Below are 57,671 nucleotides of genomic sequence, written 5' to 3'. Positions count from 1 at the left end.
ATGTCAATGATTTCCTACGGATTGCCAATGAACGCAACTGGATTTCCTGAAAAGGGCAATCAGGCCGCCCCGCCACCACTCTGGCTGCTGGCTGAGCTAACGTATCGTTGCCCGTTGCATTGTGTGTTTTGCTACAACCCGCTCAATTACGCAGAAAACAAAAAGGAATTGAGCACCGCGCAATGGATCGACGTGATGCGCCAGGCACGCAAACTGGGTGCGGCCCAACTCGGGTTTTCCGGCGGCGAGCCTTTGCTGCGTGACGATCTCGAAGACTTGATAGAAGAAGGCCGCAAGCTCGGCTACTATACCAACCTGATCACATCCGGTATCGGCCTGACGGAAAGCCGCATCGCCCGGATGAAGCAACTGGGACTCGACCACATCCAGCTGTCGTTCCAGGATTCGACCAGGGAAATGAATGATTTTCTGTCTAGTACGAAGACTTTCGACCTGAAGTCGCGCACCGCCAAGCTGATCAAAGCGTACGACTATCCCATGGTACTCAACGTCGTGCTGCATCGCTACAATCTCGATCACGTTGCACGCATTATCGATATGGCGCTCGAGATGGGAGTCGAATACCTGGAACTGGCGAATACACAATACTATGGCTGGGGTCTGGTCAATCGAGCACATCTCATGCCGAGCCGCGAGCAAGTCGAGAAGGCGGAGGCCATCGTCAACGAGTATCGCGCCCGGATCGGTAACCGCGTCAAGATCCTGTTCGTCGTTCCGGATTACTTCGAAGAACGGCCAAAAGCCTGCATGAACGGCTGGGGTTCGGTTTTTCTCGCGGTTGGCGCCGACGGCACCGCCCTGCCTTGCCATGCGGCCAGATCCTTGCCCGGCATGGAATTCCCGAACGTAACGCAATACAGCCTGCACGACATCTGGCAGCATAGCGACGCCTTCAACCGCTATCGCGGCGACTCCTGGATGCAGGAGCCGTGCCGTAGCTGCGACGAAAAGAAAAAGGATTTCGGCGGCTGCCGCTGCCAGGCATACGCGTTCACCGGCGATGCGGCCGGCGCGGATCCGGTGTGCAACAAGTCACCGCATCACGACGAAGTAAAGAAAATCGTCTTGCACGCCCGGTCACGGGATGATGCGACATCTGTGGAAAAACCGGTGTTGTTCCGGACCGACGCCAATTCGCGCCTTTTCTTTGAGAACAAGGGCTGACACCGGCACTGCCGGCGTCAGCGCCAACTTCAGGCCACCTCTTTCAATTGCTCCAGAATAGCCGGATTCTCCAATGTCGAGATATCCTGCGTCACTTCTTCTCCCTTGGCTAGCAGACGCAACAGGCGCCGCATGATTTTTCCGGAACGGGTTTTCGGCAGATTATCCCCGAAACGCAATTCTTTCGGCTTCGCGATCGGACCGATTTCCTTTGCCACCCAGTTACGTAGTTCGGCCGCAATCAGCTTCGCCTCGTCACCCACTGGCCGCGATCGCTTGAGAACCACGAAAGCACAAATCGACTCCCCCGTCGTGGCATCCGGCTTACCGACCACGGCCGCTTCCGCCACCAGCGGATGGGCAACCAGCGCCGATTCGATCTCCATCGTTCCCATCCGGTGGCCCGACACGTTCAACACATCGTCGATGCGCCCGGTAATCGTAAAATAACCGGTTTCGACATCACGGATAGCGCCATCACCGGCCAGATACAACTTGCCGCCCAACTCTTCCGGAAAATAACTCTTGATGAAACGCTGCGGATCGCCCCAGATATTACGGATCATCGAAGGCCATGGGCGCTTGACGACCAGGATACCGCCCTGCCCGTCAGGGAGATCCTTGCCGACCTCATCGACCACGCCGATCATGATGCCCGGCAGCGGCAAAGTGCACGAGCCGGGCACCATGGCAGTCGCGCCAGGCAACGGGCTAATCATATGGCCACCGGTTTCGGTCTGCCAAAACGTATCGACGATCGGGCATTGCCCGCGCCCGATATGCTTGTAATACCAGAGCCAGGCATCGGGATTGATCGGCTCGCCGACCGAGCCTAGCAGGCGCAGACTCGTCAGATCGTATCGTTGCGGATGCACCTCCTGATTGGTGTCGGCGGCTTTTATCAGGGAGCGGATTGCCGTTGGCGCGGTATAAAAGATCGTCACCTTATGTTTCTGTATCATCTGCCAGAACCGCCCTGCATCGGGATAAGTCGGCACGCCTTCAAACACGATTTCAGTCGCACCGGCAGCCAGTGGCCCGTACGCAATATAGCTATGGCCGGTCACCCAGCCGATATCGGCGGTACACCAGAAGACGTCGGACGGCTTGAGGTCGAATGTCCATTTCATCGTCAGCGTCGCCCATAGCAAAAAGCCGCCGCTTGAATGTTGCACACCCTTGGGCGTGCCGGTCGAACCTGAGGTATAGAGGATGAAAAGCGGATGTTCAGCGCTCACCCACTCCGGCTCGCACACGTCCTGTTGACCTGCCATCAAATCGGCAAGCCACAGATCCCGCCCGGCGACTTGCCCTGTCATGTTTCCCGTGCGGCGATGGACGATGACATGCCTGACGTCATCGCAGCCGCCCATCTCAAGCGCCTGGTCGACAATCGATTTCAACGGCAACGATTTGCCGCCGCGCACTTGTTCATCCGACGTAATGACGGCAACAGCGCCGGCGTCGATGATGCGTTCCTGCAAAGACTTGGCCGAGAATCCACCGAACACGACCGAATGGATCGCCCCTATGCGGGCACAGGCTTGCATCGCGGCTATACCCTCGATCGACATTGGCATATAGATGACAACCCGGTCGCTTTTCTTGACGCCCAGCGCTTTCAGTCCGTTCGCAAATTTGCATACCTTCCGATGCAATTCCCGGTAAGTGACCTTGGTCACCTCGCCGTCATCCGCTTCGAAAATGATTGCCGTCTTATCGGCATTGCCGTTGACAAGATGCCGGTCCAGGCAATTATAGGAAACGTTCAGATGACCGTCTTCAAACCATCTGTAAAACGGTGCATCGGATTCATCCAGTGCTTTGGTAAACGGTTTTTGCCAAATCAGGTTTTCACGCGCCAGCCGCGTCCAGAAGCCTTGATAATCGCGCTCGGCTTCAGCGCATAGGGCGCGATACGCATCCATGCCAGAGATCGTAGCGTTTTTCACAAAATCCGTCGAAGGGTGAAATTGCCCCGATGCTTGCTTTAACAGTGTGATGTCGTCCATATCTATATCCCGCATGTAAAAAAAAAGCTGACGACCGCAGTCGTCAGCCAAAACTGCCCAGGGAAGAGCGGAGGAGCCGACGCTATACCGCAACAGTCTGAAGGGCAGCCGTCATTACTTTGAAGAAAGTTTGAATACCCATACCGAGCCGCCTTGTTCCAGGAAGTTGACCTTTTTCGCCACTTCGCCACCCCACAACGGCACGGCGCCACCCCATCCGGAGGTCACCGCGACATACTGGGTGTCGCCATCCTTCCAGGTGACCGGCGGCGCCACAACGCCCGAACCGGTCTGGAACTTCCAGAGTTCCTTACCGGTCTTGGCATCGACCGCCTTCAGGAATCCTTCAGGCGTTCCGTAAAATACCAGCCCGCCCGCAGTCGTCATGACACCACCCCATAACGGCGCGCTGTTCTTGACTTCCCAGACGATCTTGCCAGTCTTCGGATCGATGGCACGCATGGCGCCGATGTAATCTTCGTTAAGCGGATGAATCGTGAAACCTGCGCCGAGGAACGCTCCGCCTTTCTTGTAGGTGACCGGCTCATTCCAGATATCCATGCCCCATTCATTGGCTGGCACATAGAACAGCTTGGTTTGCGGGCTGTAAGCCATCGGCATTTGATTTTTGGCGCCGAGGAAAGCAGGTGCGGCAAACACGGTAGCTCCCTTCTTGCCTTCTTCGCCTTTGGTAGGATCGCCGGGACGGCCGCTTTCAAGATAGTTGGGCCGACCGGTCTTCAAATCGATGCCGGATGCCCAGGTGATTTTCTTAACGAACGGGAAGGCGTTTTCCAACTTGCCGTCCTTGGCGTCGATCACGTAGAAAAAGCCATTGCGATCGGCTTTCCCGCCCATCCGCTTGCCATCCATGTCGAAGGTAACGAATTCATTGACGCCGTCGTAATCCCAGCCGTCATGCGGCGTAGTCTGGTAACTCCATTTGATTTTTCCGGTGTCGACATCAAGAGCTACTGTCGATGCCGAATACAGATTGTCGCCAGGACGCAGATGGCTATTCCATGGCGCCGGATTACCGGTGCCGAAATAAGCCAGTTTGGTAGTCGGATCATAGGTTCCGCCTAACCATGTCGCACCGCCGCCGGTCTTCCACAAATCGCCGGGCCATGACTTGTTGACTGTGCCGGTAACGCCGTTTTCCGTGGCCTTGCCGTCCTTGTCGTATTTGTAACCCATGTGGCCTTCGATCATCGGGCGACTCCATACCAGCTGCCCGGTCTTGGGATTGCGCGCCTCGACGCGGCCTACCACGCCGAATTCACCGCCGGAAACGCCGGTCAGCAGCAGTCCGTTGGCAATCAGCGGCGCTGCGGACATCGAATATCCGGCAGCATAGTCGTCCACTTTTTCTTTCCAGACGATCTTGCCGGTATCCTGATCGAGTGCGACCAGTTGCGCGTCCAGCGTACCGAAAATGACCAGATTGTCATATAGCGCTGCGCCGCGGTTGACCACATCGCAACAAGGCATGATGCCGTCCGGCAGCCGGTGTTCGTATTTCCACAGTTTGGCGCCGGTTTTCAGATCGATCGCGTAGATGCGGGAGTACGAACCGGTGACGAACATCTTGCCGTTATAGATCAGCGGTTGCGATTCCTGTCCGCGCTGCTTCTCTCCTCCGAATGAAAAAGACCAGGCCGGAACCAGCTTGTTCACAGTCTGCGTATTAATTTGCGTCAATGGCGAAAAGCGTTGTCCCTGCGTGCCCATGCCCCAAGACAAGACGTTGTTCGGCGCCTTGGCGTCGTTGGCAATCATTGCATCGGTAACACCCAGCGCGTGGGCAGAAAACGAACTGCACGCGATCATCCCAACCAATGCTGCTATCAGATTTCTCTTCATGTCATCCTCCTGTTTTTTTTAAAACACTAGTTCACTACTGACTTATGGCATCCACCCCGGGAGGTGCTGCTTCCTATACGAGCTGCATGTATTCTTCATCGGAAAATAATCTCGACCGTGTCAGGAATCGTTTCCCTGATCCGTTATCCAGCGAAAACATCCCTCCCATTCCGGCCACGACATCGATGATGAGTTGGGTGTGCTTCCAATATTCGAACTGCTCCGCTCCCATGTAGAAGGGTTGGCCGCACAGCGTTCCGAGCAGCACATCGGTATCGCTGATACTAAATTCACCCAACGCGTAGCACATGGGTGAACTGCCATCGCAGCATCCTCCTGACTGGAAGAACATCAATGGTCCGTGTTGCTCGCTCAGCAGCCTGATGAATTCTTCGGCAGCAGCGGTCGCAACCACGCGATGAACGGTTGGCTGTGTCATGTTTTCCTCACTGGGCTCATTCGGATCTGCGACGCGCCCCCTGGTCAGGCAGGCGCGTCACACCAACGCTATTCGCCCTTAAAAGAAACCCATCGCGTTGGGGTTATAGCTGACCAGAAGATTTTTGGTTTGCTGGTAGTGATCAAGCATCATCTTGTGGTTTTCGCGTCCAATGCCGGATTGCTTGTAGCCGCCGAAAGCCGCATGCGCCGGATACAGGTGATAGCAATTAGTCCATACCCGGCCGGCTTGAATCCCGCGACCCATGCGGAATGCACGTGAACCGTCACGCGTCCACAAGCCGGCGCCCAGGCCATATAAGGTATCGTTGGCAATTTCCAGCGCCTCTTCTTCATCCTTGAAGGTCGTCACAGATACAACCGGGCCGAAAATCTCTTCCTGGAAGATGCGCATCTTGTTGTGGCCCTTGAAGATCGTAGGCTGCACGTAGTACCCGCCGCCAAAGTCGCCAGTCAGATTATTACGTTCACCGCCGATCAGGACTTTCGCGCCTTCTTGTTTGCCTATGTCCATATACGACAGGATTTTTTCCAGTTGCTCTTGCGATGCCTGCGCACCAATCATTGTCGTACTGTCGAGCGGATTACCCTGCTTGATCGCGGCGACACGTTTGATTGCGCGTTCGATGAAGCGGTCGTAGATCGATTCCTGGATCAGGACGCGCGATGGACAAGTACACACTTCCCCTTGGTTCAGCGCGAACATGGCAAAACCTTCGAGGCACTTATCGAAGAATGCGTCGTCTTGATCCATCACATCGGCAAAGAAGATGTTAGGTGATTTTCCACCGAGTTCCAGCGTGACGGGAATGATGTTTTGCGACGCGTACTGCATGATCAGGCGGCCGGTGCCGGTTTCCCCGGTGAAGGCAATCTTGGCTATGCGCTTGCTGGAAGCGAGTGGCTTGCCTGCCTCCAGACCGAAGCCGTTGACGATATTCAACACACCTGGCGGCAACAGATCTGCGATCATTTCCATCAGGACAAGAATCGACGCCGGTGTTTGCTCCGCCGGTTTCAGTACGACGCAGTTACCTGCTGCCAGTGCCGGGGCCAGCTTCCATACCGCCATCAGTATCGGGAAATTCCACGGGATAATCTGGCCGACCACGCCCAGAGGCTCATGGAAATGGTAAGCATAGGTCTGGTCGTCAATTGTGGCTACAGAGCCTTCCTGGGCTCGGATGCACCCGGCAAAGTAGCGGAAATGATCGATTGCCAGCGGGATATCCGCTGCCATCGTTTCACGGATCGGCTTGCCATTGTCGATCGTTTCGGCGATTGCCAGGGTTTCCAGATTGGCTTCCATGCGGTCGGCAATCTTGTTGAGAATATTTGCGCGCTCAGCGGGTGAAGTCTTGCCCCAGGCGGTCTTGGCAGCATGCGCTGCATCAAGCGCATATTCGACATCTTCCGCCGAGGAACGGGCGATTTCACAAAATACTTCACCCGTGACCGGTGTCACGTTTTCGAAATAGGCGCCATTGACCGGAGGCACGAACTGACCGCCGATGAAATTATCGTAACGCTTCTTGAATGGGTTCTTGACACCGAGTTTACTAATGTCTGCGAGATTCATGTCATCCTCCGGTTAATGTGTTGTTGAATCGTGTGTTGTTGAATCAAAATTTTCGGAATGGCCATCTCCGATACAGGACTACTCAGCAATCGCCATGCCAGCCGCTAAAATCGCAATACCGCGGAGGGAAAGCGCCAGTTGACGGATAAGAAGCCGATAACCGCAGAATGAACATTCCCGCTGGCTTGGTTGAAACTGTCATATTTTTGAACACTCGCTAAATCGACTGTTCCAAATTGTTGAAACATGTGCTCCGGAACTCGTGACAAGCGCAGCCGGAATAGTTGATTTTCCGGCTGCGCCCTCTGCTATCAAGATCGGGAAACATCAAATCGAGATAGCGCCGGTATATCAAAATGAATGTTTGATACCCAGTTGCACAGCGGTGGTTGTCTTTCCTGCGCTGGCGAGAAAAGCGTTGTCGTTGGCAACGCCGAAGGCCGCGCCGGAGGTGTAGCCATTCCCGGCATTGACGCCCGAGACCAGCGCGTAAAGGGTGGTACGCTTGGACAATGCGTAGTCATCGCTGAGTATCCATGTCCTGGAAGTATCGCTGACGCCGCTCTTGTTGGTGGAGTAGTAATAAGCCAGCGTGGCGGTATTGCTTGGTGATGTCCGATAATTCAGACCCGCGCCATAAACACGGTATTGCGCCAGACTGGAACCCGATGCAGGATCGCTGTTCTTGTTGTTCAGGTAATTTGCCGTCAACGTTGCATCGCCTATCGAGTACGCCGCACCAACGCTGTATTTTCTGGTTTGTACGCCGCTGCCGCCGATCAGGCCGGCTGGTTGCCCGCGATCGGATTGATAGGCGGCCGACAGTGTGACCGGGCCGGTATACGTTGCACCCAGCGCAATGACACTGTTCGCGGAGTTATTGCCGGCAACTTCGCCCAGACTGTACGAGCCGCTCAAATTCACATCGGCAATTTTGGTACTGAGGCTGATCGCATTTGCGACAAAAACATCAATCACTGCATTCGAATTGGCGGGTGCAGTCGCGGTACCGGCATTCAAAGGATTCTGCGTTAGCGCCCATGAAATCAAACCGGAAAAAGTCTCTTTCAAGCCACGCGGATCGGTGGCGGCAAATGCCAGCACAGCAGGTGAATATTGCTTACCCAATGTTACTGTGCCGTAGCTGCTGGAAAGGCCGACATTGGCTTGGCGACCGAACAAACCGCCCCATTGATTGCCCGCACCGGAATTCGAAAAGAAATGGCCTTCAAGATCGAAACTGGCTTTCAATCCGCCACCCAGGTCTTCGGAACCCTTGAATCCGAAGATGCTAGGACTGACACCACCCGAACTGAGTGCGAAAACGCTTCCGGTACCGCCAGACGGCGTTTTCTGCTTATTGACCGCCACAATTCCCGCATCGACCACACCGTAGATAGTCACCGACGATTGTGCCTGCGCCGCACCAGCTGCTGCGCCGAATGCCATGACCGTGCACAGCGATTTATTCAGTATTTTTCCCACCGAGATCTCCTTTGTATAGTTGATTTTTTCTAAGCATCAACATGTAGATGCAACAGCCAATGGGCAAAATGCATGCCTGTGGAGATCTCGCGTTGTCATTTGATTTTTTTTGGGGTGCAACAGCGCTCGCCGCTGCCATAGGAAAGACGTCCGGTTCAGGAATGAAATACCGCGTTGTCTGAAACTGCATTTCACCTGGCTGAAGGCATCAGATTTAATCAACAGGCATTTCAAACGACGCCGATTCGGGGTAGTCGGATAGGACATTACCTGTGTAAATTAGGATCACCTGTGCAACAACCTGTTCAAATTTTGATCGCCCGGATAATCCTCCGGGCAAAGCACCGCCTGGCAATCAAGGTAACAAGATGGCACGTTAGTTGCTCGCAATGAGCGCCTATACCAACCAATCAAGGCCATGCATGCGTAGTTGGATACCCGGGATCTTGATGTTTGTCACATCCTGTTGGCTGTCAGTCAGCCAGGCCGGTGTCATGACGCACGACGAACTGGTCAGGCGTTTTCCGCCACCAATGATCGTCGGTGAAAAGGATGCCGGCATACCTATTTGGCCGGTCTTCAAACAAAACGCCACCGCCAACGAACTGGTCGGCTATGTATTTGAATCCATCGACCTGGCCCCCATCCCCGGTTTCTCGGGGATACCGATCAATCTGCTGATCGCACTCGATCCCAAGGGCAATTTCCTCGAAGTCAAAGTCATATCCCATCACGAGCCGGTGTTTCTCGATGGACTGGGCGAAGCTCCGATGTTTCAGTTTGTAGGTCAATACAAGGGATTGTCGCTGAACCAAAACATCAAGATAGGAGCGCATGGCAGCAAGGCCTCGGCCGCAAATGCCTATCTGGATGGCGTCACCAAAGCCACGGCGTCGGTACGCATCATCAATCAGAGCGTACTAGCCTCGGCCTTGAAGGTGGCGCGCAAGAAGTTAGGTTTCGCCGAAGGCAGGGATCCAGATTTGATCGCTCGAATCAAAACGGCGCTGTTCGAACCGCACAGTATCAAGGACTTGATCGACCAGGGGTTGATCAAGCACGTAGTGCTGCGCAACAAAGACATCGAGAAACAATTCTCAGGTACGCCTGGAGCAGAGCTTGATCCCGAAGCACTCCAGCACCCGGATGCGCCCTTTGTCGACCTGTACCTGGTCTATGCGTCCGTTCCAAGCATAGGCCGCAATCTTCTGAATCCGGCAAGCTGGCGCAATTTGGAAAACCGCCTGGACCCGGGCGACCACGCGATCCTGGTCCTGTCCCAGGGACGCTACGACATCGTCGGTGAAGACTTTATTCCTGGTTCAATTCCTGAGCGTATGGTGTTAAAGCAAGACAAGTTGCCAATTGAAATACGCGATTTGAATCTTGACCTGTCGCTGAAAAACAGTGACGCACTGCCGCATCCGCAGTCGATGAAAGTGTTCCGTATCATGAGCCAGTCTGGGTTGGATCCATCCCGCCCCTTCGATTTCACGCTGCCGGTCACCCGCAGCAAGGGCATCATCTATCCCGAGAGAATCACAAAGGATTTCTCGTTCAGTACCCGATTGCCATTCCGCTTTTATACTGCGGCGGAAAGCGACAACAAATCCTGGGTTGGAATCTGGAAAAGCCGATGGCACGAACTTGCCGCGCTGATCATTGCCCTCACTGTGCTATCCATCGCATTGAGCAGGCAAAAATCCCTGACCGGGAACGACAAGCGCTTCATCTGGTTCAGACGTGGCTTTTTGTCGTTCACACTATTTTTTATCGGCTGGTACGCACAAGGGCAATTGTCGATCGTTAATATCACCGGCTTGATTCAAGCATTGCTTGCCGGACGCAATCTCGATTTTTTCCTATACGACCCGATGACAGTCCTGCTATGGGGATTCGTCGCAGTTTCACTAGTGGTATGGGGGCGTGGCACATTTTGCGGCTGGTTGTGCCCATTCGGTGCACTGCAGGAATTTACCGGCAAGTTGGCGCGCGCCCTGAATATCCCGCAACTAAAAATCAAGGCGAAAACTGATGCACGGCTGAAACGCGTCAAATATATCCTTCTTGCCGGTATAGTGGCCAGCAGCTTTTTTTCAAGCAATATCACCGACGCACTGGTTGAAATCGAACCGTTCAAGACCGCGATTACCCTCAATTTCGTGCGTTCATGGCCTTATGTCGCTTACGCCGTCGGTCTACTGCTCGTCAGCACCTTCGTCTACAAGTTCTTTTGTCGATATCTCTGCCCTTTCGGCGCCGGCCTGGCCGTGCTCGGACGTTTCAGGATGCTCGACTGGATACCTCGGCGCAAGGAATGTGGCAAACCCTGCCAGACCTGCCGTCACCGGTGCGATTACCAGGCAATAGAAGCCACCGGAAAAATCGACTACCAGGAATGCTTTCAGTGTATGGATTGTGTCGTCATTTATGAAAGCGATGAAAAATGCGCGCCGCTCATCCTGGAAAAAAAAAGGGCTAAATTTATTCCGGTACATCCCATGCCGGTCACCGATTAAACGATTTAGGGGTTAAGGATTTATTATGCAACGACGCACCTTGATTTCAGCTGCCTTAGGCGGCGCCTTGACCAGCGCCGCCGGTTGGGGCCTTTTCCAACCGCGTCCACAAGCAGGCACGATTGTGCGCGATTGGGAAGCGCAACCGGGAATGCGCCTTTATACCGGCGCCGATCTGGCATTCGGCACGACCATCGCGATACAGGTTTTCCATGACAATCAACGGCAGGCAGAACTGGCGATCGAGGATGGATTTCACGAAGCAAAAAAAATAGATGCGTTGATGAGCATCTATAGTGAATCGAGCCAGGTGTTTCAGTTAAATCGAGACGGCTGGCTACCCCGGCCCGATCCGCATCTATTGCGCGTGCTGCAGGAAACCGTGCGCCTTTCGACCCTGAGCGCCGGCGCTTTCGACATCACGGTACAACCGCTTTGGCTGCAATTCACCAAGGCGGCGGCAATGGATACCTTGCCGTCGCCCGCAGAAATAAGAAATGCCAAGACACTCGTCAATTGGCGGAACCTATCCTTCGACCAACACGAAGTGCGTCTGCACAAGCCGGGAATGTCCATTACCTTGAATGGCGTGGCGCAAGGCTATGCTGTCGATCTTGCGCTCGCGGCAGTGCGGCAGTGGGGCATCCGCCACGCGCTGCTGGATACCGGCGAATTCATCTCTTCCGGAAATAAAGCGCCTGCTCACGACTGGATGGTCGGCGTGCAAGATCCCAGGCGCGACGATGTATTGACTGCGGTTCTGCAAATGGACGGTCGCAGCGTAGCGACTTCGGGAGATTACGAAACAATATTTACCCCGGATTTCGTCCACAATCACATCTTCGATCCGGCCACCGGCGATTCACCGTTGGAACTGGCAAGCGTCACTGTCGCCGCTCCGACAGGACTGCAGGCAGATGGGTTATCGACTGCGCTGTTTGTCATGGGCTCAGCCAAGGCAATGCTCATCGCCGCGCAACTCGATAATGTCGACGTCTTGCTGGTCGATAAGCAAGGGAAAACCTGGATGACACCAGGTTTACGTACTTCACGGGTGTAGCCCCCGCGCCCATTACAGATCAGGGAAGCATGCGCCCGAATATCCGGTCGCGGTCGATCAGCAAATGCTTGCATGCGGCCAGTACATGAATCACGATCAGCGCGATAAATGCGATAGCGATCGACTGGTGATATGACATGAACAGTTCACGCAAATGCTTGTCTTCCCAAGCCCAGTTCGGCAACGCCAAACCGAAAAACTTGATGCCATATTTATTGAAAGAAGATGACAGAAAGCCGGTCGCCGGCTGCAGCAACATGCAAAGATAGAGTAAGCCATGACTCCATTGCGCCGCCCTTGCCATCGGGCGCGAAGTAGCTCTCGGTAGCGGCGGCGGCCGGTGTGCAAGGCGCCATCCCAGACGCAGCAAAATCAACGCACCGGCCAGCACGCCCAGGGATTTGTGCAAATTGAAATACACTGCCCTGCCCGGAATACCCTTTGGAATACCCACCATGTAATAACCCAGGCACAACATACCGATGATCAGCAAGGCAATCACCCAGTGCAAACCGATCGCCGGCAACGTATAACGCGTTTTATCAGCGGTGACAGGCAGCGCGCTCATCTGATTGCCACCCCCCATGGCAACTCTCCGACCGCTATTTCCTTGCTGACGGTATTGCTTGCGGTGTCGATGACAGACACTGAATTGGAGCGGCCATTGGCTACATACAGCTTCTTGCCGTCAGGGGTGATCGCCATGTTCCATGGACGCTTCCCGACCGGAATGGTTGCAATGACCGTATTACTCTTTGCGTCAATCACCGACACCGTGCCATCCTTCCCGTTCGAGATATAGACGCGGCCGCCATCAGGCGACATCGTTACCCCGTTCGAAAAATTGCCCGGTTTGATTTCCGCTACTACCTTTTGCGTAGCCACGTCGACCGCGTACACCATACTGGCCATTTCAGCCGCGATGTAAGCCTGGCTGCCGTCGGGGCTAAAAGCGACGCCACGCGGGCGCAGCCCAAGCTTGACCGATGCGACTTGCCACCGTTTCGCCACATCGACGATATCCACTGAATCTGCTTCCTCGGCGCTGACATATAGCCATTTTCCGTCCGGACTGAACGTAGCGTGTTCCGGATTCTTGCCTTCGGTCTTGACGCTGAACACTGTCTTGTTTGTCGCGGTGGAAATGAAACTGACTGAGTTCGTGATTTCACTGACGGCGGCAACCCAATCCCCTGCACGCGAAATATCGACTCCCTCGGGCGACTCCCCCAAAGGAATCGAGCCGATCTGCTCTCTTTTTTTCAGATCGATAACCAGCAAGGCGCTAGCCGGCTGGTCGCTGACATACAAGGTATTGCCATCGCTGCTGACCGCCACGCCGCGCGGTTTGGTGCCGGCCTTGATTTGTCCTACGACGCTGTCGCTGGCACAATCAATGATCGAAATCGTGCCCGATTTCTCGTTCGGGACATAGGCAAACGGCAGCGCGCTCGACGTACACGGAATCAATAACGCAGACAATGCCCCGGCCACGGCCATTCGTTTAGCAAGGCCGACAAATGACAACGTCACGAAGATATTTTGAAAGTAGTTATTCTTCATAATGCAGGTACCTATCGGAAATGGTTGATCGGGATGCGATGGTGTCCATGAATTCCACGATTCATATAACGCAATATGCATGCCAAACATTTCGGCATAGGGGCCAGCCACTAGTTATTTGATTGGTGCCTCACTTATAGCCGGAGGAGATATGGAAGTGTTTCAATTTCAAACAGCGAGTTGATGCAAATTGGAACAATTGTCCGAATCGTGCGCCGATCATCAGACACTTCACCCGACGACAGCTAACGGCAACCACGGTTTTTTTATAATTTGAAAAATCACCCCTTCGGGCTTGGCGATTAATCTGCAAGTCTCTGGTTCAAGTCCCCTTCGTTTTTATCTGTAGGGTGGGCACGCCTTTGTGCCCACGCGGAATTCACTCCGCACACATACCTATTTCTGCGCCACAAGGGTCCGTACTCCGGTTATCGCGGTCACGCGTGGGCACAAAGGCGTGCCCACCCTACTCCTTCCTATTTGTGACGTTACTTATAAGCAATTCGCGAATAAATCGTTTTTGTGGACTATTTTCAAAGTCAAGTGGTATAGTGATTATACCAGCTGCGTTTTCCACGAATTGACGTGGGCTCACGTACTGGATTCAAAAAAACGAACCGCCAGAAGAGCTTCTTAAAGCCTCGGCGAAATGATGTTTATTGTTGACATGGCAACAGCCTTGTTCAATCAACTCAGGAGACAGTATGGAGACCGCAGTTAGCGCCGTTGAAAAATCGGCTATCAGGAAGGTGGCGTTTCGACTCGTACCTTTCGTCGCATTAATGTTTTTTATCAATTTCCTGGACCGAACCGCAATTTCCTTCGCCGGACCGAACGGCATGAGCAAGGATCTCGGCCTTACTGCGGCACAGTTCGGTTTTGCCGCAGGCGTGTTTTTCATCGGTTACGTCTTGCTTGAAATCCCGAGTAATCTCGCACTACACAAATACGGCGCCCGGCGCTGGCTGGCCCGGATCATGGTGACCTGGGGTATCGTCGCGCTCCTGTTCACCTGGGTCAGCAGTGTCGAAGGCCTGTACACACTGCGGTTCCTGCTGGGCGTGGCGGAAGCAGGCTTCTTCCCGGGCGCAATCCTGTTTCTGAGCATGTGGGTGCCGGCCAAGCATCGTAGCCATATCCTGGCGTTGTTCTATCTTGCGCAGCCGCTGACTATCGTCATCGGCGCACCGGTTGCCGGGATGCTGATCGAAGCCCACGGTACATTCGGACTGGAAGGCTGGCGCGTCATGTTTGCCGGGGTCGCTTTACCTGCGATCGCGGTCGGCGTCATCGCCTGGTTCTACCTGGCCGACAAGCCGGCCGACGCCAAATGGCTCAGTGAAGCCGAGCGTACCTGGCTCACGACAGCACTGGCTGCCGAGGCTCGTACCAAGCGTACCAGCCATGTCTCGGACGTGAAGAAGGCACTCACCAACAGCCGCGTCTGGCTGCTGGCGCTGGTCTACTTCGGACTGATTTACGGCCTGTATGCGTTGGCTTTTTTCTTACCGACGATCATCGGCGGTTTTGAAAGCCAGTTCGGCACCAAATTCAACGTGCTGCAAAAAGGCTTGATCACTGCCATTCCCTATTTGCCAGCCGCCGTCGCGCTGTTCCTGTGGAGCCGTGACGCCACCCGCCGTGGCGCGCGCAGCTGGCACGTCGGTATTCCTGCTCTGCTGGGCGCGGTCAGTATTCCGCTGGCGCTCTATATGAGCACACCGGCAGCGACGGTTGCCGTGATCACGATTACGGCTTGCGCCATCTTCTCTGCTTTGCCGACTTTCTGGTCGATTCCGGCGCGCTTCCTGTCCGGCGCTGCCGCTGCTGCAGGCATTGCACTGATCAACACGGTCGGCAACGCCGCCGGCTTCATCGCGCCGTTTGTCACCGGCGCGATCAAAGACGTGACCGGTTCCTATCAAGTCCCGATGTTCGTAGTCGGTGGACTGATGTTGCTGTCGTCGCTGGTGATCTTTGCCATCGGCGCCGGCACCCGGCAGGAGAGCGCCTTGTCGGCCGATATGAGAGGCAAGGTCATCGCCGATTGAAATACTTGTGTAAGTGATGAAAGCATCGTTTTAACTGGTTTAAATGGAGAAAGATCATGAAGGAAAAAATCGCGTTATTTGGCGCCGGCGGAAAAATGGGTGTGCGTCTGGCAAAGAATTTGCAAAAGTCTGACTACCGCGTGGCGCACGTCGAAGTGAGCCAGATCGGACAACAGCGACTCAAGGACGAACTTGGAGTGGAATGCGTAGGCATCGATGCCGCGCTGGATAACGTTGACGTTGTGATCCTGGCCGTGCCGGATACGATGATCGGCAAGATCGCAGCGGAAATAGCGCCGAAACTCCAGCCAGGCACCATGGTCATGACGCTGGATGCCGCAGCTCCTTTCGCCGGTCATCTGCCTGAACGTCCAGACCTGGTCTACTTTGTGGCCCACCCTTGCCATCCGCCCATCTACAACGACGAGGAAACCAAGGAAGCGCGCCGCGATTTCTTCGGTGGCGGCGCTGCCAAGCAGTCAATCACCAGCGCCCTGATGCAGGGACCGGACTCGGCCTTTGACCTTGGCGAAGACATTGCCCAGGTGATTTATGCGCCGATCTTGCGTTCCTATCGCCTGACTGTGGAGCAGATGGCCCTGCTGGAGCCGGGCCTGTCCGAAACGGTCTGCGCTACTTTGCTGTACGTGATGCGCGAGGCGATGGATGAAACTGTCCGCCGCGGTGTGCCGAAGGAAGCTGCACGCGACTTCCTGCTGGGTCACATGAACATTCTCGGCGCGGTGATTTTCAACGAAATCCCAGGTGCTTTCTCGGATGCCTGCAACAAGGCGATCCAGTTCGGCAAGCCGCGCCTGATGCGCGACGACTGGCTCAAAGTATTCGATCATGAAGAGATCGCCGAAAGCATCCGCCGTATCACCTGAGCAGCATATTGCAAATGATGGCCATGATGAATTTTGTCATGGCCACATGATAAAAGTCTTTTGAGCGAGTATATCCATGGAACGTATCTACGCCAGCTATTGGCTGGAAACCGGCGACGACCCTGCGCGGGCGGCCGAAGTCATTGCCGGCGAACAGTCGAGCGGCACCTTTGTTGCTCTGCCTACTGAAACCCCGGAGCTGAAACAACGCTCGGGCGCGCGCGTCGAGCGGCTGGAAATACTCGGCTACAGCAAGGAGCCCAGCCTGCCCGGCGGCATGCGTTCCGAGCGCTATACTCAGTGCGAGCTGGAAATCTCGTGGCCGCTGGAAAACCTGGGCCCGTCGCTGCCTAACCTGATGGCGACGATTGCCGGTAATCTGTTCGAGCTGCGCCAGGTCTCCGGCTTGCGGCTTACCGGACTGCGGTTGCCGCCGGCTTTCGCCAGAGCCTACCAAGGCCCGGCCTTCGGCATTGCCGGCACCCGCCGCCTGACCGGCATCGCACACGGCCCGCTGATCGGCACCATCATCAAGCCCAGCATCGGCCTGTCGGTGGACGAAACGGTGCAGCAGGTGCGCGAGCTGGTCGCCGGCGGTGTCGACTTCATCAAGGATGACGAGTTACAGGTTGACGGCGCCCGTTGTCCTTTTGATGAGCGGGTACGCGGCGTCATGCGTATCATCAACCAACACGCCGATCGCACCGGCAAGAAGGTCATGATGGCCTTCAACCTGACCGGCGATCTAGACCAGATGCGCCGCCGCCATGATTTGGTGCTGGCCGAAGGCGGCACCTGCGTCATGGCCAGCCTCAACTCGATCGGGCTGATCGGATTGCAGGAATTGCGCCGCCATTCGCAGTTGCCGATTCATGCGCATCGCGCCGGCTGGGGCTACCTGAGCCGCTGTCCGCAACTGGGCTGGGATTACGCGCCATGGCAGATGCTGTGGCGGCTGGCTGGCGCCGACCATATGCACGTCAATGGCCTGCGCAACAAATTCAGCGAGCCCGACGATAGCGTGATTGCGGCCGCACGCTCGGTACTCAGCCCGGTCATGCCGGAAGCGCCGCTGCCTGCAATGCCGGTATTCAGCTCCGGCCAAACCGGTTTGCAAGCAGCTGACACCTATAAGGCCATCGGTTGCACAGACCTGATTCATACCGCCGGTGGCGGCATCTTCGGCCATCCACAAGGCGTGGCGGCGGGCGTCTCAGCGTTGCGCGAAGCCTGGGTTGCTGCGATTGAAGGCGTGCCTCTGGAACAATACGCAGAACGCCGCCCGGCATTGCAGGCCGCACTCGGATTCTGGAAATGAGCGCGAAAGAATGCAAGGCGGCCCTGCCCGACGGACTGCTGCTGGCATATTACGGCGATGACTTCACCGGTTCGACTGACGCCATGGAAGTGATGGCGGCCTCTGGATTGCCGACAGCGTTATTTTTGCAAACACCTGACGCCGCCATGCTGCAGCGTTTTCCGGATGTCCGCTGCATCGGGATTGCCGGATCGTCGCGCGGGCGTTCCCCGGAATGGATGGATGTGCATCTGCCGGGAGTATTTTCCCGGCTGGCAGCGCTCAAACCACCGCTGATGCAATACAAAATCTGTTCCACTTTCGATTCGTCGGTGCAGACCGGATCGATCGGCCGCGCCCTGGATCTTGGCGTCGGACATATGCCGGGAGCCTGGTCGCCGATGATTGTCGGCGCACCACGCCTGAAGCGTTATCAAGTGTTCGGCAATCTGTTTGCGGCGGTCGACGGCGCAGGATATCGCCTGGACCGGCATCCGACCATGGCCCGCCATCCGGTGACGCCGATGAGCGAATCGGATTTACGGCGCCATCTCGCCACGCAGACGCAGCGCCGGGTTGAATTGATCGACATGGTGCAATTGCGCGACGGCGCTGCCCTGGCCGGCGCACGCATCGACAAATTGCAAGGCACCGATACGCCGGTAGTCCTGATCGATGTTCTCGATGAGGAAACCCTGCGCGAAGCCGGCCGTCTGGCGTGGGAACAACGCGGCGCCGGCGTCTTCAGCGCCTCGTCGTCCGGTCTCCAATATGCTCTGACGGCCTATTGGCGATCGCGCGGCTGGATAGCGCAGCAAACATCCTTGCCGACGGCGGGCCCGGTGCCTGTCATCGCGGCGGTAAGCGGCAGCTGTTCACCGGTCACCGCAAGGCAGATAGCCTGGGCGCGGACGCATGGATTTGCCGCCGAAAGACTTGATTTGCAGGCCGTGCTGACCGCACAAACCAGAGAGGTGGAACTGGCGCGCATGGTTACATTGGCCGTTACCGCCGTCGACAATGGCCGTAGCCCCCTGATTTACAGCGCTGAAGGGCCGGACGATACTAATGTCACCGGCTTCGATGCCATAGCCCGGGAAGCAGGAATCACCCGCTTGGATGCAGCGCGGCAGGTCGGCATGGCGCTGGCGGACGTGATGCGGTGTTTGCTGGATACCCGCCCTGTTACCCGGGTGGCGATCGCCGGCGGCGACAGTTCTGGCGAGGTAGCTGGCGCGCTCGATATCGCCGCGCTTAGCGTCTGCGCCGCCATGTCGCCGGGAGCCCCGCTGTGCCGCGCATGGTCGGACAATCCGCGTCGCGACGGACTGGAGATTGTCTTGAAAGGCGGCCAGGTTGGCGGAATCAGCTTCTTTGGCGATGTACTGGAAGGCAAGCCGTTGGCAGCAAACTGATACGGTGGGCAAAATTGATATGGTAAAGTCACGCTATCAATATCATTTAATCTAGTGCAAGACATGTCGGAAACTATACAGCGCCGCAAGTTATATCAAGAAGTGCTCGAACGCTTGATGGAACGTATCCATAGCGGCGAACTGCCGCCGGGTTCGCAACTTCCTTCCGAGCGCGAACTGATGGAGCAATATGGCGTCGGCCGTCCTGCGGTGCGCGAAGCGCTGCAGGCGATGGAACGTTCAGGCTTCGTCGAGATTGTCCACGGCGAGCGGGCGCGGGTGGTCGACCCGACCGCCGATCGCCTGATTGCCCAGATTGCCATCGGCGCCCAGCATCTGCTGCGCACCAAGCCGGCGATGCTGGGACACCTGAAGGAAGCACGCGTCTTCCTCGAAACCAGCACTGCCCGCATGGCCGCCGAACGCGCTACCGAGGCGCAGATTGCGAGCCTGCGCCTGAGCATCGCCGAGCATCGGGCTTCGATGGTCAACCTGGAAGAATTCATCGAGCGCGACATGGCGTTTCACCGCGAAATCGCCGACATCAGCGGCAACCCGATTTTCCCGTCTATCGTCGAATCGATGTTCCGCTGGGCCAGCGAGTTCTACTACACCCTGGTTCGGGCGCCAGGTGCCGAGGAACTTACGCTCACCGAGCACCAGCGTATTGTCGATGCGATTGCCATGCATGACGGCGATGCCGCCGCCGAAGCGATGCGCAGCCACCTGATGCGGGCCAACGACCTTTATCGGGAATTGGGGCAGCAATAGCTGGACAGATCAACTGACGGATCGCCCCCCTCAATGGGTAACCTGCCTGGCGACCTAAGGCGTCACCATTGCATCGGCGATCACGGCCAGCTTTTCTGCCCGGACATTTTTCTTGCTGTCGCTGATGGCCTTCCATTCCGGGTTTTCTTTCAATCTTGCCCGAACCTTGGCGACCACGGCTTCGCGCGCACCAAGTGCAGCGTCGTTCTTGTACTCGAGAATCACCATGGTCGACCACGGGCGGCCGGCGGCATACCGATTGACATAGATCCCGTAACGCGACAGCACACCTTCCTGTATCCAGCCCTCGAACTGCGGAATCACGTAGCCGTCTGCATATTTCAGATATTCGTCGGCCGACACCATTGTCTCGTAAGGAATAACCATGAGCGTTGGATGACGCGGGGCATTGGCGACAGCGTTATTGCGCACCAGGTCTGCGGGAGCCGTATCAATCGCCGTGGTCAATGCCAGCGCTGTCTTCGACAAGCCTGCCGGATTGTCCTGCTCCACCTTATTCCAGCGCTCGGCATCTGCCGGGCTGGAAAAAGTCAGCAACGCCATCGCATCCCAGCTGCTTGAATCCACGTAACGATTGAACAAGAGACGGTAGTCCTTGAGAATGCCTTGTTCTTTCCAATGCTGAAACAGTCCTTTCCGCGACTTTTCCATTTCTTCACGCAACGCCACGCGATTCGCTGGTGTCGAGTGATAAGTAATGATGAGAGAAAGCGGGCCGCTTTTGGCCTCATCGGCCGCATGCACAGAGCTTGCAGCCATCAGCACCGGCACAACACATGCGGCGGCGAAGCGCAATAATCGGGAAAATCGCAGTAAATTATTTTTCATGATTACTATCTTTCACAAAGCAGTTAATAACGCAAATACAAGGCAGATAACAAAGCAATCAAGGCTGGTTGTCAGTGGAATTTCTTCAAGGCCGCGTCCACGAAGGTGTTGGTATAGGTCTGCTCGACTTTCACCGCCTTGAACTTCGGATTGAACTCGGCCAGGACCTGCAACTCCTTGGCCGCGCCGTCGGGCGGCATGCGACCGTCGTTGGCAAACATCGGGATTTGCTCCTTCAGTACTTTCAGGTAGGTAACGCGGTCTTTGCCACTGATCTCAATCGGAATGAGGGCCGCGATTTCTTCTGCCGTGTGCGTATTGATGTACTTCAGCGTGCGCACGAACGCATTGGCCAGGTGTTGGGCAATTTCGGGATGGGCTTTCACGTGCTCACTCGCCATGAAGATCGTATTCGACGGGAACAGCGTGCCGAAATTCTTCCTGGTTCCTTCGACCGTAGTCAGGTCGGCAAACACCGTGGCGACGCCTTGCGCCTCATAAAAATTGCCATCCGGGGTAGGCGCAACCACAAAATCGGCTGCACCGTTACGCAGTGCGACAACGTTCTTGTCCTTCCCATCCGTGCCCAGCCGCGTGTAATCGTCAAGCTTGTTACCACCCTCAAGCATCAGGTAATTCGCTACGGTGGTTTTGGACGATCCAGCGCCGCCGGCGATAAAGCGACTACCTTTCAGATCGGCGAGTGTCTTGAACTTCTCCTTCGATTGATTGGCTACCAGCACCTTGGAGCCGGGTGTCACCCCCAGCGTCACCACTGCTTCGGTGCTGTTGCCTTTCGATTGATTGACGATATTGTGGTGGTAGTACGCCATCACGGCGTCGACTCGCCCGTCCATCAGCATCTGGTCATGAAATACATCATCCCGGATATTCATTACTGTCACGTCCATGCCATCATCCTTCAGATAACCGAGCCGTTCCGCTAACACAATCGGGAACGACCGGATCGCCTTGATTTCATCTACCAGCAGCACGATGCGATTAGGTGTATCCGTCGGTTTGATAGATTTGACCGGCTCGGCATGCATGCCCTGGCTACAGAGCATGAGTGCGAGGGATAAGGTGGGAGCGAGAATTTTCATGGGTTGCGATTCTATGAAATGGATTAAAATTTTGGAAAATCAAAGACCGGGGCAAAGATCGGGTCAAAGATCTAGTATCAGCATATCGCTCCGCGCACGTGAGCAACAGGGTATGAACTGGTCGTTCCTGATGCGTTCCTCATCACTCAGATACACGTCGCGATGGTCCGGCACACCAGCCAGCACCCGCGTCATGCAAGTGCCGCAAACGCCTTGTTCACACGAGCGCGGAATATCGACACCGCAGTCGGACAACACTTCAAGCACCGACTTACCCTTTGCGACATGCAAGACTTTCCCTGTGCTGGCAAGTTTAATGTCAAAACCGGTATCGTTCTCCGCCTTGACCATTTCGGCAGAAAAATATTCCTTATGTACGTTTCTGTCCGGCCAGCCACGTTGCCGGGCCGCATCGAGTGCCATGTTGACGAATCCTGCCGGACCACACACGTACAGATGAACGCCGCTTTCGAAATTGCCGATCAGGCCCATGAAATCGCGCCGCGGTTGGGCCAGCCTGTCGCTGAAATGGAATGTGACGCGGTTCGCATAAATGGCTTTCTTGATGCGATTAAGGAAAGCAGCTCGTTGCCTCGTGCGGGTGCAGTAATGCATTTCGAAGTCCGCATTCAGGCCGGCGAGATGCTCCGCCATGCACAAGATCGGCGTCACGCCTATGCCACCGGCGATCAGCACCGAGCGTCTTGCCGCCGGATCCATGGCAAAGCGGTTTTTCGGGATACCGATTTCAATCACGTGACCTTCTTTGATGTTTTCATGCATGGCACGCGATCCGCCGCGGGAAGCCTGTTCCAGCTGCACGCAAATCAGGTAGCGATGGCTTTCCCCGGGATCGTTGCATAAGGAATACTGGCGCACCAAGCCGTTGCGCAGATAGACGTCAATATGCGCACCTGCACTAAACCGTGGCAACGCCCTTCCCTTAGAATCGACCAGTTCGAATGCGCAAATACCCTCTGCTTCGTTGGTCTTTCTAGCTACCCTGACCCGAAGACGCCGGTTTGCAATTGCGCGCTTTCTCCTGCGCAGCCAGGTCGCAATTCCCGTGTAGGCAAGGAACGGTACTGACAACGCCGCCGCCATCAGCAACAGCTGAACAACAGGTCCCCCGATGTGGCCGGTATGCAGGGAAAGCGTCCAGAAATACAATTTGCTACCGAGGCTGCTGTCGGCATAGGGGATATATTTCAATGTCTTTCCGCTATAAGCGTCGAGATAAAGCATGGTGCGTGCGTTCGGATGCGGGGCATCGTTGGCGATCAGATACATCTCCACGGCATCGCGCGGCTTGTCTGGATAGTGCAACAGTACTTCCTGTGGATGCGGCATGTATTCCTGGGCTCGTTGCCACATCGACTCCATCGACAAACGCTGTGCGCCGGCCGCAGGCTGCGATTTGGGCGCCTTGGCGGGCAGCGCCGAACCGGCGATTGTGTAAATGCCATTCTTGTACCAGTCGAATGCCTGCGGCAAGCCGGTCAGCACGCTGGTCAGCAAGATCAGGCTTGCATAGAAACCGACGGTCTTGTGCAGGTTGATCGTACGTGCCGGTCCCTTGAGGCGCCCATTAAATTTCAGGGCGCTCTTGACGCCGCGCAGCGTCGCCGGGAGCCAGATGTACAGGCCGCCAAGAATCAGGACAAGGCCGAATACGATGGCGCTGGTGCCGGTAATGAGGTTGCCGTTTTTCATGAACCGAAAGCGATGTATTTGTTCGATAGTGCCAAGCAGTCCGCCGTAACGATGACGCTGCCCCAGTACCTCGCCATTACAAGGATTCAAATAGACAAAGGTCTGGTCGGTAAAGCGCACCATTGCAGCCGGCATGCGTGCATCCGTCCCTGCATCCGCCGCATCCCCGGCGATCAACCTGATGTAGTCAAGTTTGGCGGCAGGCCGCACAGCAGCTGCAGCGACGGTCAGCGTGTCAAGCGGAACTAGTCCTGTGCAGCCCGGCACGGTAAGCAGGTCGGGACTCAGCAGTGGTTCAAGCTGCGGGCGATACATGATGGCGGCGCCGGTCAGCGCCATCAGCACGATCACCAGGCCAACGGTAAAACCTGTCCAGCGATGCAATGAAAGCAGAGAACTTCGAATTCTTGTGTTCATGAAAGCAATATTCCTCGCCTTGAAAAATCACCCGCTCTATCGCGGGTCCAAGGTGGGACTGGCAAAATTTGCCATGTACTTAATTGTTGGATTTGCCCACCCTCGGTGAGACAGAAGACTATGCCTTCAACCTGAATTGGACCTGAAATCAAACCGAAAATAAGCTGAAAAAAATTTGACACGCTGCCACATCAGGGAACCCGGCTTTCTTTTGGCCCGGCCTGCTACCGGCGAAATATTCTGAATACTTTTTCAGAAACGGTTCAGGTCCGATTTAAAGTCCCATCGCATTATTGAGGTGAGTGGGAGACATCCGTGCCTCATTCCGCGCCAAGCCAACTTTATTTGAAAGAATTTCATGAACAAACAAAATACCGCCATCGTGTCCTGCGCCATCCTGTTCACTCTTGGCCTCGCGGGGCAACCGGCATATTCCGCTGCAGCCTCTGCCAACGTGAACAAGAATGTCCCTGAATCGATGCATCTCCATAGCCGCACCGAAATGCCAGGTTACACCGGCGACTTCGACCATTTCGCTGTTGACGTGAAAGGCAACCGTCTTTTTCTGGCAGCCGAAGACCACGGCACCCTGGAAGTGTTCAACCTGGCGTCCGGCAAGCATCTGAAGACCATCAAAGGGGTTGAAACCCCGCACGGCATCCTGTATCTGGCCGATAAAAACCGTCTGGTTGTAACCGACAGCGGTGCTGGCCTGAGCAAGGTGTTTGATGCAAGCACCTACAAGGTGATCGATACGATCAAGCTCATTCCTGGCGCCGATTCGATGGGCTATGACGCAAGTGAGAAAAGCATGTATATCGTGGCGGGCGGCAAGAACGGCAATCTGCCCGATTCGCTCCTGTCCAAGATCGATCCGCGGACCGGAAAGCATCTCGGCGACATCAAATTCGACACCGACAAGGTGGAGGCCATGGCGATTGAACAGAAAGGTAAAAACCTGTACATCAATGTGACTGGCAAGAACTCCGTAGCCGTGGTCGACAAGAAGACCTTCAGCGTTGTCGACACCTGGCCGGTCAACGAGGGAAAGATGAACGCAGCGATGGCATTTGACGAAGCCAGCAACCGTCTCTTTGTTGTAACGCGCAAACCTTACAAGCTGGTCGTTCTTGATACCAAAACCGGCGCCCAGGTCGCCAGTTTCAATGCACCGGAACGTACGAATGAGGCAATGTTCGACAAGGCCAATCGCCGCGTCTATCTCGCCGGCGATGATTTCATCAGCGTTTTCCAGCAAAAGGACGCCGATCATTATCAGGAACTCCCTCACATCTCCACAGCGAAGGGTGCCAAGACGGCAATCCTGGTACCGGAGTTGAATCGCCTGTACGCAGCTGTGTCGCCAGGAGAAGGAAATACGGGAGCAGCCGTGCTTCGGTTTGACGTTGCACCGGCCAGGTAAGGAATCAATTTACTGCGCAGAAAACGCTCGTCGTTCAACGAGAAGCATCCGACTGACCGGCGCCATGCCTCCCTGGTCGACAAGCAAGCGTCGGTTTACCTTTTCGCTGCAAAGCCTCAAGCGGGATCCTAAATAATATTTCAGAAAATGTTCATGTCCAATTTAAGGTCGAGGCTTAAATTGGATGCCAGAGTCTGTTGCGAAATTATCGCAACAGACTTTGAAGACAATTAAACCAAATATTGTAGGAGACATATGAAAACCACACATTCCCTCAAAGCGCTACGTAAGATAGCCGCCAGCTCCGTCACGCAAGCCGTTTGCCTGGCAGCCCTGGCTGCAATGGCAGCACCCGCATTCGCCTTGAAATACGCCGAAGTCGAGCATCACCTGAAAGTCGATCCGGCCATACCGGTCTGGACACCTGGTCCTATCAAGATCAATCCTCCAGAAGAGGAGTTCAGCCTGGTCGGCGCCGACGTGATGGATGAAATCACGTTTGGCTGGGCCAAGATTTTCCGCAAAGCCTATGCACCGAAGATGAGCGTGACCGTTGAAGCCCGCGCTTCCGGCGCAGGTGCGCCGGGGCTGATTGGCGGCGCACAAGCGGCGCCGGTGGGTCGGGAGTTGCTGCCTGCCGAAGAAAAAATGTTCATCGAAAAATTCGGCTACAAGCCGACTGCGATCCGCGTCGCCACAGGCAGCGTCGGTTCGCTCGGCAAGACCGCCACCAGCGTTATCTTCGTCGACAAGAATAATCCGATCAAAGGCCTGACCATGGAACAGGTCGACGCGATCTATTCCAAGACACGCATGCGCGGCTACAAGGAAGTCAACACCTGGGGCGACCTGGGGCTGACCGGTGAATGGGCGAACCGCCCTATCCATCTGTACGGCCTGAAGGCGGTCAACGGCATCGAACAGTTCATCAAGGCGCAAGCGATGATGGGCGGCGAGTACAAAGACAATATCCAGATGATGAAGGGCAAGGGCTTTGTCCATGCCTTCAACGTTGCAGCCGAAGACATGGCAAAAAATCCCGGCGGCCTGACTTATGCGCTACTGGCCAATCTCACGCCTGATGTCCGCGCAGTGCCACTCGCTGAGAAGGCGGGACAACCTTACTACGCGCCGAACCTGGAGAACGTGTATAGCCATAAGTATCCGCTGAGCCGCTACGTGTACATCTATATCAACAAAAAACCAGGCCAGCCAATCGAACCTAAGGTCAAGGAATTCCTGAAGATGGTGTTGAGCCGTCAAGGCCAGGAAGTCGTCGCCAATGAAGGTGTCTATATTCCGCTGACGCCAGGAATCGTCAAGGAAGAACTGGCCAAGCTGGACCAGGTCGACTGATAAAGATTGACCGATGCACCGGCTCAGTCGGTGCAAAAGGTAAAAACATTTTTTGACTATCTCCCCAAGGAAATCATGAAAACACTAGCAAAAATCGCAGTCGCAGCTATCTTCGCCACGTCAGCCATCTTCAGCGCCTCCAGCGCTTTCGCGGCGGAAGCAAAGAACTGGACTCCTCCGGAATACAAGATATATGCACAAACCTTGTCCGACCAGATCATGGCGAAGCATCCAGAACTGTTGAGCGTTACCTTCCATGGCGTACCACCCGGCATGTCCAAGGTATACACGATGTTCGCCGGTTCCTATCCTGAACGAATCGGCAATCCGGATGATCCGGACGATGTCATGGTTGTCGAAACCGGCATTACCATCCTGGATCCGCGCTGGCACCGGACGAAAGACGTAAAACCGAAATACGTCATGATGGTGCCGCTGCGCGATGCCCAGGGTGAAAACTGCGGAATGCTCGTCCTGGCCTATAAAAATCCGGCGAACAGCGGTAAGAAAGACATAGATTTCTTCAAGGCCTCAACCGCCTTGCGGGACAACCTGCAAAAGCAGATCCCTAGCTACGAGGCTTTATACAAACAAGCCAAATAAACACTAATCGCTTCGGCAAAACTTGCCAGGATTCGGGCTGCATAGCCTGAATCCTGCACATTCATCGTGAAAGAACACCATGATTCATGGCAGATTTTATGCGCTGGCAGCCTCATTGCTGCAGTCCGCCAGATGCAGCCATCCCGCAGCGGAACGACTTGGAAAAATGTCGCTTAAACCAATTATGTGCGTCGCTTTACTGAGCGCAATCTGGGCTCCTGCGTATGCTTATCGGCCATTCGACGGCTCGGATGCGGGAACGGCGGAGCCTGGCGTATTTGAACTGGAATTCGGCAGCAGTTATCTGCACCGGGATAAAGAAAAATCGCTGTCTGCCCCTGCCGTGACCGGTAATTTCGGTTTCGCCGGCGACACGGAACTGGTGCTGGAAGGACGGCTGGAGCGACAGTTCGGTGATTTCAGCGACACCCGGCGGACAAGTTTTTCAGATACCGCATTTTCAGTCAAGCACGTCTTTCGGCGCGGCAGCCTGCAAGATGGGAGCGGGCCGAGCATCGCCGCAGAATGCGGTGTTCTGCTGCCGACCATATATGGCCAGTCCGGCACCGGCGCGACCTGTAACGGTATCGTATCCGGGCGCGGGGACGCGGGTGCGGTGCACCTGAACGCAGCGCTAACGCGTACACGTGAGCACACGACCAGCCGCTTCCTGGGCGTGATTCTGGAAGGTCCCGAAGCGTGGCTGGTGAGGCCGGTGATGGAAATTTTTACCGAAAGGGATGCCACTGAGCCACGCACAAACTCGATATTGCTAGGGGCGATCTGGAAGCATAGCGAAGATCTGTCTTTCGATTTCGGCGTGCGCAGAGGACACTCCGGAGGACGCGCGGATGGCGAAAACATCACCGAGTTACGGGTTGGCCTGGATTGGAGTTTCCATCTAGCCGGGAAATAATGGCCGGCACTCGCCAGCCCGAATGTTTGGCAACAACAGTTTTCCTGAGGTCTGCATTCCCCCGTCCTGACAAGACGGGGATTTTTTTCCCGGCTTGAGCGCCGATAAGTGTTATTGCCTGGCCTCAGCAAACGAGTAATATCGATGAACTTTTTCCCGCACCGTCTCAACCAACTGCTACAGCCCATCAGTGTGCGGCTTGCAGCCTGGTACGCGCTTGCGGCGACCACCACCCTTGCCTGCCTGTTTTTCGCCGGCTACGTATTGCTGCAAAATCACCTGATCAACGGACTGGATCTGTTGAACGCGGCCGAATTCAAACAATTGAAATCGCATCTTGGTTCAGACTACAAGACACTTACCGGCGAAGTCATCAACGCCCGCATACGCGAAACCACCGACTATGCCTCCGTACTGTTCTATATCAACGTCGACAATCCGCAGAAAGGGATGCTGTTCCACTCGACCAACCTGAATGGCCGTTCCATGCCGGATATCAAGGGCGAGCATTCGTTCAACATCACAATGGATGGCATCGGCGAATTGCGTGTGAGCGAATATTTCCTGCCGCCGTTCGAAGTCAGCATAGGCACGCCGCTGCACCAGGTCCGCAGTGTGATGGATGGCTACATGATCGTCTGCCTGACGCTGCTGGGAGGCATGCTGCTGGTCAGCACCAGCATCGGCTACTATCTCAGCCGGCTGGCGTTGCGGCCGGTACGCCTCATCAGCGAGACTGCCAATCACATACATTCGGACAATCTGAGCCATCGGATTCCGGTTTCCGAAGTGAATGACGAAATATCCGATCTGGGCCGCATGCTGAACCAGATGTTCGACCGCCTGGAATTATCATTCAATCAAATTCGTCGTTTTTCCGCAGAAGCGTCGCACGAACTCAAGACACCGCTTTCCCTGGTGCGCCTGTATGCAGAAAAAATGCTGTTAGACGCTAACCGCAGCAATCACGACCAGGACACGCTGCTGGAACTGCTTGAAGAAGTAGCACGGCTGGATCGCATCATTGAAGAACTGCTGTTTCTTTCACGGGCCGAGGCCAACGCCATCACACTCAATCTCAAGCCGATCAATCCGGCGCGCTTCCTGCAGGATTTTGAACTGGATGCATGCACACTTGCCGAGCATCACGGCCGCGCCTTCTTTCACACCCATGACGGCGAAGGCTGCATCAGCTTTGACGATAGCCGGATGCGTCAGGTGCTGCTGAATCTACTCACCAACGCGTTGAATGTATCTCCCCCGGGCGGCAAGGTTACTTTACGCTCTCGGCTGGACGAGGGCCTGTGGCGCTTCAGCGTCGAAGACGAAGGCCCCGGCCTGCCCGCAGAAGAGTATGAGCGTATTTTCGAACGCTTCGTCCGCATCACTCCTCCCAACAGCGAGGATAAAGGCAATGGCCTGGGCCTCGCCATTTGCCGCAGTATCGTGGAACTGCATCGTGGTCGGATCTTCGCGACCGCCGCCGCAAATGACACAGGTTTGCAAATCGTGATTGAAATTCCTGAGGCCGTCAGCTAACGAGAATTGATGCGATGGGAATGCAGCCACTCACATTAATCAATCAACCTTTTTATTTCTTAAATTAACGAAACTGGAGAACTGAAATGATACGCAACGCAACTCTCGCCTTTCTTGTGACGGCAGCCACGCTATCCCTGCCTGCGTCGGCACAGCCGTCTTACCTGATCTACGCACAAAAACTGGTTGACGCGGCCATCGCAAAACATAGCGACCTGACCGTGCTCGCGATGCATGTGACGCCCCCGAACGGCGCCGATAATGTGATTATTGCTTCCAACATCGGGCGGATCGGGAAGAAGGCCGATGCCGATGATCTCGGTGTGCTCAATACAGGTAAGCCGCGAATAGAAACCACCAAAACCGGCGACACCTCGGTTGAGCTGCTGATGCAGGACATAGCGGGGAAAACGATTGGCGTTCTTGGCGCAACATTCAAGTACAAAGCTGGCGAAGACAAAGCTGCGGTCCGGGAATTGGCGGAAAAACTCAAAGAAGAATTACGCATGCAAACCCCATCGCTGGAGAAATTGTTCGAGCCGATTCAATAACCTATTTCAGCGTTCTCTCCACAGCGTTATCAATGCTGTTTTGGACGTGGCGACACGTCCATTTTTTTATCGCCACACTTATGAAAAAACTCCATTGGATGGTCGCGTATTTAGGCGGTTCTATGCTCACCTGCACAGCACAAAGCACGCCGGTTGACGCTATCGAGTCGATATCCGAAACAGCCTTGCATCCAGCGTCGGCCACGGCGGCATTGATTAACACCCGATTGCCGCGGTACCGGCCTGAGCGGATAGCATTTCCCCGCGAAGCGCCATATGTCACTCCTGCGGGCGAAATCAGCATCATCGGCTACAACGATATGCTTGGCATCCTTACCGCAATCAATACTCTGTTCGTCAAAGCTCATCCCGATTTCCGGTTTTCGCTCGTACTCAAGGGAACACGCACCGCGCCTGCAGCGCTCGCCCAAGGCCGTTCGGCCTTCGCGCCAATGGGCGCGGAGTTTTCGGACGCCGAGCTTGCTGCCTATGAAAATGTAGTGGGATCCAAACCGATCGCAATCCGCGTAGCACATGATTCACTCGAGCCTCGCGCGCTTTCCGCACCGCTGGCGCTCTACGTGCATCATGGCAATCCGATCGGAAAATTGTCCATCGACCAGGCTGCGCGCGCTTTCACGGCGCGTACCTCCGGCGATCAAATCACGCGTTGGGGGCAACTCGGCCTGACCGGCGAATGGGCACGGCGCCCCATTCATCTGTGCGGCTTGCGCGCGACAACGGCGCTTGGCATCTTCATGCAAAAGCACAAATTCGGCGGGCATCAATATGCAGAAGGATTTTCCGGATTTCCACAATCGGTCGACGCGGTCAAGTGCGTTGGCACGGATCCGCTGGCGCTCGGCTTTGCAGCGCTCAATCGGGCGACACCGGAGGTGAAAGCCCTGGCCGTCTCTGATCGCCCCGATGATCCGGGTTCACGAGGATCGCGCGAAGACATTGTTTCCGGCCGCTATCCACTGGACCGCCACTTGTATATTTTCGTGCGGCGGTCGCCTGGCCAGCCGCTCGATACTTTCGTGCGCGAATATCTGCGCCTGGTATTGTCATATGAGGGGCAACAGGCGATTGCCGCCGAAACACTCGGCTACCTGCCCCTGAATGCTGAGGAAGTTGAGGAAGAACTGTCCAAGCTAGACTAAATCTCCAAAACATCGCCAGAACGCTGGCGATGTTCCTGAGACCGGAGGAGAATCGATTTAGTAATCGATCTTCGCATTGAACCTGAAACTGCGGTCCATGCCGGCGCCATACGTTCCGGTGGTGACAGAGTTCCAGTACCGCTTGTTCGCAATATTGTCCACGCTAAGCTGGAACGTCGTCCGGTGACCACCGATCTTTGTCGCATAGCCGGCACCTGCGGAGAACAAGGTAACCGCCGGGATAACTCCCTGGTCTTGCGGATTGATAAAGCGACTCGAGACGTAAGACGTACCTGCCGTGAGTGTTAACCCCTGGACCAGCGGCGAACGGTGCGTTACCGAAAGATTGCCGACGAATCGTGGCGTATTTTCCGGCACCAACCCGTTGATGTTGGTTAGAGAATTTTGCAGCACATGCAGGTACTGCCCACTCGCATTGACTGTCCACCAGCGATTGATATCGGCACTGAGCGTGGTCTCTATCCCGCGATATTTATTCGTCCCGGCATTCGCGAATATACCGGTATCCAGATCGGTAACGGCGTTTGGACGTTCAATGCTGAAATACGCTGCACTCGCGGTAATGCCTTTGAAAAATGTGGTGCGGATACCGAGTTCAGCCTGAGATGCCACGCCAGGCGGCAAAATCATGCCGCTATTTTTTGTCTGCGCATTGGTCGGGGCAGTGGCGCCCTCTTCCAGACCCTTCATGTAACTCGCATACACCGTTGTGTCTCTTGCGATGTCATAGAGAAGCCCGACCGCCGGCGATGCCGTCTTGCCAGTGGTCCGTCCTACCTGGTTTTCAAACGTGAAATTGGTTTCGCGCAAACCCGCCAGCACCTTCCAACGGGCGCCAATGCTAATCGTATCGTAGGTATAAATCCCCGTGTTGTTGCCGGTCGACAGGGTATAGGCTAGCGGTCCGGTCGGCAGGATCGGCGGCGCCAGCACCACCGGGTTATAGATATTTTGCTGCTGTCCGGGGGGCTGGACATTGTTGATGGTCGATGTGGTCGTGGTCCTGTCGGTTGACGAGACACCCAATGTCAGTTCGTGCCTGAGTGGGCCGGTGATGAACTTGCCAAGCAACTCGACCTTCTCAAATTCCGTGGTGTAATTGTTATGTATCCAGGATACGTTATTAGCGCCCCACCCCGACACCAGGTTGTTACCGATGTCGATACGGTCCTGGAGACGCGAGCGTTCCGAATGGGAGCGCGATACCTCGCCAGTCAATTTCCAGTCGTTGGTAATTTTGTAATCGGCACGCAGCTGGACATTCTCGGTCCGAGGATGATAAATATCCCAGGTTCCCGACAGCAAGTTGGTCGGATCCGGGACACGCGGCACCGGGATCGTACCTGTCTTGGGATTGACCGGCGATAAGCTGACACTAGCTTGTTCAACTACATCCTTACGGTAGTTCTCATAGTCAAATTGAAAACTGAGGCGATCGGTGGCTTTCCAGTCGGCCGCCACGCTGCCGAACAGGCCGTGACCATTACCGCCTTCGACGCCGTTTTCCAGATGGGAGCCGGCCAGATTGACGCGCAGCCCGAATTGTTTTTCATCGCCGAACTTGCGGCCCAGATCGACCGCCGAGCCATATTGCCCAAAAGAATTGCCGGACAAGGTCAGCGTGTTGACGTCCTTGTCCGTTGCCCGCTTGGTGACCAGATTCACAATGCCGGCCGGGCTGGCAATGCCGAACATGAGCGCGTTTGCCCCTTTCAACGCCTCAATCCGATCCTTGTCTTCTGTCGGAAACGAAATGACGCCGGTAATGGGCAGACCGCCGTTCAAACGATAATCAGTGAAAAGATTAAGCTGGATGCCGCGAATCTTGACGCTGTCGTTTGCGCTACCTTTCGCATTGTTGCTTGACACGCCCGCCACATTCTTGATCGCATCGGCATAACCGTCCTGCGCATTCTCAACATCCTTACCCGACACGACATTTTTAGTCATCGGCAAGGTATCTTGATCGTTAAAGCTGATTTTCTTGCTGTCGCCAGCCGTTTTTACGACCCCGCTGCTGACTGCGTCATCGGCTGCCGCGTCAGCAAATGGCATGGCCATCCCCGCCACGCCGATAGTCGCGTATATGATTCTTGATACACAACGTCCTTTAAATTTCCCTTTGTTCTTCATTTGACTTCGTCTCCTACCTTGTTATGGCGTGAATTCCGGCCTGCATGGGAGTCACGCTCTTTTCTGAATGCAGCTTTTTGCTGTCTATTATCAGGCTTCATTACGGATGTAACCCATTTACTCCTTTCCATCAATCGTTATCGTTGGCCGATTCGCTCAATCGGGGCAAGCCCAAGCGCGAAGTATCAATCACTCCAGCTTGGCAAGTTCCTGTTTCACTTCTTCCGCCGTCAACGGGAAATAACCTGAATACAAGATCGGTTCCTGGCCCTCGCGGCTCAGGATGTAGCGCAAGAATTCCTTCACCGGCGCGGACAGCTGCTCACCGTTCTTGCGGTTCAGCCGGATATACATGTAGCGCGTGAGCGGGTAACGTCCGCTGGAGGCGCTATCGCCGGTGCCGGTATAAAACGGACCGCCGTCGGTGGCGGCCGCAGCCAGGGTCTTGAGTCCCGGCCCGCCCTCTTCGAAGCCGCCGAAGCCGATTGCGCCCGGATCGCGTGCAATGGCTTGCGCCGTCTCCGCAATCGAACCTTCATGCACCGCACTGCTCCATGCTCCGCCTTTGAGCACCATCACTTGCATCGACATCGCATTTGGCGCCACCCGGGGCGGCACATAGATAGTGATCGGCCGATCGGCCCATTCGCCGGTCAGTCCCAGTTGCCCCCAACGGGTGATACCGGGATGCGCCCCGAGAATCCCCGCTAGCTGCGGCAGCGTTATACGGGCAAGCGGATTGTGCTGATTCACGAATATCGCCTGCGCGGTGGTGCGTTGCGGCGTATTGAATCCACCCCGCGCGACGCGGATTTCGACAGGCATCGGCTGGTGATGCGTGATTTCGTAGACGGCTCTTTCATCCGGCCACAATTCGCGTCCCATGGGCGCCAGATCGGTCAGATTGGCAATCAGCGCATGGAAGCCGTTCAGCGTGCCAAGGTGTTCCCAAAATTCTCCCTTGTGTACGCCAGGCTGAACCCGGCGAAAATCTCGCATCCAGGTTTCCATGAGCGATTTCATGCCGTCGCTGCCGACACTGTTAATCGCACCACTGACAGGCTCGGCGGGCCGGTACGTCGGCAGCGTCGGATCAAGCCGCGCCAGATACCCCTGCAGCCTGGCCCGTTCCTCGGCGGCCTCGGTCGCACCGAGAGGCCGGAACCGTCCCTGGCGGGCGACGATTTCCTGCCCTTCAAGACTGAGCGCGAAGGTGAGGAATTCCTTCACTTTTGGCGGCAACGGCGAGCCGGGACGCTTGTTCAATGCGATATAGGCCGGGTGGCCGGTATCGCCGGCAACCCGCACCAGCACTGGCGACTTCATCATGTCACCGGCATATTGGTGCACATATGGCGCCAGTTCTTCCGGCAACGGCGCGCGCGCCAGCGGTGCAATATCCGCGGTGTCGAACATCAACGCGCCGAATGCAGTGGCGCCGCTCACATACTCCCAACGCTCACCCTGCCTGGCGCCCGGCTGACGCTTGCGAAACGCCGCCAGCCAGGCATCCATCAATGGTTTCATCGTGTCATCGCCGACGCCGCTGATGGCGCCCGTGATTTCGCGTTCGGAATGATAAACCGGCAGTGCCGGATCCACCGCGGCAGAAAATGCTGCGCTAGTACCCAGCACCAGCCCGGCAATGCAGCCAAGTTGCATGATCCTGAAACTGGCAGGCGCACGGCGCACCGGCGGGTTTTTCCTGGCCAGCTCCGATGGTCCAAAGAATGCATGGCAAGAAAATAAAGGATGAAACACGGAATTTGCTCCTGGTTGAGTGATCCCGGCGCACGCCAGATGTGCGCACTCCTGCGGCGCTGGCCCGCTGTAGATGCCCACAGCAGGCCACCAGCCGTCGCGCAGATTGCATGCGCGTGCAAGTATCAGTTATCGATGAGTGCCCGGGCGTTGCTAACCTGCCCCGCTCTCAGCGGCACATACAGCGCATGATCGAGCACCGCTTGCTGCCCTTCCTTGCTCAGCACATAACGCAGGAATTCGGCGATAACGGGATTCAACGGCTTGCCGGGCGCCTTGTTGGTGTTGAAGTACACCAGGCGGCTCAGGGGGTAGACAGCCCGTGCGACGTTCTCGTACGACGGCGCATAGAACGGGCCGCCGCTTTTCTCTGCCAGCGGCAGCATCTTGACGCCGCTGTCGATGTAGGCAATGCCGGAGTAGCCAATGCCGTACTTGTCATCTTCCACACGCCGGGCGGCCGGAAACACGAGCTTGTCGAATTTGATGTCTTCGCTCCATTCGCCGCGCTTGCCGTCGACGCTCAGGACTTTCTGACGGATGAATTCTTCAAAGCCGTTCCATGGTTTGATGCCGTATAGATGAATCGGCTTATCTGCCCATTCGCCGGTCACTCCCAGCTCGCCCCAGGTCTTGATCTGCTTGCCGCCGCGATAATGGGTACTGGAGTAAAGTGCATCGATCTGATCATAAGTCAGCTTCTCGATCGGATTATCTTTGTTCACATAGAACCCGATCGTGTCGAGAAACCCGAAGTGGCGATAGGAGCCGCCTGAAATCGGCACGCTCAACGGGTTATAGCCGAATTTACCCTTGAAATCGGTAATGTCGTCCGGCTTCAATTCACGCGAAACGAACACGAAATCGAGTTTTTCCTTGACTAGTTCCTTGGCGCCGAGACTGCCGGCGTATGGCGGAGATACATCGAAATTCACGCCCGGATAGTATTTTTTGAAGCCGTCGACCCAGCGCTTTACCAATGATGGCAACACATCGGATGCGGCACCCTTGAATGAACCTGCAAGCTTGATATCCGTCCGCGCCTGATAGGATGGCAAGGCTGCGTCAAGCCGAGGTTGCAGGATTTCCGGTTCGACCAGTTCCCGGCCGGATTTAATTGACGAATCCGACTGCTCCTTGGTTTGCGGCTTGGTTGACGCCACGGCCGGTTCCACCCATTGCACCATCGGCGCGGGTGCTCCTGCGGCTCTCGGCGCCGGCGGTTCGAGTACGCCGGTTGCGGGTCCGCTTGATGCACTCGCCGCCCCCATCGCGGCCGTCAATGTCAAACCAACGGCGAGCGAAATGATTGTGTGATGAATACCGGTACGTTTCATGGTTATGTCTCCGTTCTAAGTTTTTTTTTGGTTTTTTGATTTCGGTTCTTTTCTGCCATGACCGGCATCTACAGGCCGGCCATGTTGCATTCACTTACTCGGTATCGTTCAGGGCTGCCGGACGCCACTTGGCAACACGATTTTCCACCGCTGTCATCACATAACTCGCTGCCAGCGCCACCACCATGACGATGATGATTGCCGCATACATTCCCGCGGCATCGAAAGATCCTTTTGCGATATTGATGAGCAGTCCGATGCCGAAGTTGGATCCGACGAACTCACCGACGATGGCGCCGATGATGGCGAAGCCGAAACTCACATGCAAAGAAGCGAAAATCCAGCTCATTGCCGACGGCACGATGACCGACCGCGTCAGTTGCCAATCCGAGGCGCCAAGAATCCGTGCGTTGGCGATCAGCGAACGGTCTGCCTCACGCACGCCCTGGAACGCATTGGAGAACACGACGAAAAACACCATCACGAAAGACAACGCCACCTTCGACCAGAGGCCGAGGCCGAACAGCATGATGAATATCGGCGCCAGCACGACGCGTGGAATCGAATTGATCACCTTGATATAGATCGAAAACACATCGGCGGCCTTTTTGTTGCGTCCGAGCGCCACGCCGATCAGGATGCCGGCAATGGCGCCGGTGAAAAATCCAAGCAGCGATTCTTCCATGGTGACCCAGAGGTGGTACCAGAGCGAAACGCCATCTATGCCTTCTGTCATCCACTCATACAGGCGTTGCAGAATGGATGAAGGCTTTGAATAGAAAAAGTCGTCGAGCAGCTTGTAGCGCGTACCTAGTTCCCAGCCGCCGAGAAAGACGATAAGAATTAGCCAACGCCAGAAATTCACCGAGCGCTTGTTTTTGAGCGCCGCCTTGGCTGCGGCAGCTTCGATCTCTACATCCGATGTCCCCGGGCTATAGATGGAGTTAGTGGCTTGTATGATTGACTCTGTCATGATGTCCTCGTCGCGCTTACGCAGAAACTTCGGTGCGTGCTGCACCGATCTTTACTTCATCCCGCAGGTCGTTCCATATGGTTTGCGAGATGTCTATGAATCGCTGGTCATAGCGGATATCGGAAACGACGCGCGGACGCGGTATGTCGATCTTATAAACGGATTTCACCGTGGCCGGCCCTGCTGTCAGCACGTAGACTTTGTCAGCCAGTGCGATCGCTTCCTCCAGGTCATGCGTCACGAACAGGACCGAGGCCTTGGCGTCCGACCATAGTTTCAACAATTCGTCATGCATCAATGCGCGCGTCTGCACATCCAATGCGGAAAATGGTTCATCCATCAACAATATTTCCGGTTCATTGATGAAGGTCTGTGCAAGCGAAACTCGCTTGCGCATGCCGCCGGAAAGCTGATGCGGATATTTGGTTTCGTGACCGGCAAGATTGACGCGAGCGAGGGCCTTCCGTGCCAACGCGTAAGCCTCTTCTTTAGGTTTTCCCCGGAACATGGGACCGGCTACAACGTTATCGATCACGCTACGCCATGGGAACAGCGCGTCGGTCTGGAACACGAAGCCGATGCGCGGGTCGATGCCGCTTACCGGTTCGCCGAACAGGCGCGCTTCACCGCTGGACGGTTTGGCAAGGCCGGTGACGAGATTCAGCGTGGTTGATTTTCCACAGCCTGTCGGACCGACAATGGCGACAAACTCGCCGCGTTCGATGGTCATATTGAAGTTGCGGATCGCCGTCATGGATTTCCCATCCGGGGTGACGAAACGCCGGCTGACATTGATGAGCTCCACGGCCGGGCTCATTTTTTTTGGAGAATTAGACATACCTTCCTTTCCTTATTTCTTCCACTCGGCAAAAGTGGACGGACAGTGCGATGCCAGATTATTGGATGCGGTGAAGATGCAATGAAGGCGCCAGGACATCCCGGCCGCCTCGCTCTGACAACTTACCTGGCCTTATTTACAAATTCAGTCGTATAGGTTTTCGCCAGATCGATTTGCTTGCCCTTGATGTTCTTCGAAAATCCCGACAGCACAGCCAGGACGGTTTCCGGTCCGCCGGCCGGCATCACGCCGTCAGACGTAAACATCGCTTTGCTGCCTTCGAGCGCTTTGACGTAGCTTTCCTTGTCGCCTACATAGAAGGCCTTTGGCATTGCCTCGGTGATCTCTGCAGCTGTGTGGGTGTTGATGAATTTCAGGGTTTTTACGAAGGCATTTGCAAGCTTCTGCGTGACTTCCTTGTGGCTGTCGATCCAGCCCGATTCCATGTAGAGCGATGCCGCAGGATAAGTACCGCCGAGGGCTTGCTTGGTGCCTTCGATAGTGCGCATATCGACCAGGATCTTCGCTTCGCCGGTCTTTAGCAGACGGGAAATTGTCGGCTCTGTCGTCATGCCGCCCTGGATCTTGTCTTGCTGCATTGCGGCGATAAAGGTCGTGCCTGCACCCACCGGCACCGAGTTGAACTGCCCCAGCGGCACTCCTGCTTTCACCGCCAGATATTGGGTCAGAAAGTTGGTCGATGAACCCAGACCGGTAACCCCCAGGCTCTTGCCTTTGACGTCTGCCATCGATTTGATTTCAGGATGTTTGGTCGACACCAGCTGGACTTCGCCTGGAGCCTGGCTGAATTGAACTACCGACTTGAGGAATTTGCCCTTGCTCTGCATATCGATGCAATGGTCATAAAAACCGACCACGCCCTGCACGGCGCCGGTCAGCAGTTCGCCTTCGGCATCAACGCCTGCACCCTCGTTCAGCAGTACTACATCCAATCCCTCGGCCTTGAAGTAGCCCAGTCCCTCGGCCAGCTTGGCCGGCAGATAGATCTGCTTTTCATATCCACCAACCATGAGGGTGACTTTTTCGGTAGCCAATGCACTGGTCGAACCTGCAAGTGCGGCGGCGAAGGCGATAGAGGTAAGCACTGTATGTTTGCTGAATTTACCGATCATGTGATGTCTCCTTTATTTAATTGATTTAGGGTTTGCCAACATGGCTGTACCGCCAGGGAGGTATTCAGCGGTTGGCGCAAGCCCGGGTTTTCAAATCCCTGCGCCAAGAATGCGCTACCAAACTAAACGGAACCTGAACCATTTCTGAGTTTTTTTTCAGGTAAGGCGGCTACGTTGAAATGCCAAAAAGCAACACAACCTGAGCACCAGTCCATCCCGCATCAGATACAAAGCTGACCGGGAAAAGAGCATGCATGCACATTTCATTTACGCCGATTAAGTAGTATGCTGATGGCCAGTTCTTGTGCGGCGCATGACGCATTACATCTCGGAGACAGCCGGATATTTCCAATAAAACCGGTGGATTTGAATGCGTATTCTGTAGCGTCGCTCACCCGTTCGATGCAATTGGTCGCGCGGCTTTTCCAGGGATCAAGGGACTTATAAAATGAAAATTCTGATCGTCGAAGACCAAGAACGGCTTGGCCGGTTTGTGAAACAAGGCCTGACCGAACATTCCTATACCGTATCCTGGGTGGGTACCTGCCGCGAGGCGCGTGACGCGCTATGCGAAACCAGTTATGACGTTATCGTGCTTGATCTGGGACTGCCCGACGGCGACGGACTCGACCTGCTGCGCGAATGGCGCAAGAGCGGATTTAATGAACCCGTATTGATTTTGAGCGCCCGCGATACCGTGCAAGACCGCATCAAGGGACTGGATCTCGGCGCCGATGACTATTTACCGAAGCCTTTCAGCCTCGAAGAACTGCTGGCCCGCGTGCGCTCATTGTTACGGCGTCATTCCGCGGCAAAAGAAACCGTGCTGGAACATCGCGGGATCAAGCTCGATTTGCTAGGACACGTGGTGCACGTCAATGGCGTACCGGTCGATCTCACCAGCCGCGAATTCGCCCTGCTCGAAATCTTCATGCAAAACGTCGGACGTATCTTGCCGCGCACGCTCATTTCAGAAAAAATCTGGGCCTCTCACTATGACGTCGACACCAATTTGCTCGACGTGTACATGAGCAAGCTGCGCGCCAAATTCGATACGACGCCCAGCAAACCCCTTTTCAAGACTGTACGCGGCGTCGGATATCAGCTTCTTTAAATCGGCAGTTTTTCCGATGAAATCGATCAGTACACGCCTCGCCGTCTGGTACGCCACAGCCGCGACAACGACCCTCGCAGGCCTGTTCGTGGTCGGCTATCTTCTGCTCCAACACAACCTTATTCACGGCATCGACATACTGAACCGGTCAGAGGCGGAGGTGATCAAACTGCATCTCATGCACGATTACGATCCGCATGATGCCACCCTGATCGAAAGACGTATTCGCAAAGCATCCGAGCGCACCGCGTCGCTCTTCTATATCAACGTTCGCGACCAGCAAAGCGGCGCCATTTTCTATTCCGGCAATTTAAAAGGGCAACCGATCGCCAACGGCGGCGGGCAAAAGATATTCAATACGGAAGTGAGCGACATCGGCAAATTGCGCGTCGTGGAAAATGTAAGCGGTCCGTTCACCATCACAGTCGGCACCCCGCTGCGCGGAGTGGATCTGGCGCTGGAAGAGTACATCAAAGTCTGCCTCGCGCTGCTCGCTGGAATGTTGCTTATTAGCATCATCGTGGGCATGCTGCTTAGCCGGCTGGCGCTAAGGCCGGTACGGATGATAAGTGAAACCGCCAATCGCATCCGCTCCGACAACTTGAGCGAACGCATTCCGGTAAATGCGGTCCGCGATGAAATATCCGATCTTGCGCATATGCTCAACCAGACCTTCGATCGTCTCGAATCTTCCTTCAATCAAATCCGGCGATTCAGCGCCGAGGCCTCGCATGAATTGAAAACCCCGCTTTCCCTGATCCGCCTGTACTCCGAAAAAATGCTGCTTGGCGGCGGCCTTAGTCCTGCCAATGAGGAGGCGGTCCTGCTGCAGCTGGACGAAGTTGCCAGACTCAACCAGATCATTGAAGAAATGCTGTTTCTTTCACGCGCGGAAGCCCATGCCATCACGCTTGATTTGAAACAAGTCAGCCCGGTGGGGTTTCTTAACAGCTTTGCGCAAGATGCCCGCGTGCTTGCCGAAAGCCAGGGCCGCCTGTTTGCCCATAGCCACACCGGCGCAGGCATGGCCTGTTTTGACGAGAAGCGGATGCGGCAGGTTTTCCTCAACTTGTTGACCAATGCGCTTGGCGCCTCGCCGCTTGGCGGAGGTGTTACGCTGCGTTCGCAGCTGGACGACGGCATTTGGCGCATCTGCGTCGAAGATGAAGGACGCGGCTTACCGGTAGATCAGCATGAGCGCATTTTTGAGCGCTTCGTGCGCCTCAACCCGCCGGGTTCCGAAGACAAGGGAAATGGCTTGGGCCTGGCCATTTGCCGTAGCATAGTCGGCTTGCATCACGGCCGTATTTTTGCCAGCTCAGGTACTAATAAGAGCGGCCTGCAGATCACCATCGAAATTCCCGCATCAATGTTGTGAATGCGGCCATGAAGGCGGCCATGAATGCGGCCATACATCCGCTCATGGCCCGTCCCGCGAACAGCTCGACGTCAACCTGAATAAATTTTCAGAAATCATTCACTTTCAATTTACATCACGCATCTAGCATTGAAATATGCTGGTTCTGCGAGTTGCCGGCCGCTTGCGCATCAAAAATACTCGTTCAGATAACAAAAATGTAATCTCCATATCTGATGTTTGTCCGCGATGCATTGCCATAATCCACGCAACAACAAGCATCGCCCTGCCCGCTGTCGGTTCCACGTCACCCATCTTGACAGTGCCTGCAGAACAGATGCGCGCGAAAACCATCGATGACAACACATGAAAAAAATACTTCTGTTCACAGTACTGGTTACGCCGCTCGTCTTGCAAAACGTGCGTGCGGCCGATCTGCTTTCTTCATGGCAGGCCGCCCGTTCGCATGACGCCAATTTCGCCATCGCCAGAGATGCGCTAGCCGTCGGCGAAGAAAACGCCAAACAAGGCGATGCCGCCATACTGCCGCAAGTCACGATGACCGGAAACGCCAGCCAATCCACCAGCACCTATCATGCCGGCCAATACAGCATTTCCGATCCAAGCGCGACCAAACAAGGCCAGACTTACAATACAGCGCTGAATCTGACGCAGCCGATTTATGACGCATCGGCCTTTGCCACGCGCAAGCAATTGAAGAAAAAAACCATTCAGGCACAAATCCTGTATCAGGCTGCCGAACAGGATTTGATCTTGCGTGTGGCGAAAGCCTATTTCGACGTTCTGATCGCGCAAGAAAACCTGGCCCTCGTCAACTCACAAAAGGAAGCCGTCAGTCAACAGCTGGCGCTGGCCAAGAAAACCTTCGCGGTGGGACGTTCTACCATTACCGACACCAACGAAGCCCAGGCCCGTTACGATGCCATCATCGCCAGTGAAATCTCGGCAAAAAACGATCTGGCGGTCAAGGCCAATGCTTACCGCAACCTGACCGACCAGCCGCCGACCCAGCTGAACGTGTTTGCGGACCTGCGCATGCCTACCGCTCCGGAGCCGTCGTCGGTGAATATCTGGATGAGCAAAGCACGTGAAGACAGCCTGACAATACGCGCCCAGCAAATCGATCTGGATATAGCCAGCTTCGATATCGAGCGGTACCGGCTCGAAAATTCTCCGAAATTGTCATTGGTAGCCAGTTACGGGAACCAGACGGAGAACGGCAGTATCTCGACTTCCGGCGGCCGCGACCGGACCATGTCCGGGTTCATAGGCCTGCAACTTACTATTCCGCTTTACACCGGCGGACAACGCAGTTCCCAACTGCGCCAGGCAATTTCTTTCCGTGACCAGCAACGCGATACGCTGGAACAGATCCGGCGCGACACCGAACAGTCGACCAGGCAATACTATCTCGGCGTGGAAAGCGGTGCGGCCCAGATCAAGGCACTGGAACAGGCGAAAACCTCCAGTGCTTCATCGGTCGCCTCAAGCAAGATGGGGCGCGAGGTGGGCGTTCGTACCACCGTCGACGTACTCAATGCAGAACAGAACTACTACCAGACCGTATACAACCTTGTGCTGGCGAGATATCAATACTTGTTCAACAAACTCCAATTATCGGCATCTGTCGGCAATCTGAATGAAGCCGAACTGGTCGACGTCAACAGCTGGCTGGCAGCGCAAACCCAGACACAAGAAAAGCATTGATCGGCCACGATCACGCCACTCTACCCGACATGCCAATTTAATTTACCGATACCGGGTTACACCATGAAAAAAACAAAAATATCCCATCTGCTGATCCTCAGCTGCGCTGTCATCGGAGCTGGATTAGCTTTGAGCCAGTTTGTCTCTTTCGGAAAAAATCCGGACAAGGCGCAACCCAGGCAGCTTCCCCAGGTGACGGCTACCACCACACAATTACGCGACTTACCCGTGGAATTTTCCGCCCAGGGCCATATCGTTCCGCTCAATCAGGTGGATGTGCGCCCGCAGATCACCGCCAGCATTCGCAGTGTCGATTTTCATGAGGGCGATCAGATACACGCCGGCCAGTTGCTGTTCACGCTGGACAACAACGACGCCACCGCCCAACTCAACCGGGTGCAGGCACAAGCAGCCCAAATACAGGCACAGCTTGACGATGCCAAGCGCGACTACAACCGCTCACGGGAACTGGTCAAGTCCGACTTCATTGCCCCTAGCGCTGTCGATACCGCCGCCAGCAAAGTCGAATCTCTCCAGGCGCAACTGCGTGCATCACGCGCCGACATCGCAAGTGCGCAAGTGCAACTGAGCTATACCCGCATCACTGCGCCGATATCAGCGCAAGCCGGCGCGTTGACAGTCCATCCGGGCAGCCTGGCTCAGCAAAGCGCCAGCGCGCCGCTGCTGAGCCTGATCCAGTTCGATCCTATCGCCGCCGAATTCAGCCTGCCGGAACAAGCCCTGAGTCAGATCGTCGCCGCCCGCCAGACCGGAACAGTCACCGTGGTGGCCGAGGCGCCTGGTGGCAAACCGGTGGAAGGCACGCTTACTTTTGTCAACAATACCGTCAGTTCGGATACCGGAACCATCAGTCTCAAAGCCAATTTCCCGAATCCCGGCAAAAGCCTGTGGCCCGGCGCATTCACCCGCATCACTCTGCGCGCAGGCGTCAGCAAAGGCGCCGTTGTGCTGCCGCCGCAAGCGGTATTGGAGGGGCCGAAGGGGCGCTTTGTGTACCTGATCGGCGCTGACAGCAAGGTCTCGGCAATGCCGGTGAAATTATTGCGCATGCAGGATCAGGATGCTGTCATTGAAGGTTTGCCGAAAGGTGTGCGCGTAGTCCGCGACGGCGGCCACAATCTGCGCGCCGGCGCCGCCGTCCGCGTTGTTGCCCAAGCCTCTGCCCTGGCCGAAACCCAGGTCGATGCCAACTCGCCAGCCGCCGCCATCACCGGATCGCAACAATGAACATTTCAGAATTCTGCATGCAGCGTCCGATTGCCACCATGCTGCTGTGGCTAAGCGTGATCGTCGGCGGGACTGCCTGCTGGCTGCAACTGCCGATTTCCGCCTTGCCCGATTACGACATGCCGACGATTCAGGTGAAGGCAAATCTGTCCGGAGGCAGTCCGGAAACCATGTCCACATCGGTCGCCACGCCGCTGGAAAAGCAATTCTCGGCGATACCGGGCCTGCTGGCGCTGACCTCGAGCAGCATACAAGGTGAAACCCAGATCACCCTGGAATTTGATCCAGCCAGGAATATCGATGCCGCTGCCGGCGATGTCCAGGCGGCCCTGTACCGCGCCACCCGTTCGCTGCCGGCGGAAATGACAACCCCGCCCTCGTACAAGAAAATCAATCCGGCCGATGCTCCCATCATCCTTATCGGTCTCAATTCTCCAACACTAAAGCTGACTGAACTCAACGGCTACTCCGACAACTTGATCGTGCCGGCCCTGTCAACGCTCAGCGGCGTAGCCCAGGTCATGGTCACCGGCCAAAAGCGCTATGCCGTGCGGGTCGAGATCGACCCCGAGCGTCTGGCGGCCATCGACCTGAGCTTGTCCGACGTCAGCAATGCCTTGAAAGCAGCCAATTCCAACGCGCCGATCGGGCAGCTAGACAACAAGCGCCAGATGCTGATGCTGCAAATGTCCGATGGCCTCATGAAGGCTGACGATTTCGGCAAGGTGATTATTGCGACACGCCGCGGCCAGCCGGTCAAACTGTCTGATATCGCAAAAGTCGAAGACAGCATCGAAAACAACCAGAACAGCAGCACTATCAATGGCGAAAGTTCGATTCTGTTGACCGTGCAACGCCAGCCTGGCGCCAATACCGTCGCCACCGTCGACGCCATCAAAGCCATGCTGCCGATCCTGCAGAGCCAGATGCCAGCCTCGGTGCAAGTCAAAATGCTGAGCGACCGGTCGATATCGATTCGACAAGCCATCCATGACGTCAACCTGACCATGCTGCTGACGATCGCACTGGTGATCATGGTTATCTTGCTTTTCCTGCGACATGCTTCAGCCACGCTAATCCCTTCCATCAGCGTGCCGATCTCCCTGCTCGGCACTTTCGGCCTGATGTACGCCTTCGGCCTGAGCCTGAACAACATATCGTTGATGGGCTTGACGATTGCCGTCGGCCTGGTGGTCGACGATGCCATCGTGGTCCTGGAAAACATCATGCGCTACATCGAAGAAGGCATGGCGCCCTTCCCCGCCGCCGTGCGCGGCGCGCGCGAAGTCGGCTTTACCGTGATCTCGATTTCGATTTCGCTGGTGGCGGTATTCATTCCGATTTTTTTCATGCCAGGAACCATCGGCCTGCTGTTTCACGAATTTGCGATCGTGGTGTCGCTGTCGATTCTGGTGTCGGCCGCGGTTGCGCTTACCCTGATTCCTATCCTGGTGCCGATGCTGATCAAGAACACCGCTGCGCGCCATGAGACGCAACCCGAGACTGCCGCCTGGAGTCGCCGCTTCGAAGCCATGTTCGACCGCATGCTGGCTACTTATCAAAAGGGCCTGGAGTGGTCGCTGAATCATCGCAATACAGTTCTGGCGGTGGCCCTGGCAACCTTCGTTCTTACCGCCTGGCTGTATGCCAGCGCATCGAAGGGGTTTTTTCCGCAAGAAGATATCGGCCAGATATCCGCCAATGTCGATACGCCTGAAGATATGTCCTACGAAGGACGATTGGCGGTCCTGACGCAGATTGAAGAACGTCTCCTGAAAGACGCCAGCATCGCCGATTTCGCCTCTAAGGTAGACCACGACACTACCGCCTTCGTCATCACCCTCAAAGACAAGGGGCAACGGCCGCCCATGCCGGCGGTACTTGCACAGCTGAGAAAGGACGCCAATTTCATTCCAGGCATCCGGGTACTTTTCAGTCCGGTTCAAAACCTTAAGATCGGCGGCCGCAGCTCCAAGAGTACCTATCAATATACCTTGCAGTCCGTCACCCCAGGCCAACTGGACGTGTGGGCTGACAAACTGCTGGAGTCCATGAGGAAATCGAATGTCTTCGTCGGCCTCAATTCGGATTCACAAAAAAATGGCATGCAAGCGCAATTGAGCGTGGACCGCGAAAAGGCATCGCTGCTGGGCGTCGATATGGCAAGCATCCGCAATACGCTATATGCCGCTTACGGCACCCGGCAGGTATCCACCATCTACGCGCCGGAAGACAGTTATCAGGTAATCATGGAAGTCGTCAGCCAGAACCGGCGCGACGAAAGCGACCTGTCGAAAATCTATGTCCGCAGCAGCACCAGCAATACCTTGGTGCCGCTGAGCGCGTTTGCCACCGTCACACGCAGCAAAGGCACGATGGCCATCAACCACCAGGGGCAATTGCCGGCAGTCACCATTTCCTTCGATCTCACTCCCGGCAGGTCGCTCTCTGACGCCAGTGCAGCCATCGATACCGCTAAACAGCAGATCGGCCTGCCTACTTCAATCTTTGGCGCCTATGCCGGACAGGCAGCGTTGTTCCAGCAATCGCAGAGCACGCAACTGTGGCTGATCCTGATCGCGGTGGCAGTCATTTATGTGGTGCTCGGCATGTTGTACGAAAGCTGGATTCATCCTGTCACGATATTGCTGGGCATACCGTCCGCGGCGGTCGGTGCTTTGCTGGCATTGAGGATAACCGGACTGGAATTGTCTTTCATCGCCATGATCGGTATCTTGCTGCTGGTCGGGGTGGTCAAGAAGAATGCGATCATGATGATCGATTTTGCGCTGGAAGCACAGCGCCGCGACGGCTTGCCACCGGCGCAGGCAATCCGCAAGGCTTGCCTGCAGCGCTTCCGGCCGATCATGATGACAACATTCTGTGCCATCATGGGCGCCTTGCCGATTGCACTCGGTATAGGCGCAGGCTCTGAATTACGTCAGCCGCTGGGTATCGCCATCGTCGGCGGCCTGCTGTTCTCCCAGTTGATTACCTTGTTTATCACGCCGGTGCTTTACCTGTGGTTCGATCAGCTTGGGGAAAAAATCGGCTCAAATCAAGGCAAAAATCAAGGCAAAACGACATTGTCGGAAATTTAATCCAGAAATCTAATTCAGAAATTCAGTCCATGATAAAAATCCTGCTGGTCGAAGATCAACAAACCGCCGCCAACTATATCTCCAAAGGTCTGCGGGAAGAAGGAATGGCGGTCGACATCGCCAATAACGGTCCTGACGGTTTGCATTTTTTGTTGACGAACGATTACGACGTTGCCATTCTCGACATCATGCTGCCCGGACTGGATGGCTGGAGCATTCTGGAAACCGCGCGCCGTGCCGGCAAGCAAACGCCGATACTTTTTTTGACCGCGCGCGACGAAATCAACGATCGCGTACGTGGCCTGGAACTTGGCGCCGACGACTATCTGGTCAAACCCTTCGCCTATAGCGAATTGCTGGCGCGAATTCGCGTCATTCTGCGGCGCTACTCAGCGCCACGCCCGAGTAGCGAAGCCACCATGCTCCAGATTGGCGACCTGACACTGGATTTACTCAAGCATCGTGCGACGCGGAACAACGATCGACTGGAACTCACTCCCAAGGAATTCGCGCTGCTGAGTTTGTTGATGCGTCGTAGCGGTGAAGTAACCTCCCGTACCGTGCTGGCCGAACAGATATGGGATATGAATTTCGATTCCGACACCAACGTAGTAGAAGTTGCCGTGCGCCGCCTGCGTACCAAAGTGGACGATCCTTACCCGAGCAAATTACTCCATACCGTAAGAGGAGTGGGCTATGTCCTCGAACTACGCGACTAACCCGATGTTCGCTCGCCTGGGCAACCTGCGGATGCGGATGTTCGATCCACGCCTCTGGCCTCTTACTGTGCGGTTGACGCTGCTGTTTTCTGCATCGATGGTAGTCATTCTGCTTACCGTTTCCAGCTTTCTGTATGAGAAGGTAGAACACCAGATCTATCAAAAAGACCAAACCGAGCTGCAGCATGCAATCGCGCTCCAGGAAGAAATGGTACGTACCCTGGAGAACAACCAGGCGCCGGGCATGTGGCAGCAGAAATGGCGCGAGCATATGGAGAAATCCGATCGGCTGTGGTTCCGCCTGACAGGACCTGGTGATCCGGCGCATACGGGAACGTCGGAAACGTCGGAACTCTCCGGTGTGACTGTTCCGTTCGATAAATTTCCCGCGGTCTCATCATCCTCCCATCCTGAGTTCAAAATCTGGAAAGCAAAAAAGGTGGGCGGTAATCACCCACGCTACATGTTGGCCAACGTCGCGATCACTACCCAACCCGGCCGGACATGGTCTCTCCAGGCCGCACTTGACGTGACGCAAAGCCGCGCCATCATCAATGAATACTGGGAAGGCCTCGCGCTGATGCTATGCGCCGTCACGATCTTTTCCACTTGCTTCGGTTTTTTTGTTGCCCACAAGGGGCTCGCGCCAGTCAGGGCTATCAGCAGCGCTATCGAACGCATCAGCATCGAAAAACTGGATACACGCATCGGCAATCAACCCTGGCCCTCCGATTTAAGAGTACTGGCCCAGACGTTCGACGCCATGTTAGGCCGGCTGGAAAATTCATTCGATCAGTTATCGCGCTTCTCTTCAGACCTGGCGCATGAGTTCCGGTCGCCGATCAACAATCTGGTGGCCGCTGCCGGCGTCACGCTTTCTCGCGACAGGGACGCGGCCGATTATAAGGACACGCTTGCCACCGTTGTGGATGAAGGCGAACGCTTGTCTCGAATGGTATCCGGCATGTTGTTCCTGGCGAGAACGGAAAACGCGACACAAGCCATACATCTCGAAACCTTGCAAACCGGCGATGAATTCAAGAAAGTACTCGACTTCTTCGAAGCACTGGCCGAAGAAAAAGATGTCACACTGAACGCTCACGGCGACCTCGTGATTTGTGCCGATCCTTTGCTACTGCGGCGCGCGCTATCCAATCTGATCATGAATGCGCTCCGCTACACACCCCCAAAGGGCCACATTACATTGCGGGCGGAACCGAGCGGCGCCATGGTTTCGCTGTCGGTGAGCGATTCCGGCGCCGGCATCGGTGCGGAACATCTGCCGCATCTGTTCGATCGATTCTATCGGGCCGATATTTCCCGCAGCTCGGGTGAAAATACCGGCCTGGGCCTGGCTGTGACTAAGTCCATCGTCGAATTGCACGGCGGGAGCATTGATGTCACCAGTACCGTTGGTAGCGGCACCTGCTTCACATTTACGTTCCCTGCAAAAAGCCATGCCATTACGCCAGAGCGATCCCTGATATAGACTGAAATTCAGCAGAAGTTTCGGCAAGAGCTGCGGCCCGATTCGTCTCTTTTACTGTTTACCCAGCTCATTCATCGGCGTGCGATAGGTCTCACGCGCCGTAGCTGCGGAAATGGCGGAGATGATCGCGGTAGCGCTGACGAATATCGCTACAGGTATCCAGCCATCCGTGCCAGGTTTCAAGATCGCGGCACTGATACTCGGTGCGAAACCACCCAGGGCAAAACCGATCTGGGTACCGATGGCCATGCCGGACAGACGCACCCGGGTATCGAACATTTCGCCATACAAGGATGGCCAGACACCGTTTGCCGCGCTATACACAACGCCTGACAAAAGCAGGCCGAAAACAAAGATGAGCGGGATGTTGGCCTGGCTGATACTCCACAGATAAGGCCAGATCAGGCAGGCGCAAGCCAGCCCGCCAAAGATAAACACAGGCTTGCGGCCGATGCGGTCCGACAATGCGGCGAAAGCCGGAATCGCCGCCAGCGCCACCACATTTGCCAATACCAGCACGGTCAGCATGGTGGCGCGTGGGATATGGATGGTGTTGACTGCGTATGACAGCGTAAACACACTGAAAATCGTACTCACTACCGAAATCTGGGCGGCAAAAATGACCCGCGCAAGGCTCTTCTTATGTTCGCGCAGCAGCACCATGAACGGCAGCTTTGCTTCCTTCTCTCCCTGTGCCTGCGACTTTTCCTGTTCGAATGCCGGTGTCTCGGGCAAGGTGCGGCGCACCCAGATCCCGACCCACACCACGATCGCGCTCAGGAAAAATGGAATGCGCCAGCCCCAGGACAATAGCTGATCTTCGGGCAACGCTGAGATCGGCAGGAAAACCAGGGTGGCGAGAATCAGGCCGGCCTGGGTTCCGCTCAGGGTGAAACTGGTAAAAAAAGCACGCCGATGCGGCGGTGCATGTTCAAGCGTCATCGAATTGGCGCCGGCCTGCTCCCCCGCCGCCGACACGCCTTGCAGCATGCGCAGTATCACCAGCATGATCGGGGCCGCGATACCGACCTGCCCATAAGTTGGCAACAAACCGACCGTAAAGGTTGATACCCCCATCAACAGCAAAGTAAAGGTGAGCACTTTTTTGCGCCCGTATCTGTCGCCGATATGACCCAGCACAACCGCACCGATCGGCCGCGTCACGTAACCGACACCGAACGTGGCGAAAGCTGCGATGGTAGCCGTTACCGGGTCGAACGATGGAAAAAATATCTTGCCGAACACCAGCGCTGCCGCAGTGCCGTAGATGAAAAAATCGTAATACTCGACCGCGCTGCCGATCCAGCTGGCCAGCGCTGCCTTACGCGGTGAACGAGTGGCGGCCTGCGGCGCCGCATTGGCAGCGCTGGTCGCGCCTGGCGTCCGAATTTGTTTCGATACTGTAGATGTAGACATAACGTCCTCGATGATCTATAGGTTATTTTTTACACGAAGAGAACGAATTCTCTACATGATAATGTTGAAATGGTGTGTTAAACCGACGCGTTAAAACCGATGCAGGATGCCGGCTTGCATACCGATCAGGCTTTTGCCGTTGATGTCTGCTCCGGCAAGGTTGGCGGCAGGACCAGCGGAACCGCTGAAACGGAAACCGGCGTTGGCGTCGTTCTTCATGTAGTTGGCAAAACTGTAGAGCGTGGTGCGCTTGGATAAATCGTAGTAAGCCCCGAGGTTGCCGCCCTGCGCCCCTGAATCCCGGTGCGAAGTGTCCTGCATCACACCATACAAGGCGCCGATCCGCAGTTGCGGACTGAGGCGATAGTCGGCCGATATCTGATAAATGTTGTACATGCGCAGCACGTCTGGATTATTTCCCGCGAAGGCATTGTTTGGGATACTGACGTTGCTGAGGATCGCGGTTGCGTTATTGCCGCTTGCATTAGCTGTCACGTTGTTGCTGCGCACGTAGGCGAAATAAAGCTTGCCCTTGCCGTAGTCGTAATTCGCATACAGGTTGTGATAGACCACGCGCTCTGAAAACAGTGCATTCGCCGCCGGCTTCGCCCATAGTCCGGCGTAACCTGCGCGATACGGCCCCTTGCTGTAGTCCAGCCCGAGTTGATAGACGCCGCGTGCGCCTACACCCTCACCCGCGGTTTCGGTCAGCGCATAATGCGCATCCAGTTGAAAGCCGGCCAGACGTGGCGACTTGTAGGAAAGGTCATTGTCGTAACGCGACGGTACGCCGAAGGTATTGATGACCGAACCGTAAGTCGTGCGCTCGGTGTAATCGATAGCACCGCCGATGAAGAACGGAATGCTGTTCTGGCGTCCGATACGGAATTCACCCGCCGGCGTATTCATGCCGACCCATGCCTGGCGGTCGAACAGACGGCTGGAATCCGCCGCACCGCCGGTGTTGGCGTTCAAGCCCTGCTCCAGCGTGAATTTGGTCTGGTAGCCACCACCCAGTTCCTCCACGCCGCGCAAACCAAGGCGGCTACGCAAGATGGCGCCATCGTTGAGGCCGACGACGCTGGTGCCGCTACTGCTGTGGATGTAGCCCAGGTACTGGTCGACGTCGCCATACAAGGTGACGTTAGACTGAGCTTGCGCCAGAGCCGAACAGCCGGCGAGGCTGCAGGCAGCGACGAATTTTATCTTCATGACATCTCCATTTGGTTTTTTTATGGTTAATGATTAATTGCAGCGGCGACCGTGCTCAGTGCCGTGTTGTTATCGATTCAAACCACAGGCCGTGTAGCAGGCTCAGGTTCGTATCGATCAGAATCCGAACGGATTTTGGGTGTGGGGTCATGCTGTCTCCTCGATAACCTTGGTAACGCCGCGTTATTTTTTTTGTTTGCGGCGATGTTTTTTTGTACTGCTTGCTGCGGGCGGCTAAGCCATGGTCGGGTGTCCAGCGCCCGGTTGACGCACCTGCAGGCTGCGTCGCAGGACCTGATCGGTCACCCATTTGGCGGCACGATGAGCACGGCGGGCCACGATATCGGGCGACAGTTGCAGATAATCGTCATTAAAGACTTCGAAGCTGTAGTCGCCACGATAGCCACCCCGATCCAAGCGGCGCAACAAGTCGGACAGCTCTTTCGAATGCGCGCCCTCGCCCGGAAATACGCGCAGGTGGCGCGCCGTTTCCAACCGCTCTTCGGCACTGCGGATATCGCGCCACATGAAATCGGATAACTGCACCATCGCGATCTTGTCACTGGGGATATCTTGCAAACCATCCAGGTCGGCCTGGTTCGCCAGCATGTGAAAGGAATCGATCACTACGCCCAGATTGGCATGGTCAGCCAGTTCTACCGCTTCCCAAGACTGCGTATACTGGTTGACATGACGGCCCCAGGACAATGCTTCGTAACCGATGCGCACGCCCAGCGGCACCGCCAGCGTCGCCAACTTTGCCAGGTGGCGCGCGATCAAGGGCAATTCCCCGCTAGCGTGGCTAGAGGTACTGGAGCAAACCATCAACAGCGGTGCACCGACCGCCTGACACACATGCAGCATGTTCTTGGCGATGTCGAGCTTGTATTCATGCAAGGCGCCGGACAATCCCTCGAAATCGCGCATAACCTGAATGCCGGTAACGCGAATCCCGCTAGCCCTGACCAGGCGTACCGCCTGCTCCAAGCCGCCGGGATGGCCGGCCAGGTCCTTGGCCCACAACATGATTTGCGAAAATCCTGCCGCCTTGGAGGCATTGAGTTTCGACTCCAGCGGTCCCGCTAAAGTGATACTGTCCATGCCGAAATTACTCAGATTCATATCGCCTCCAACGCGCGAAACGCATCCGACGACACACCCGGCCAGCCGAACAGTTCCAGATACAGCGGCGCTTGTTCGATCATCATCTCGCGCCCCTTCTGGATGCGGCAGCCATGGCGCTGCGCTTCCATCAGCAGCCGCGTCATTTCAATCTTCATGCCGCAATCGGCGACGATGCAGGACGGCGCGATGCCATTCAGGTCGAGCGGTAGCGGATCGTCCGCGTTCATGCCAAGTGGCGTCGAATTAACGACCAGGTCATAACCCGCGGCGGACGGCGCCCCGATTACCACTTCAGTGGCGCTGAACATTTTCTGCAGGCGCTGCTGCAGCGCTTCGGCTTGCTCCTGGCGCGTATCGTAAATGGCGACATGGCCAATGCCGCGCGCCGCCAGCGCTGCAGCCACAGCACAACCGACGCCGCCGCTACCGACCACCAATGCTCTGGCGCGTGGCCAGTCGAATGGCGTGCTGCCGCAGGTACGGTCGAAGGCGCGGATGAAACCTTCGCCGTCGATCAGGTCGCCGATCAGGGTCTGGCCGTCCGGGCTTTTATAGATGGCATTGCAAGCGCCCGCCAGGACTGCGCGCGAAGTCGGCTGGTCTACCGCGTCCACGCTCATCGGCTTGTGCGGGATCGACACCAGGATGCCGCCCACATTCTCTGCAGCCATCAACATGCGCACCGCGGAAATATAACCAGCCGGCGCGATCTTGAGCGGAATCACGCGGGCATCGATGTTGTGCTGCTTGAAGTAAGCATTAAACAAGGCCGGGGCTTTGACTTGCTCGACCGGCCAGCCGATCACCGGGAAAATGCGGGTATTGCCGGAAATCTCAAGCATGTTGCTGCTCCTGGAGGCTGATATCTTGGTGACTAACTACCAGTTCGAAACTGATGCCGCTTTTGTAGAGTTGCGTCAACGCGCCCTTCTCGCTGGCCTGCGCCGGTTCACGGTCGATGAACACGATGCCCCTTTGTTTCAACTGCCGCACGGCGTCGAGCACATCAGGTGCGCCCAGCCCGACACGCACCAATTGTTCATCCCATTGCAAGCCGGCGGCGCCTTCAGGCGGCTCTACCAGTTGCAGATAAAAGCTGTGACATGGGCTTTCCAGCAAAACTCCTTTAGGTAAAACGCCGAAATAGCGGCCTTGCGGCAGCGGCTGGAAATCCATCAGCTGCTGGTAAAAATCAATCCACTCCGGCGAACGGTCGCGCCCGATCGTTTGCACCACGCCGAAAAAATGCATGCCAGCCAGTGCCGGCGGATTGGCCGGCGCGCTCAAGATCGGCTTGAAGTCGACATCATAGATAGAGAAATCGCGAAAGCGATCGACGAAATACAGGATCGAATCGCCGACCCCGTGCACGCCCGGGATATTCAGCTCCATCACACCGGCGCGAGTCTGGATCGCCCAGGCGCCCATCTCGATCGCATGGCGGTACGCGACATCTGCGTCACGTACCCGCAGCGCAATCGCGCTGATGACTGTCGCTTGCGGCTCACTGTCGGTTTGCTGCAAAGAGGATGGATCGGCATTGACGATCACATTCATCGTGCCCTGGCGGTACAAAGTCACCTCACGCGAGCGATGACGGGCAGTCGCCACAAATCCCATTTGTTCCAGCAACGCTCCCAGCGCCAATGGCTGGGCGCTGGCATATTCGATGAATTCAATGCCGTCGATGCCGAGCGGGTTATTCGGTTCCGGATTGTGTTCTTGCGCAGTCATGCTGATCCTTGGCTGAAGTAGTCAGGCCAAGTATAGGAATGGCATATCGAGAAAAACAGTGCCGAAAACATGCAATAATGCGCCAATCGCGCAGATTGAGCGATTAGCGCGCATTTTTGGAGTTATTTGGCGTGAAAAAACCTGAATTACTGGAAGTTGAAGTCGCCAAGCGCGATCTGATCGACGGCTTGATCAAAGGCATCGATGTAATCACCGCGTTCAATGACGATACGGTGCGCCTGACGGCGAGCGAGCTGGCGGAAAAAGTAGCGCTCAGCCGTAGCGCAGCGCGCCGTTATTTATTGACGCTGGTGCATATCGGCCTGGCGGCCACCGACGGCCGCAGTTTCTGGCTCACGCCCAAGGTGCTCAACCTGGGGCGCTCCTATCTGGATTCGGCGCGGTTGCCGCGCGCGATAGTGCCGTTCCTGCAACGGTTGACCTTGCAACTGCAGGAATCGACCAATTATTCCGTACTGGAAGGTGACGACGTGGTCTACGTCAGCCGCGTCAATGCGCCGCGGCTGCTGACTACCGGCTTCGAGCCCGGCACGCGCCTGCCGGCCTACACCTCGACCGCCGGCCGGGTATTGCTGTCGGCGTTGCCGGACACCGAGTTGCGCGCCTATCTGGACCGCATCGACCTGATCGCCTACACCCACCTGACCGTGACGGACAAGAAACAGTTGTTCCGGGAACTGATCGCCATCCGCGAAGATGGCTTTGGCGTTACAGAAAACCAATATGAAATCGGGCTGCGCGGCATCTCCGTGCCGATCAAGAGCCGCCGCGGCACCCTGATCGGCGCGTTAAGCGTCTCCATGATGATCTCCAGCTGCTCAAAAGCAGAAGCGACGGCGCGCTGCCTGCCGGTGCTGCAGGCTACCGCCAATACCTTGATGATGTGGGTTTGAGTCGGGGACCGATACGAGAAATTCAGACCGTCAAGAAATCAGACAAAGCGCGAGTGAATAACTTCTCAGCTTCGACATTGGAGATGTGTGATGCTGGTAGCACCACCATTTTGGAATCTTTAATTTCTTGATGCATCGATACCGCATCCGATTCGGTCGTCACGGGGTCATATTGACCGGCGATGATGAGAGTGGGGTTAGGAATAGAATGGATTTCACCGCGTAAATCGGCATCAGCCAAGGCCTCGCAACAACTCGCATAACCTTCTGCGTTTTCAGAGCGTAAATGCGCGACCAGTTCCGAGACGATCGACGACCCGCTTTTCACGAACGATGGACTGAACCAGCGTGAGGCCGCGCTATCGGCAATCGCATCCAGGCCATCTGCTCTAACTGCTTTCGCCCTGTTGATCCATGCTTCCGCCGCTCCAATTTTCGCTGCGCTATTCGCGACGACTAATTTTTTCAAACGCTCAGGCGCATGAATACCCAGCCACTGTCCGATCATTCCTCCCATCGATATGCCGCAAAAATGCGCT

46 protein-coding genes (1 of these 46 running past the window's edge) are annotated in these 57,671 nt (G+C 55.8%); 24 read left to right on the top strand and 22 right to left on the bottom strand.

What is annotated here, in order from left to right; genetic code table 11:
* Both pqqD and pqqE read left to right on the top strand, forming a co-directional pair.
* Window positions 1-50: the 3' portion of a pyrroloquinoline quinone biosynthesis peptide chaperone PqqD gene (pqqD, locus tag BM029_RS01905; RefSeq protein WP_092432130.1), read on the top strand. The gene continues 214 nt to the left of window position 1, outside the view; only the last 50 of its 264 coding nucleotides appear in the window; its start codon lies beyond the left edge, outside the window; it ends in the stop codon at window positions 48-50.
* Window positions 28-1,185, top strand: coding sequence for a pyrroloquinoline quinone biosynthesis protein PqqE (gene pqqE / locus BM029_RS01900; RefSeq protein WP_092432129.1), 1,158 nt, complete (start codon window positions 28-30; stop codon window positions 1,183-1,185). The genes pqqD and pqqE overlap by 23 nt, the downstream gene beginning before the upstream one ends.
* Before the next feature lie 29 nt (window positions 1,186-1,214).
* Here the strand turns inward: pqqE and acs are convergent, their stop codons facing one another.
* The 5 genes from acs to BM029_RS01875 all read right to left on the bottom strand — a co-directional run bounded on the left by acs (window position 1,215) and on the right by BM029_RS01875 (window position 8,583).
* Window positions 1,215-3,197, bottom strand: coding sequence for an acetate--CoA ligase (gene acs, locus BM029_RS01895; protein WP_092432127.1), 1,983 nt, complete (start codon window positions 3,195-3,197; stop codon window positions 1,215-1,217).
* Between the two features lie 114 nt (window positions 3,198-3,311).
* Window positions 3,312-5,027 carry a PQQ-dependent methanol/ethanol family dehydrogenase gene (locus tag BM029_RS01890; protein ID WP_371329077.1) on the bottom strand — a complete coding sequence of 572 codons (1,716 nt, stop codon included), beginning with the start codon at window positions 5,025-5,027 and terminating at the stop codon, window positions 3,312-3,314.
* Between the two features lie 106 nt (window positions 5,028-5,133).
* Window positions 5,134-5,499 carry a DUF779 domain-containing protein gene (locus BM029_RS01885; RefSeq protein WP_092432123.1) on the bottom strand — a complete coding sequence of 122 codons (366 nt, stop codon included), beginning with the start codon at window positions 5,497-5,499 and terminating at the stop codon, window positions 5,134-5,136.
* Window positions 5,500-5,577: 78 nt separating this feature from the next.
* Window positions 5,578-7,098, bottom strand: coding sequence for an aldehyde dehydrogenase (adh, locus tag BM029_RS01880; protein ID WP_092432121.1), 1,521 nt, complete (start codon window positions 7,096-7,098; stop codon window positions 5,578-5,580).
* A 351-nt stretch (window positions 7,099-7,449) separates the two neighbouring features.
* Window positions 7,450-8,583 (bottom strand): porin, encoded by a 1,134-nt coding sequence (locus BM029_RS01875; protein ID WP_092432119.1) that lies wholly within the window; start codon window positions 8,581-8,583, stop codon window positions 7,450-7,452.
* Between the two features lie 449 nt (window positions 8,584-9,032).
* Here BM029_RS01875 and BM029_RS01870 point away from each other — a divergent pair, with 449 nt between their 5' ends.
* Together BM029_RS01870 and BM029_RS01865 are read left to right on the top strand one after the other, a co-directional pair.
* The gene (locus BM029_RS01870; protein ID WP_244544860.1) at window positions 9,033-11,102 is read left to right on the top strand and encodes a 4Fe-4S binding protein; all 2,070 of its coding nucleotides are present in this window, start codon (window positions 9,033-9,035) and stop codon (window positions 11,100-11,102) included.
* Window positions 11,103-11,127: 25 nt separating this feature from the next.
* Window positions 11,128-12,162: an FAD:protein FMN transferase gene (locus BM029_RS01865; RefSeq protein ID WP_092432115.1), complete on the top strand. Its 1,035-nt coding sequence runs from the start codon at window positions 11,128-11,130 to the stop codon at window positions 12,160-12,162.
* Between the two features lie 19 nt (window positions 12,163-12,181).
* Here BM029_RS01865 and BM029_RS01860 read toward each other — a convergent pair whose 3' ends face one another.
* Both BM029_RS01860 and BM029_RS01855 read right to left on the bottom strand, forming a co-directional pair.
* Entirely contained in the window at window positions 12,182-12,730 is a 549-nt protein-coding gene (locus BM029_RS01860; RefSeq protein ID WP_244544859.1) for a cytochrome b, read from the bottom strand.
* Window positions 12,727-13,725: a beta-propeller fold lactonase family protein gene (locus tag BM029_RS01855; protein ID WP_244544858.1), complete on the bottom strand. Its 999-nt coding sequence runs from the start codon at window positions 13,723-13,725 to the stop codon at window positions 12,727-12,729. The genes BM029_RS01860 and BM029_RS01855 overlap by 4 nt, the downstream gene beginning before the upstream one ends.
* A 704-nt stretch (window positions 13,726-14,429) precedes the next feature.
* Between BM029_RS01855 and BM029_RS01850 the strand changes: the two genes are divergently transcribed.
* From BM029_RS01850 to BM029_RS01830, 5 genes are all read left to right on the top strand, one after another.
* Window positions 14,430-15,776 (top strand): MFS transporter, encoded by a 1,347-nt coding sequence (locus BM029_RS01850; protein WP_092432111.1) that lies wholly within the window; start codon window positions 14,430-14,432, stop codon window positions 15,774-15,776.
* A 56-nt stretch (window positions 15,777-15,832) separates the two neighbouring features.
* Window positions 15,833-16,663: a phosphogluconate dehydrogenase C-terminal domain-containing protein gene (locus BM029_RS01845; RefSeq protein ID WP_092432109.1), complete on the top strand. Its 831-nt coding sequence runs from the start codon at window positions 15,833-15,835 to the stop codon at window positions 16,661-16,663.
* A gap of 76 nt (window positions 16,664-16,739) precedes the next feature.
* Window positions 16,740-17,981, top strand: coding sequence for a ribulose-bisphosphate carboxylase large subunit family protein (locus BM029_RS01840; protein ID WP_092432107.1), 1,242 nt, complete (start codon window positions 16,740-16,742; stop codon window positions 17,979-17,981).
* Window positions 17,978-19,375: a 3-oxo-isoapionate kinase OiaK gene (gene oiaK / locus BM029_RS01835; protein WP_092432105.1), complete on the top strand. Its 1,398-nt coding sequence runs from the start codon at window positions 17,978-17,980 to the stop codon at window positions 19,373-19,375. Before BM029_RS01840 ends, oiaK begins: the two co-directional genes overlap by 4 nt.
* A gap of 63 nt (window positions 19,376-19,438) precedes the next feature.
* On the top strand, window positions 19,439-20,146 hold the full coding sequence (locus BM029_RS01830) for a transcriptional regulator NanR (RefSeq protein ID WP_092412496.1): 708 nt from the start codon (window positions 19,439-19,441) through the stop codon (window positions 20,144-20,146).
* Between the two features lie 54 nt (window positions 20,147-20,200).
* On the opposite strand, the gene BM029_RS01825 is transcribed toward BM029_RS01830, so the two are convergent.
* The 3 genes from BM029_RS01825 to BM029_RS26535 form a co-directional block, all read right to left on the bottom strand.
* Complete coding sequence (locus BM029_RS01825; RefSeq protein ID WP_092432104.1) at window positions 20,201-20,995, bottom strand: hypothetical protein; 795 nt, start codon at window positions 20,993-20,995, stop codon at window positions 20,201-20,203.
* 71 nt (window positions 20,996-21,066) lie between these two features.
* Window positions 21,067-22,098 (bottom strand): ABC transporter substrate-binding protein, encoded by a 1,032-nt coding sequence (locus BM029_RS01820; RefSeq protein ID WP_092432102.1) that lies wholly within the window; start codon window positions 22,096-22,098, stop codon window positions 21,067-21,069.
* 63 nt (window positions 22,099-22,161) lie between these two features.
* Window positions 22,162-24,228, bottom strand: a complete 2,067-nt coding sequence (locus BM029_RS26535) for a PepSY domain-containing protein (protein WP_092432101.1) — start codon at window positions 24,226-24,228, stop codon at window positions 22,162-22,164.
* 358 nt (window positions 24,229-24,586) lie between these two features.
* Here BM029_RS26535 and BM029_RS01810 point away from each other — a divergent pair, with 358 nt between their 5' ends.
* The 7 genes from BM029_RS01810 (at window position 24,587) to BM029_RS01780 (ending at window position 31,779) form a co-directional block, all read left to right on the top strand.
* Entirely contained in the window at window positions 24,587-25,651 is a 1,065-nt protein-coding gene (locus BM029_RS01810) for a YncE family protein (protein ID WP_092432100.1), read from the top strand.
* Between the two features lie 255 nt (window positions 25,652-25,906).
* Window positions 25,907-27,007: a PstS family phosphate ABC transporter substrate-binding protein gene (locus BM029_RS01805; protein ID WP_092432098.1), complete on the top strand. Its 1,101-nt coding sequence runs from the start codon at window positions 25,907-25,909 to the stop codon at window positions 27,005-27,007.
* 75 nt (window positions 27,008-27,082) lie between these two features.
* The gene (locus tag BM029_RS01800; RefSeq protein WP_092432097.1) at window positions 27,083-27,610 is read left to right on the top strand and encodes a hypothetical protein; all 528 of its coding nucleotides are present in this window, start codon (window positions 27,083-27,085) and stop codon (window positions 27,608-27,610) included.
* A 166-nt stretch (window positions 27,611-27,776) separates the two neighbouring features.
* Window positions 27,777-28,526 (top strand): hypothetical protein, encoded by a 750-nt coding sequence (locus BM029_RS01795; RefSeq protein WP_139217185.1) that lies wholly within the window; start codon window positions 27,777-27,779, stop codon window positions 28,524-28,526.
* A 144-nt stretch (window positions 28,527-28,670) separates the two neighbouring features.
* Entirely contained in the window at window positions 28,671-30,065 is a 1,395-nt protein-coding gene (locus BM029_RS01790) for a sensor histidine kinase (RefSeq protein WP_092432093.1), read from the top strand.
* 86 nt (window positions 30,066-30,151) lie between these two features.
* Window positions 30,152-30,616, top strand: a complete 465-nt coding sequence (locus tag BM029_RS01785; RefSeq protein ID WP_092432091.1) for a hypothetical protein — start codon at window positions 30,152-30,154, stop codon at window positions 30,614-30,616.
* Window positions 30,617-30,738: 122 nt separating this feature from the next.
* Window positions 30,739-31,779, top strand: a complete 1,041-nt coding sequence (locus BM029_RS01780) for a PstS family phosphate ABC transporter substrate-binding protein (RefSeq protein ID WP_139217184.1) — start codon at window positions 30,739-30,741, stop codon at window positions 31,777-31,779.
* 57 nt (window positions 31,780-31,836) lie between these two features.
* Here the strand turns inward: BM029_RS01780 and BM029_RS01775 are convergent, their stop codons facing one another.
* From BM029_RS01775 to BM029_RS01750, 6 genes are all read right to left on the bottom strand, one after another.
* On the bottom strand, window positions 31,837-33,855 hold the full coding sequence (locus BM029_RS01775) for a TonB-dependent receptor (protein ID WP_170850953.1): 2,019 nt from the start codon (window positions 33,853-33,855) through the stop codon (window positions 31,837-31,839).
* Window positions 33,856-34,122: 267 nt separating this feature from the next.
* Entirely contained in the window at window positions 34,123-35,694 is a 1,572-nt protein-coding gene (locus BM029_RS01770; RefSeq protein ID WP_244544857.1) for a substrate-binding domain-containing protein, read from the bottom strand.
* A 125-nt stretch (window positions 35,695-35,819) separates the two neighbouring features.
* Window positions 35,820-37,031 (bottom strand): PstS family phosphate ABC transporter substrate-binding protein, encoded by a 1,212-nt coding sequence (locus BM029_RS01765; protein WP_244544856.1) that lies wholly within the window; start codon window positions 37,029-37,031, stop codon window positions 35,820-35,822.
* Window positions 37,032-37,125: 94 nt separating this feature from the next.
* Complete coding sequence (locus BM029_RS01760) at window positions 37,126-38,004, bottom strand: ABC transporter permease (RefSeq protein WP_092432570.1); 879 nt, start codon at window positions 38,002-38,004, stop codon at window positions 37,126-37,128.
* Window positions 38,005-38,020: 16 nt separating this feature from the next.
* On the bottom strand, window positions 38,021-38,842 hold the full coding sequence (locus BM029_RS01755) for an ABC transporter ATP-binding protein (protein ID WP_170850952.1): 822 nt from the start codon (window positions 38,840-38,842) through the stop codon (window positions 38,021-38,023).
* Between the two features lie 122 nt (window positions 38,843-38,964).
* Window positions 38,965-39,975, bottom strand: a complete 1,011-nt coding sequence (locus BM029_RS01750) for an ABC transporter substrate-binding protein (RefSeq protein ID WP_092432080.1) — start codon at window positions 39,973-39,975, stop codon at window positions 38,965-38,967.
* A gap of 448 nt (window positions 39,976-40,423) precedes the next feature.
* Between BM029_RS01750 and BM029_RS01745 the strand changes: the two genes are divergently transcribed.
* From BM029_RS01745 to BM029_RS01715, 7 genes are all read left to right on the top strand, one after another.
* Complete coding sequence (locus tag BM029_RS01745) at window positions 40,424-41,089, top strand: response regulator transcription factor (RefSeq protein WP_092412530.1); 666 nt, start codon at window positions 40,424-40,426, stop codon at window positions 41,087-41,089.
* A 16-nt stretch (window positions 41,090-41,105) separates the two neighbouring features.
* Complete coding sequence (locus tag BM029_RS01740) at window positions 41,106-42,467, top strand: sensor histidine kinase (protein WP_092432078.1); 1,362 nt, start codon at window positions 41,106-41,108, stop codon at window positions 42,465-42,467.
* Window positions 42,468-42,812: 345 nt separating this feature from the next.
* The gene (locus BM029_RS01735; protein ID WP_092432076.1) at window positions 42,813-44,174 is read left to right on the top strand and encodes a TolC family outer membrane protein; all 1,362 of its coding nucleotides are present in this window, start codon (window positions 42,813-42,815) and stop codon (window positions 44,172-44,174) included.
* A gap of 63 nt (window positions 44,175-44,237) precedes the next feature.
* A complete protein-coding gene (locus BM029_RS01730) occupies window positions 44,238-45,422 on the top strand; it encodes an efflux RND transporter periplasmic adaptor subunit (protein WP_092432074.1) in 1,185 nt (394 codons plus the stop codon).
* Window positions 45,419-48,523: an efflux RND transporter permease subunit gene (locus BM029_RS01725; protein WP_092432073.1), complete on the top strand. Its 3,105-nt coding sequence runs from the start codon at window positions 45,419-45,421 to the stop codon at window positions 48,521-48,523. Before BM029_RS01730 ends, BM029_RS01725 begins: the two co-directional genes overlap by 4 nt.
* 32 nt (window positions 48,524-48,555) lie before the next feature.
* On the top strand, window positions 48,556-49,242 hold the full coding sequence (locus BM029_RS01720; protein ID WP_092432569.1) for a heavy metal response regulator transcription factor: 687 nt from the start codon (window positions 48,556-48,558) through the stop codon (window positions 49,240-49,242).
* On the top strand, window positions 49,220-50,731 hold the full coding sequence (locus tag BM029_RS01715) for a heavy metal sensor histidine kinase (protein WP_092432071.1): 1,512 nt from the start codon (window positions 49,220-49,222) through the stop codon (window positions 50,729-50,731). The genes BM029_RS01720 and BM029_RS01715 overlap by 23 nt, the downstream gene beginning before the upstream one ends.
* A 51-nt stretch (window positions 50,732-50,782) precedes the next feature.
* Here BM029_RS01715 and BM029_RS01710 read toward each other — a convergent pair whose 3' ends face one another.
* The 5 genes from BM029_RS01710 to BM029_RS01690 all read right to left on the bottom strand — a co-directional run bounded on the left by BM029_RS01710 (window position 50,783) and on the right by BM029_RS01690 (window position 56,218).
* A complete protein-coding gene (locus BM029_RS01710) occupies window positions 50,783-52,147 on the bottom strand; it encodes an MFS transporter (protein ID WP_092432069.1) in 1,365 nt (454 codons plus the stop codon).
* Window positions 52,148-52,237: 90 nt separating this feature from the next.
* Window positions 52,238-53,359, bottom strand: coding sequence for a porin (locus BM029_RS01705; RefSeq protein WP_092432067.1), 1,122 nt, complete (start codon window positions 53,357-53,359; stop codon window positions 52,238-52,240).
* Between the two features lie 234 nt (window positions 53,360-53,593).
* Window positions 53,594-54,481, bottom strand: a complete 888-nt coding sequence (locus BM029_RS01700; protein ID WP_092412546.1) for a sugar phosphate isomerase/epimerase family protein — start codon at window positions 54,479-54,481, stop codon at window positions 53,594-53,596.
* On the bottom strand, window positions 54,478-55,326 hold the full coding sequence (locus tag BM029_RS01695; RefSeq protein ID WP_092432065.1) for a shikimate dehydrogenase family protein: 849 nt from the start codon (window positions 55,324-55,326) through the stop codon (window positions 54,478-54,480). The genes BM029_RS01700 and BM029_RS01695 overlap by 4 nt, the downstream gene beginning before the upstream one ends.
* The gene (locus BM029_RS01690) at window positions 55,319-56,218 is read right to left on the bottom strand and encodes a VOC family protein (RefSeq protein ID WP_092432063.1); all 900 of its coding nucleotides are present in this window, start codon (window positions 56,216-56,218) and stop codon (window positions 55,319-55,321) included. The genes BM029_RS01695 and BM029_RS01690 overlap by 8 nt, the downstream gene beginning before the upstream one ends.
* 131 nt (window positions 56,219-56,349) lie before the next feature.
* Between BM029_RS01690 and BM029_RS01685 the strand changes: the two genes are divergently transcribed.
* On the top strand, window positions 56,350-57,132 hold the full coding sequence (locus tag BM029_RS01685) for an IclR family transcriptional regulator domain-containing protein (protein WP_092432061.1): 783 nt from the start codon (window positions 56,350-56,352) through the stop codon (window positions 57,130-57,132).
* A 22-nt stretch (window positions 57,133-57,154) separates the two neighbouring features.
* Here BM029_RS01685 and BM029_RS01680 read toward each other — a convergent pair.
* Window positions 57,155-57,671, bottom strand: a 517-nt coding sequence (locus BM029_RS01680) for an alpha/beta hydrolase (RefSeq protein WP_139217183.1), incomplete at its 5' end; no start/stop codon positions are given.

Source organism: Collimonas sp. OK607 (assembly GCF_900111995.1).
In the GTDB taxonomy this organism is placed as follows: Bacteria; Pseudomonadota; Gammaproteobacteria; order Burkholderiales; family Burkholderiaceae_D; genus Collimonas.
This window is presented reverse-complemented; position numbering and strand designations above follow the sequence as displayed.

What these genes read in the sequence shown, in the direction of transcription:
- BM029_RS01755 (WP_170850952.1), bottom strand. Translation starts at nt 38,842, where the DNA reads ATGTCTAATTCTCCAAAAAAAATGAGCCCGGCCGTGGAGCTCATCAAT.
- BM029_RS01790 (WP_092432093.1), top strand. Translation starts at nt 28,671, where the DNA reads ATGAACTTTTTCCCGCACCGTCTCAACCAACTGCTACAGCCCATCAGT.
- adh (WP_092432121.1), bottom strand. Translation starts at nt 7,098, where the DNA reads ATGAATCTCGCAGACATTAGTAAACTCGGTGTCAAGAACCCATTCAAG.
- BM029_RS01765 (WP_244544856.1), bottom strand. Translation starts at nt 37,031, where the DNA reads ATGAAACGTACCGGTATTCATCACACAATCATTTCGCTCGCCGTTGGT.
- BM029_RS01745 (WP_092412530.1), top strand. Translation starts at nt 40,424, where the DNA reads ATGAAAATTCTGATCGTCGAAGACCAAGAACGGCTTGGCCGGTTTGTG.
- BM029_RS01825 (WP_092432104.1), bottom strand. Translation starts at nt 20,995, where the DNA reads ATGAAAAATAATTTACTGCGATTTTCCCGATTATTGCGCTTCGCCGCC.
- BM029_RS01840 (WP_092432107.1), top strand. Translation starts at nt 16,740, where the DNA reads ATGGAACGTATCTACGCCAGCTATTGGCTGGAAACCGGCGACGACCCT.
- BM029_RS01795 (WP_139217185.1), top strand. Translation starts at nt 27,777, where the DNA reads ATGTCGCTTAAACCAATTATGTGCGTCGCTTTACTGAGCGCAATCTGG.
- BM029_RS01740 (WP_092432078.1), top strand. Translation starts at nt 41,106, where the DNA reads ATGAAATCGATCAGTACACGCCTCGCCGTCTGGTACGCCACAGCCGCG.
- BM029_RS01690 (WP_092432063.1), bottom strand. Translation starts at nt 56,218, where the DNA reads ATGACTGCGCAAGAACACAATCCGGAACCGAATAACCCGCTCGGCATC.
- BM029_RS01860 (WP_244544859.1), bottom strand. Translation starts at nt 12,730, where the DNA reads ATGAGCGCGCTGCCTGTCACCGCTGATAAAACGCGTTATACGTTGCCG.
- BM029_RS01695 (WP_092432065.1), bottom strand. Translation starts at nt 55,326, where the DNA reads ATGCTTGAGATTTCCGGCAATACCCGCATTTTCCCGGTGATCGGCTGG.
- BM029_RS01785 (WP_092432091.1), top strand. Translation starts at nt 30,152, where the DNA reads ATGATACGCAACGCAACTCTCGCCTTTCTTGTGACGGCAGCCACGCTA.
- BM029_RS01885 (WP_092432123.1), bottom strand. Translation starts at nt 5,499, where the DNA reads ATGACACAGCCAACCGTTCATCGCGTGGTTGCGACCGCTGCTGCCGAA.
- BM029_RS01820 (WP_092432102.1), bottom strand. Translation starts at nt 22,098, where the DNA reads ATGAAAATTCTCGCTCCCACCTTATCCCTCGCACTCATGCTCTGTAGC.
- oiaK (WP_092432105.1), top strand. Translation starts at nt 17,978, where the DNA reads ATGAGCGCGAAAGAATGCAAGGCGGCCCTGCCCGACGGACTGCTGCTG.
- BM029_RS01760 (WP_092432570.1), bottom strand. Translation starts at nt 38,004, where the DNA reads ATGACAGAGTCAATCATACAAGCCACTAACTCCATCTATAGCCCGGGG.
- pqqE (WP_092432129.1), top strand. Translation starts at nt 28, where the DNA reads ATGAACGCAACTGGATTTCCTGAAAAGGGCAATCAGGCCGCCCCGCCA.
- BM029_RS01850 (WP_092432111.1), top strand. Translation starts at nt 14,430, where the DNA reads ATGGAGACCGCAGTTAGCGCCGTTGAAAAATCGGCTATCAGGAAGGTG.
- BM029_RS01710 (WP_092432069.1), bottom strand. Translation starts at nt 52,147, where the DNA reads ATGTCTACATCTACAGTATCGAAACAAATTCGGACGCCAGGCGCGACC.
- BM029_RS01750 (WP_092432080.1), bottom strand. Translation starts at nt 39,975, where the DNA reads ATGATCGGTAAATTCAGCAAACATACAGTGCTTACCTCTATCGCCTTC.
- BM029_RS01780 (WP_139217184.1), top strand. Translation starts at nt 30,739, where the DNA reads ATGCTCACCTGCACAGCACAAAGCACGCCGGTTGACGCTATCGAGTCG.
- BM029_RS01725 (WP_092432073.1), top strand. Translation starts at nt 45,419, where the DNA reads ATGAACATTTCAGAATTCTGCATGCAGCGTCCGATTGCCACCATGCTG.
- BM029_RS01700 (WP_092412546.1), bottom strand. Translation starts at nt 54,481, where the DNA reads ATGAATCTGAGTAATTTCGGCATGGACAGTATCACTTTAGCGGGACCG.
- BM029_RS01705 (WP_092432067.1), bottom strand. Translation starts at nt 53,359, where the DNA reads ATGAAGATAAAATTCGTCGCTGCCTGCAGCCTCGCCGGCTGTTCGGCT.
- BM029_RS01810 (WP_092432100.1), top strand. Translation starts at nt 24,587, where the DNA reads ATGAACAAACAAAATACCGCCATCGTGTCCTGCGCCATCCTGTTCACT.
- BM029_RS01805 (WP_092432098.1), top strand. Translation starts at nt 25,907, where the DNA reads ATGAAAACCACACATTCCCTCAAAGCGCTACGTAAGATAGCCGCCAGC.
- acs (WP_092432127.1), bottom strand. Translation starts at nt 3,197, where the DNA reads ATGGACGACATCACACTGTTAAAGCAAGCATCGGGGCAATTTCACCCT.
- BM029_RS01855 (WP_244544858.1), bottom strand. Translation starts at nt 13,725, where the DNA reads ATGAAGAATAACTACTTTCAAAATATCTTCGTGACGTTGTCATTTGTC.
- BM029_RS01890 (WP_371329077.1), bottom strand. Translation starts at nt 5,027, where the DNA reads ATGATCGCGTGCAGTTCGTTTTCTGCCCACGCGCTGGGTGTTACCGAT.
- BM029_RS01775 (WP_170850953.1), bottom strand. Translation starts at nt 33,855, where the DNA reads ATGCCATTTGCTGACGCGGCAGCCGATGACGCAGTCAGCAGCGGGGTC.
- BM029_RS01715 (WP_092432071.1), top strand. Translation starts at nt 49,220, where the DNA reads ATGTCCTCGAACTACGCGACTAACCCGATGTTCGCTCGCCTGGGCAAC.
- BM029_RS26535 (WP_092432101.1), bottom strand. Translation starts at nt 24,228, where the DNA reads ATGAACACAAGAATTCGAAGTTCTCTGCTTTCATTGCATCGCTGGACA.
- BM029_RS01735 (WP_092432076.1), top strand. Translation starts at nt 42,813, where the DNA reads ATGAAAAAAATACTTCTGTTCACAGTACTGGTTACGCCGCTCGTCTTG.
- BM029_RS01845 (WP_092432109.1), top strand. Translation starts at nt 15,833, where the DNA reads ATGAAGGAAAAAATCGCGTTATTTGGCGCCGGCGGAAAAATGGGTGTG.
- BM029_RS01870 (WP_244544860.1), top strand. Translation starts at nt 9,033, where the DNA reads ATGTTTGTCACATCCTGTTGGCTGTCAGTCAGCCAGGCCGGTGTCATG.
- BM029_RS01800 (WP_092432097.1), top strand. Translation starts at nt 27,083, where the DNA reads ATGAAAACACTAGCAAAAATCGCAGTCGCAGCTATCTTCGCCACGTCA.
- BM029_RS01830 (WP_092412496.1), top strand. Translation starts at nt 19,439, where the DNA reads ATGTCGGAAACTATACAGCGCCGCAAGTTATATCAAGAAGTGCTCGAA.
- BM029_RS01865 (WP_092432115.1), top strand. Translation starts at nt 11,128, where the DNA reads ATGCAACGACGCACCTTGATTTCAGCTGCCTTAGGCGGCGCCTTGACC.
- BM029_RS01730 (WP_092432074.1), top strand. Translation starts at nt 44,238, where the DNA reads ATGAAAAAAACAAAAATATCCCATCTGCTGATCCTCAGCTGCGCTGTC.